Here is a 57,671-nt window from a genome sequence, read left to right on the forward strand (position 1 = left end):
AAAACACGCTCCTGCAAATGCCCCGATTGAACCAGGAATGATTAATTTTAAAAGCGCTTGACGATCAACGTTCCCGAATTTCATATGGGAAATACCAGAAGCAGCAGTAGTCACTACCTCGGACAGATGTACGGATGCTGAAGCAACAGCAGGGGCAATTCCAAATGTCAACAACAGGGATGTTGAAGTAACCCCATATGCCATACCTAAGGATCCATCAATTAATTGAGCCAAAAAACCAATAAACGCGAATATGATGAGCTTTTTCATGTTTTCCTCCTACAAAACGATTCCTTTTTTAAATACATAATTCTTTTATCTTAAAGGTGCTTTGTCGCATTGTAGACAATCCTAAACACATTGCAAAATACATTTTTGGGAGGTATCTTTTTATTTTTGTTTAACATATCAACATAAAACTGATGCTCGTCTTAAATTTGATTTAAGTAATACTTTACAAAAAATATTGATTTTTCAATATTTAAAAGTCATGTTCAAAAAAATCAACAACCACATATCGGAAATGCAAGAGATTGATTTCTATATGCTATGCAAAAAAACCCTTACTTGCTATAGACTTATACATTTAGTCAAAAAATTCACATAACCGATTCCCATAGAATTGATGGCCAACCATTCCTGGATTCATCGGCTTAAACAAGACTTAATTTCCTAACCTGATAGTAAAAAAAATAATTAAATTTCTTCGATTAAAAAAGAAAAAAAGCCCTTGTTTAAACACAAGGACTTCCGACTATAGCAAATCAAGGCTAGTGGCACATTCAATCTGAATAATTATTGTTTTCCAAGTTGTTTTAACATTAATTGTTTCATTTTAGCTCGGTGTCGATTAACAACGATAAAAGTTTCTTTTTTGATACTAACTGCATGCTTGTTCGAGCCCATTTGTGGATGAACCCTATAAAGTAATAAAGGCTGAGACAAAAACTTTATGTCGAATTTTTGTACGATCCTTAACCATAAATCATAATCGTGAGTATATGGAAGTGTTTCATCAAACACTCCAATTAGGTCAAATATCTTCCTATTCATCATTACAGTGCAGCCATTAATAATATTTCCCTTGCTCATTGCTTTAATCAAATCTAATTTATTAGGCAGATGTATACCTAAACTGGGAGTGATAACGTTCCCATTTTCATTTATACAATAATAAGAAGTATAACTAAATAACGCTCGATTTTTATTCATGAAGTCCAATTGAACTTCTGTTTTCTCAGGGTAAAAGATGTCATCTGAACTGAGCCAGCAAAAATAGTCGCCTGTCGCATTTTTGATGCCCATATTTAATGCGCTCGCTGTTCCACCGTTTCCCTTTTCGATGTATATAATTCTATCTAGATACGGAGTGATTTTATCTGAATATTTTGTAGAGCCATCATTCACAACGATAATTTCAATATTTTTATATGTTTGGTTCATCAAACTTTCCAATGCTTCATCAATGTAGGGGCAATTATAAAACGGAACAACAATAGATACTTTTGACATATGTGAACCGCCTTCCTAATAATCAGCTTTATATTTTCTATACAAATACTTTCTCACTGTGTATTTTCATTCTTATGTTTATTTCTATCTTATTAAGATATGTAATATTCCTTCATATGACATGAACCAGAATTAAAATGGCAAGTATAATCTGAATAACTTAGATATAATCGCTCGTCGAATCATATATATAATTCATGTGTTTAAATTTCTTTAAAAAGGATGAATCAATAGAACCTTGTTGCCTTAATATGATTCAACCTTATCCCATAGTCCTGATGCTTCATTTTGTTTGAGGAGGAGGAAGAATGAATATACTGTTTGTTTTTTACGTTCCAAGCGGTGGGGTGGAAACCTTAAACCGACAACGATTTTCCGCTCTGAAAAAATTCAATATCAATGCTCATTTTCTTTATTATGAAAACAAAAGAAAACAAAAACTTTTAAATAATCACATTGGACCAACATTTATATCGAACAATGATAGCGAAATCAAAAAAATTTTAGAGGATGGAAAATATAGCGCTGTCGTTGTCGTTTCAGATTTCCAAGCTTTAGCAAGATTTAGAGCCTTGGGTTATAAAGGAAAGATGATATTAGAAATTCAAGGATACGGTCCCAAACATGTAGCAAGAGGAGCGCTTTCAAATGCCATTCCACAGGTCAATGCCTATGCTGATGGATTTCTTAATCCAAAAACTCCACACATCATGCAATTATTAGATGAATTTTACCCTTCTGTTCCCAAATTCAGTTTCAATAATTGTTTTGATACAAGTCAGTTTTCATACCGATCATTACCTTTAGATGGCGTTAGGAAAATTGCATGGATCGGCAGAATTGAAGATAACAAAAATTGGAGGGAATTTCTTCAAATAGGGTATCAGCTAGTTCACAATTATTATCCAAATTTACAGTTACTTATGTTTGAAGATCCCACTTTAAGTGTCCCTAATGAAAGAGTGAAATTTAATAGATTAATTACACAATTAAATTTGAGCAAAAATCTTACCGTACACTCAAATGTCCCTAATTCCCAAATGGCCAATTATTATTCCCTAATCGGCGATTCAGGAGGCTTTTTATGCTCTACCTCAAAAGTGGAAGGAGCCCCATACGCACTGCTTGAAGCGATGAGTTGCAGGTGCCCTGTGCTGACGACGGATTCCGATGGGGTAAGGAGCTCAATCATTCATAATCGAACCGGAAAGTTTTACACTTTAGGAAATATCGATAATGCAGTCAGAGAGGCAAAAGAATTAATGAATAACAAGGCAATAAGGGAAAGTATCCGGTCAAATGCCCTTGAACACGTCAAAACTCATTTTAGTCCTGATTTGTATGCTCAAAATTTCATCAATATGCTGGAATCCCTGGGAGTAAACTCCAAGTAAAAAAAAACGCCGGAATTTTTTCATTCCGACGGTTTCTTATTGACTATCCAATCAGGAACTAATTTAAGGCACTCTGTTCCAATTTGAACTTTGCCCATTGCCGTTGTTCTTCTGCTGTAAGTGATTGAAGTTTTTCACAAAGTAGTTTTTTTGCATAATCATATAATTCAAAATCCAATGCGTTATATTTTCTGATCAAGTTTATTAGCTCCGATGGCACTTCTTCTTTGGCCAAGCGATTTTTAGTAATATTTTTTCTTGTATAATGAATATCATCCCAGTCATATTCCTTTTTTAGGCAAAAAAGTGTTTCATTGAACAACTCAGTGACTCCCACCACAGTAAATGTCTTTAAGTTTTCCTTGGCTTTTGTAATGTCAGGATTTTCAGGATCACCACATGCCAATTTTGTTTGATGATTTTGGGTTTCAGGATCTTTTAATACAAATTCCTCTAGGGTCATGTCCCTTTCTCTCTCATATCCTGTATTATAGTTTTGTAAAAAGTAATATAAGGATATGACATGGTCAACTGGATCACGAACATCGTAAAGTAATTAGAGGGTTTTGAAAAATGCTGATGTATTCCATAATTGTAATGTTCCGCTACAGCTTTTATTTTTCTCTTTTCCTCTACCCCTAATTGATCAACTTTTTTAATCTTGAATTCGTAAGAGTCATGATCGAATATTTCATTAGCTTTATATTGTTTTCTGAAGATTGCACTTAAGGTTGTTCCCCCTGTTTTTGGGACATAAAAATGTCCAGATGATCTTCAGACATAAATGATTTCCTCCATTCTTTATATCAAAATAAAGGCTGCTCTTATAATTTTTCCATATTTTTCATAAGAAGTGGTCGATAATGGCTCTCAATAGTAACCATATCTTCTTGCATTTCCAATTGGAATTTTCTTGTGCCCGATTCTTCATGCAGTCTGAATTTCGTTAAGGCTTCATCTAAATAATATATCTTATAGCCGTTTACTAATAACCTAAGCCACATTTCATAATCATGTGTATATCGATGATAAGGATTAAAGTAACCAACTTTATCAAAAACGGCTTTCTTTATAATAACAGTACAACCATTTATTGCATTATAAAGTAAAAAAGTATGATACACTTCATTTATGTCTTTAAAGCGTTTTCCATGCCAAGTAAATAACAATTGGTCTTCGTTACCAATGCAATCATAATTTGTAAAGCTTGCTTCTGCTTGATGGCTAATCATAAAAGACACTTGTTTAGAAATTTTTTCAGGTAGAAAATAATCATCCGAACTTAACCAAGCGATATATTCTCCCGTAGCTGCTCGTATCCCATGATTCAATGCTGTAGCTGTTCCTCCGTTCTCTTTTTTTAAGTAACGGATCTTTTCCAAGAACGGCTGGATTTTCTCTGTAAAAATTGTCGAACCGTCATCTACAACTATGACCTCTATATTCTTATAGTTTTGATCAAGCGCACTTTGAATGGCCTGATCTATATATGAACAATTATAAAATGGAATAATTATTGATACTTTCGGCTCCATTGCCTATCCTCCTTAAAAACATTTTAATAAAGTATTTAACCAACGCCTTCAAATGATTTTCATCACATTTCCTTTAAACTGCGCTGAAAGGAAAGGGTGTCCATCAAAGATGATTCAAGTGGGATACTTGGCTTCCACCCTAAATTCACTAGCTTAATAGGATCGATTGCCATTTTATTTTCGATTAGATCATTTCTTTGTGAATTCACCTTTATTTCATCTGCTATTATCGACTTATAGCCTTCGATGATTTCCCCTAAAGAACGATTATAACCTGAAGCAACATCATACGTTTCCCCAGACTGCCCCCTAGTCAATAGAAGGTCATAAGCCCTCACTGCATCTCTTACATCCAGAAAATCACGTTGGACTTCCAGATTTTCGACCTCAAGGACCTTTTCCATTCCCTTCTTTTCCATCTCTGCAATTTTCTTTGCGAAAATGGAACAAACACCATTGGACACTCCAGGTCCAATAAGATTGGATGGTTTTGCAATCATGATGTTCATGTTATATAAAAATGCCCATGATTGTGCTATAAGAACTTGAAGTGTTTTACTTAAACTATAAGGATGGGGAATTGATGAGATGGAACTGGGGTCAATTTGAAGAGCTGAGCCAACTATCACGATTTTACAATCCGGACTTTCTTTACGGATGGCATCAATTAAGTATGCAGTGGACATGGTATTCGCCTCCAGGGTTGAAACGGGTTCCGACCATGATTCCCCAACGTGGCTCTGTCCAGCTAAATGTAGAAGGTACTTGGGTTTGGTCCTTTTGATGAGGTTATATACGTCATTTCCATTTATCAGATCACAACATTCCGCATGGATCCTACCTTCGATATTCATCCTTTTTCGTGAAATCGCCGTAATATCATATCCTGATTTCAGGAAATGTGCACATGCATGTTGACCTGTAAACCCACTAGCCCCTGTGATTATTAATTTCCCTTTTTGATTCATAGATTTCTCATCCAATCGTTAATGATGTTAATATTCGTCTTTAATATCTTATGGTTAAAATGGCCTCAACTCATATAAATCACTTAATACTCATCATTCGACCGCTTCAACATCTTCCAATACATAGTAATTTTATTAATATTGGGTGCATCATAGACGCAGCCTTTTTATTACAATATGCCTCCTCCCCACCAGTTGCTATGGGCTGCTCCCTCCTTCTAATAACAAAAGGGCAAATTCTGCTGAGATTTATTAATTATTAAAACGTCTTCACATTAATCCAAATGTAAAGTCACCGGAATTGAATGTTTAGTCCATATCGATAAGTAGTTGATGCATACAATAATAACGAAAACATTGCGTACTACCTCTTCTTTATAATTATCATTCTTTAACATTTAGTACCTATCATAAAAAGGGGTAAGTGAGGAATTTTTTTATTTGAATTAGGTTATTTTCACCATATTTAATGAGAAGGCCAAAACATTTTAAGCATTTCATTTAATTGTTGGTGTACGTAACGAGAAATTAAAAAATTTATATCTTAGGAGAGATAAATTTATGGCGAATGGATGTAATCAAAATCTTATTGGAGTTTGTTCAGAAGCTGAAGGGATCGATACAATAGCCAACGGGGTGGCTTCCCATGCTGAAGGAAGTAGTACAATTGCAGGTGGAAACGCTTCTCATACAGAAGGGTTTCAGACAGAAACGACAGCTGATGTGGCTCATGCCGAAGGATCTAACACAACGGCTGCAGGGGTGGCTTCCCATGCTGAAGGATATTTGACCAATGCTAATGGAAGTTCTTCCCACGCGGAAGGTTCGACCACGGTGGCGGAAGGTGTAGCCTCACACGCGGAGGGATATTTTTCGATAGCTAGTGCGAATACGGCCCATGCAGAAGGTAGCTCAACCTTAGCTTCCGGTTATGCCTCCCATGCGGAGGGATCAAGCACAAGCGCCTTGAACCTCTATGCCCATTCAGAGGGAAATGTAACGACTGCTTCGGGTATTGCCTCCCATGCAGAGGGAGAAAACACAATCGCAAGCGGCCTAGTCTCGCATGCGGAGGGACAAGCTACTAGAGCTCAAGGTGAATCCTCGCATGCCGAAGGAGATCAGACTTTTGCTATCGGAAGAGCCTCACACGCTGAAGGAAATTTGACGATTGCCAGCGGTATTTTTGCGCACGCGGAGGGGCAGCGTACAATCGCTTCAGGAGACCTTTCTCACGCTGAAGGAAATCAAACTCAAGCGCTCGGCCAAAATTCTCACGCTGAAGGTGCTCTTACCATCGCGAATGGTTTCACCTCACATGCCGAAGGTGTAAACTCGGTTGCTTCTGGTTTCTTTTCCCACACAGAAGGACAATCAACAAATGCTAACTTTTTGGAAGGCGTCCATGTCATGGGACAATTCGGTGCAGCAAACGAGCTGCCGTATTCTTGGTACCTGGCAAATGGCATTAATGCCTCAACTCCTGGTTTGGCTGCCAAGATTTTAAGCAACGGAAATGTAAAAGTTGACGGAACCTTCACAACTCCGGCAGCAGATTATGCGGAAATGTTCGAAACGACCGATGGAAACCCCATCGAATTCGGGTACTTCGTTACTTTGGAAAAGGATAAAGTCCGGATAGCAAATGGTCAAGATGATTTTATTCTGGGAATTTCAAGCGCAACCCCTGCCTTCTTAGCAGATGGTGGCGAGCTTCGATGGAAACACAAGTACTTGACTACAGAATGGGGTGAAATTTTGTACGAAGAAACCGTACTTCCTCCTGTATTAGACGCTGGAGGCAATGTAGTCGTGCCGAAACGCACAGAACTTAAGCCTGTATTAAACCCTGATTGGGATGCTGCCGTTGAATACAAACCTCGCAGTAGCAGACCTGAATGGATAGCCATAGGTCTGTTAGGAAAACTGTTAGTTAGAGATGATGGCAGTTGCGAAGTTAATGGGTACTGCATGCCAAATGGTGAAGGAATAGCGACAAAAGCAAAGCAAGGGTATCGGGTGCTTGATCGCACAGGTACAAATCAAATATTGGTGTTGTTTAATTATATCCCAATAAATAGTTCCAATCATATTGAAGATCTTAAGAGGTTAGCAGAATTGAAAGTACAAGGCTACCTTACTGAAGAAGAGTTTCAAAATGAAAAACAAAAGCTATTAGGCTCATGAGAAGCTTGGTTCTTTTGTTAGCATAACTAATTAGAAACATTGAAACAAATAAGATAAGGAATTCTGGCGGGCAGTTTTCCCCTTTTGATGAGTTCGCCCTCTTTATAGTCTTGATTGCATTATTCTAAGTAAGTATAAATGAGACTATTACAAGACCAAAGATCAGTCAATTAAATAAAATTATTACTATTTTTATATAACAGGTTAACTTGTCCATACAAAAACAGAATCCTATTAATTTATTAGAATATACTATTAGAAAAGAGTGTACATTATGGGAACATTTTTAGACGCTCAAATATCGCAGAACATAAGTATCAGTGGCTGGATCGCAATTCCACTTTCCTCAACGCCCGCGCTTTTTGCAACACTAGGCCTAACCACAGGAGGTGCTGGACCTAACCTTCGAGTTCATTTCACCGCCACCATTGCTATTAGCTCTTTAGTTACTGCTGCCGTACCTATTACCATTGAAATTTATAGAGGCGTTGGACCAGAACGTGTCCTTGTCTATTCAGCAACAGAAACATCACCAGTTATCGGTGCATTAGGAGTTGCTTCTAGAAGAATAATAACTGTAACTGGTGCTGACTATAGACCACCTAACCCCGGAAGTTTAGTATATCAAGCGTTCATCAGTATACCAGGAGGGATAGTTCTGATACCAACTCGTACAGGCCCTGAAAGCCTTAACGCCGCTGCATACTCCGATTAATAATACAAAGATGATAAACTGACCATTCACCCAAAATTTCTTACCCTTTTATGTTGAGAGCAATATCAAATAATATATAGCGAGCCCGTAACATTATTTTACTGGAGCTCGCTGTTTTTTTTGTCTTTTTAGTTTAATAAATACATATTCTTTTCAAACACTTAAAAGGCGAGAATAAAAGCTTTTCCAGGTTTTTATAATTATGATACTTGCATAACAAACATGAATGACTTAGCAGTCACTCTTTTTTAGTTCTTTTCTTCATTTGAAAATATTCGGTATAAAGAATATTATGCTAAGAAGACATCCGTCTATAACACAAGTTTTTTTGCTGAATACTTATATAAAAAAGAACATGTAATGATTAACTTCTAAGTACTAACAGATGGGAGATATATTCATGAAAATACTGCTTGCCACGTTTTGGATGACTCCACATGTGGGTGGGATATGGAACTATATGCAGCAATTAAAAGAAAAGCTTGAGTCTTTTGGACATGAGGTCGACTTACTAGGCTATGGTGAAGGCCATAACTATGTACACATTATTAATGAAAATCGAAGGATAGAAAAAGATAAACTGATTACTAAACGTACAGCAAAATTATTAGAACAACACTACTCATCTATACATGTAGATCCTGTGGTCAAATATTATGAGCTTCTCCGTTATTTTTATAAGTTAGGTGTTCATAAATTAGGATTGGAAAAATACGATTTAATTCATACTCAAGATGTTTTCTCGACTGTTTGCATAAATCGGATAAAACCCAACACGACAGCTTTAGTCGCTACCCTTCATGGGTGCGTTGCTCATGAGATGAAGCATTATGTCACCCACATTCATAAAACCCCAACATCCAACCTAGCTTGTGAATATTTTGATAAACTCGAATTTGAAGGGGCAACGTCTGCTGAAATTACAATCGTGGCAAATGAGTGGCTAAAGAATACTTTAACGAGCGAGTTCCATGTACCCGCAGAACAACTTAAAGTATACCACTATGGTTACGATACTGAATCCTTCCTTAAAAGAATGGATGAAAAAACTGCAATCCAACGACCAACCGACAAGAAAGTGATTATATATACAGGTCGACTTTCTGAGTTTAAAGGAGTGCATCATTTATTAGGCGCACTCTCTCAATTAAAAAAGAGTCGAAATGATTGGGTTTGTTGGATAGTTGGGGACGGCCCTATGCAAGAAGAATTAATAAATAAAAGCAAAGCCTCGGGCTTGGAAAATGACGTATTCTTTTTTGGAAGACGGGATGATGTTCCTTATTTGTTATCACTTTCAGATATCTTAGTCCTTCCAACATTGATGGAAAATCAGCCTTTGTCTGTAATAGAAGCGCAAATTTCCGGAAAAGCTGTCATTGCCAGTGATGTGGGTGGAGTGCCGGAAATCATTGAACATGGAATTACGGGTGTATTATCACCTGCCGGGGATGAACAGATGTTAACCATGCATATCCGATATTTATTGGAGAATGAGCCCTATATGAAAAACCTTGGATCCAATGCCCAAAAATGGGGACTGGAATATTGGTCACCCGATAAAGCTGTCCAAAAGGTGCTAGGTGTATATGAAAACGCAATTTTCAAAAAGAGAAATAAATAATTCCAGAAAGATGCTACCCCTTGATGGTGTCAGCATCTTTTCTTTTTCCCATCTTTTTTAGAAAATGCTAGGTAACTGTTTAAGCCATTATTGACCGTATAACATACACTACTAAAAACATATAAAAGGAGTATGATGTATGAAGGCTATCGTGACAGGTGGAGCTGGGTTCATTGGTTCCCATCTCGTTGAAGAACTTATCTTAAATGGTGCCGAGGTACATGTATTGGATAACATGATATCCGGCCACAAGGAATATGTACATCCCAATGCCATCATCCATACTGAAGATATATGCAGCGAGGTCGCTGGTCAGATCATTGTTAAAGAAAAGCCAGATGTCGTCTTCCATTTGGCTGCACAGGCGGATGTGAGCCAATCCATACTCGAACCACAATATGATGCTGATGTGAATATCAATGGAACGATCAATATTCTTCGGGCTTGTCATAAATCGGCTGTAAGTAAACTGATCTTTTCTTCTACCTCAGGGGTATATGGAAATTTACAGAAAGACTTGATTTCTGAAGATGACCAGACAGGACCCATTTCTTATTATGGATTATCAAAACTGACGGCCGAATCATATATCCGCTTGTTTAATCAGCTTTATGGGCTCCCCTACACGATTCTCCGTTATGGAAATGTTTATGGGCCGAGACAAACAGCAAAAGGGGAAGGCGGAGTCGTCGCAGTTTTCTTAGAAAAACTCAAAAAGGGAATGCCTTTAAGCATTCACGGTGATGGTGAACAAACTCGTGATTATATATATGTGAAAGATATAGTACATGCTAACATCGCTTCAGTGAATCGGGGAAATCAAGAAACGATCCAGGTCAGCACTGCTCAGAAAACGTCAGTGAATCAACTTTTGGATATGCTCACACAAATTCATGGTTCAAAAGTGAATACAGTCCATTCAGCCGCAAGAACAGGTGATATTAAACACAGCTGTCTTGATAACAGGAAAGCACGGCAATTACTGAATTGGTATCCAAAGACTGAAATTTTCCAAGGCTTATCCGATACCTATACCTTCTCGTGTAAGAAGTAGTTTATTTCTATAAAAAGGTCAGTACAGCTAACGAGTTTAAGGAAAAGTGCACAGGCGGATTAGGCTTTTACATCCCCTTCACTTCATAAAAGATTGATATGGGTTAATATAGCCTGTTATCCTACCCTTACAAATTAACATGTTTTATATGTTATCAATCCGTTCAGTTTTCTAAAGTATATAGATATTTTTGCCGTTTCTTATTACTAGGGAGCGGTTTTTTCTACTATATCATCCGATGAATCTGAAAATTTTCAAGGAATTTATTAATATGGAACGAATAATCACACTATTTTAAAAGCCTAGTGATAGTTATCGTACGTGATGACAAAGTTCACATGCTGCTGGTAATTTGTGAGCCAAAACGGAAGAGCTAGGCACTCGAATTTTCGTGAAAAATATGTATCATTCATAGTAATTATTACTTCGCTGTCTTCTTGTCGTGATACTTTTTTAATGAAGAATCAAAAGCACGAAACTAATTACACTATCTGACGTAATATCTCGCACTATTTCTTATTAACGTCCGCATAGAAGGCCCATTTTGAATCATCCCATGAATGCATTTAATGATCCAATCATTACCCATTAAATTCTGAACACATATTAGGGCTAGGAAAAATCCGTTGCTTAATAGGTGTCATGTAACGGTTATTTTCAATACACTCTTATTCACTGCTTAATTATTTTACCTTTTTTGTTCTTACCATTTTTACCGACTTTATTTTTACGTTCACACTGAACCTTACTTCATCTTAAAGTAATATGTAATATACTAATGGTCATAAGCATATTTCAACCTATCGTGACCATTAATATTGGTTATTTTCCGAGCTCCACCCTCTAAAAATGCAGCTAAAGACAATAAATAAGATTCTCTACATTATTTATTACTTCCATTTTGGTTAATACTTAAGTTAACCAATTTGTCCGTTAGTTTTTTGATATCTCATCCACTCTCTTAATTCTACTAACATCTTTTCATAAGTTGGAACTTGATATTTAAAATCGGATCTCCGATTCTTAATGGTTCGGTCCAGAACAATACTTGAATCCGGAATGATTTCTACATCATTTTTCTCAAAGATTTCAGAGATCAATTTTAATAAGGCTGACTTTGAGATTTTCTCCTCTGAACCTAGATGATATAACCCAGTAATATTCTTCTGAACCATCGTTTCCAGCGCCTTGGCCAGTTCAAGTGTCGTTACACCATTCCAAAGCACTTTTTCATATCCTTTTATTTCTCCCTTTTGCTTCATGAACCAAAGAAATAAACCAATTCCATCATCTTTTAGTTCCGGGCCTATTATGGAGGTTCGAATAGTCAAATGTTTTTCACTAATGATTTCTCCCAAGTGCTTGGATTGGCCATAAATTGTGGTACTATCAGGGATATCGTCCTCGGTATAATCCCCTTTTACACCTGAAAATACACAATCTGTACTGATATGAATCAATTTTCCATTATTGCGTTCGGTCAATTTAACAAGCTGATGGGGAAAAACACTATTAACCTGGAAAGCGAGTTTCGTATTATCACTTGCTCGATCATTTAAAATACCGATACAATTAATCGTAATGTCAGGTTTTACTTTATCCATAATTTCCTCAAGACTGGTTAAATCGGTTACGTCCAGATATAAAGCCTTTTTATCATTCGGATCTCTTGATGTATAAGTCACCTGATACTTTGGGTCCTCTGTGAAATACTCCTTTATTACATGGCCTGCCATCCCTTGTCCACCAAGGACTAGTACCTTCATGTTAAATAAAGCCCCCATTCTTTAACATTTCCGCAATCTGGGATTTATCCATTAGTCCAGTGCCAGAGTTATAGTCTTCTAAACTAACAGGCTGGTAATTAGCATAATGTTCTTTGATCCCATCTATGTTAATGGCTGGAAGTATTACATAATATTCATCATCATAGACAATCGCCGTTGTGCTTTCATATTCTGAAAGCAGGATTTCATGGAGTTTTTCCCCAGGACGGATGCCAAGGACTTCTACACCTATATTTGTTTTATTGGATGCTTCCATCAACACTTCAGCTAAGTCGATAATTTTACAGGACGGCATTTTCATTACGAATATTTCTCCGCCAATGCTTTCAAAAGTTGCTTTAAATACCAATTTTATCGCTTCTTCAATGGTTAAAAAGAATCTCGTCATGTTTAAGTCGGTTATGCCGATTTTTCCCTTTTCTTTAATCTGCTTTTTAAATACATGGATGACACTTCCGTTTGTTCCCAAAACATTTCCGCCTCGGATGCATACGAATCTTGTATTCGTTTTTAATGTATTAGCATGGATGATCAATCTTTCTGCCATCGCCTTTGAAAGGCCATAAAAGTTGGATGGATTTGACGCTTTGTCTGTAGAAATGTTCACAACTGAATGAACATTACAGCTTATAGCAGCTTCTATGACATTCTGTGTTCCAATTACGTTCGTCTTTAATGCTTCAATGGGTTGATCTTCACAAACAGGCACATGTTTTAATGCAGCCAAATGAAAAATATAATCAACACCTTGGGATGCTTCCATTATAGCTTCTTTCTCTTTTATGTCTCCTATAATGAAATTCAATTTTGGATTATTGTCAAATTCCTGCTTCATTGTAAATTGATTGGACTCATTTCTTGAAAAAATACGTATTTCCCTTGGTTCATACTCAAGAAGCTGCCTAACCAATTCATATCCCCATGAGCCTGTTCCGCCTGTCACTAAGATGGTTTGATTCTTAATCAATTTCATGGCCTCCCAGTATTATTTTAAGTACTTTATCTGAAACGTTTTTATGGTCGTAGCCTACTGGAAAAGTCCAGTCCTTTTGCTGGTTAACCATAACCTTCACACAATTGACGATTTGTTTAGCGTTAATTCCTGATAATATATTGCTACCCGACTCAATGGTTTCTGGCCTTTCGGTTGTTTTTCGAATCGTAACGGTCGGTACATGGAACAAACAACATTCCTCTTGAACGGTTCCACTATCGGTCAGCACACAAAAAGCGTTTTTTTCAAGCTTTACGAAATCAAAGAAACCAAATGGCTCATGAAATTCAATTAATGGATGCACTTCTAATTTGGGACTTAATTCAATACGGGATTTTGTCCGGGGATGTAAACTGCATATGATTCTTTTTTGATAGGCTTCGGCAACTGAATTAATGCCTTTCATAATTTCCAGCAATCGGTCTTCATGGTCAACATTTTCAGCACGATGGGCTGTAACGAGGAAATAATCATCCTTATCCAGATTCAGTTTCTCCAAAATTACACTTTGCTCGATCTCATTGTTGTAATGGTTCAAGACCTCGCAAATTGGGTTTCCCGATAAATATATTCTTTTACTCGGGATACCTTCATTCAAAAGATTTTCTTTACTTTGAGGAGTATAAGGTAAATTAAAGCTTGAAACAGCATCAATAATACGACGATTTTTTTCTTCAGGCACTTCCAAGTCAAAACAACGGTTCCCTGCTTCCATATGAATGACTGGTATGCCCATTCTTTCTGCTAAGATTGAGCTGAGTCCGGAGTTTGTATCCCCCAACACTAATACTTTGTCGGGCTTTTCATTTAAAAGAATGGTCTCTAATTTACTAAATATGGCTGCTAACTGTTCACCGAGGGTTTGCTGTTGATTCAGCAAGACATAATCAGGGGTTCGTACCTTAAGCTGTTGGAAGAATATTTCACTTAAGGATGAGGTGAAATTTTGTCCAGTGTGCACTAGAATATGTGAATCGGCATATTGATCCAGTTTCTTTATGATTAGACTTAATCTGATAATTTCAGGTCGAGTCCCTAAAATAGTCATGACTTTCACGATTTACACTCCTTAATCTTTTCTGGTTTATGGCCTCACCGTCTACCCTTATTGTATGCACAGCCAATTCTATTGTTATAGGCTAACCTATTAGATTTCGCCTCAATTTGAAAGGATAACCGATTAATAAGCCGCCATTCCCCCCCCCCCCCCAACATGGATTTATTAAAAGACTTTTATTCCTTATTGAACTCAATATTGATTGAACTACTTTCCATTCTATTAAAAAAGCTATATGTCCTTGTTAGGACATATAGCTCAGACTGTAGACAAACTAGACAAGTTTGTCTCAGTTTTTTAAGTGGGTTTATAAAACCTCAAACATCGATTTCCACTACAGGCACCCGCTTTCCGCGGGCGGTCCATCCACGGCGGCTTGCGCCTGCGGGGTCTCCCCTTGACCGCTTTTCCTGCAGGAGTCCCGTACACCTGCTCCCATCAACTTTGTTTTGAAATATCAGGAAAAACCCCTTTAGTCAACAAACTCAGCTTTCCTTGTTAGGACATATAGCTTTTTATCATTTTTGGAATTGTAATTGATGCAGATTGGCAAAAATGCCCCCCTGCTTAAGTAAGTCATCGTGACCGCCTTCTTCAGCAATTCCTTCTTCCGTAACAACCACGATCTTGTCAGCGTTGCGAATGGTTGCCAATCGGTGTGCGATGATTAACGTAGTTCTGTTTTCAGCTAGTTCCGTAAGAGCCTGCTGGATTATTCTTTCCGTCTCCGTATCGAGTGCAGAGGTTGCCTCATCGAGAATTAATATTGGCGGATTCTTCAAAAACATCCTCGCTATTGCAATTCGTTGTTTTTGTCCTCCCGATAATTTCAAGCCTCGTTCACCTATTTGAGTTTCATAGCCTTCTGGAAGTCCTTCAATGAAAGTCTCCAAATGGGCTTTCCTTGCGGCTTCTTGAATTTGTTCATCCGATGCTCCAAGCATTCCGTACGCAATGTTCTCTTTTACAGTTCCTGTGAAAAGGAATACATCTTGCTGGACTATGCCAATTTGTGAGCGCAATGACTTTTTCGTCATTTCACGAATATCAATTCCATCAATGGATATTGAACCGGCCATAACATCATAAAAACGCGGGATCAATGAACATATGGTCGTTTTCCCAGCTCCTGAAGGCCCGACAAAAGCGATGGTTTCACCAGCTTTAATTGTTAGATCAATTCCTTTTAAAACCGGCTTTTTGTCTTCATAGTTAAAAGAAACATCTTTAAAGGAAATATCCCCTAAGAGGGTGGTCACTTCAATTGCATCCTTTTTATCCTCTACATCAGGCGCGACATCCAGTAGTTCCGTAAAACGCTTAAAGCCGGCCATCCCTTTGGGATAGAGTTCCATCAACGCACTGATTTTGTCAATCGGCTTAAATAATACGTTAACATATAAGACGAATGCAACCAGTTCCCCATAAGAGAGCTGCCCATGAAAAGTCAGCCAAGCTCCAATCACCAACACGGCAAGGGTCATGAACCTCGTCATCATGTAAATGCCTGATAAACTAAATGACATAACCTTATAACCTAGTAGTTTCGCTTTACGGAATCTGCGATTATTAGTAGCAAATCTTTTCATTTCATATGTTTCATTCGTAAAGGATTGTACAACCCTCACTCCTGAGACGCTATCTTCCACACGGGCATTTACATCCGCAACCTCTGTATACATTTTCTTCCAAGCTTTATTCATCTTTAAATTACTTATGACAATCAATAACACGAGAAACGGTAAAATACAAACCGATACGAGTGCCAGTTTCACATTGATTGTCAACATAATCCAAAATGCACCTATAAAAGTCATGAAGGCAATGAATAAATCTTCGGGACCATGGTGAGCAAGTTCACCAATATCGAACAGATCATTGGTTATGCGGCTCATGATATGGCCGGTTTTCGTGTTATCAAAAAAACGAAAAGATTGTTTCTGCACATGCTCAAATAATTCTTCACGCATATCAGTCTCGATATTTATACCCAATTTGTGGCCCCAGTACCCTACTATGAACTGTAAGAAGGTACTAATGATATAAAGCAGGAACAAACCGGCACTTACCGAAACTATGGCAGACCAATCGTCGCCAGGCAGCAGTGTATCAATAAACCACTGAACAGCTAGCGGAAATGCAAGTTCAAGTACAGCCACGACCACTGCACTGAAGAAATCAATAATGAATAACCGCTTATGCGGCAGGTAATATGAAGCAAAACGTCGAATCATCAAATTTTTCTCCTTTTTTACATATATTAAGGAGTATAATTCCATATTCCGTATTGAGCAAGCATTTCAGAACGCCCACGTTCATATTATGGTAAAATCATTTATAAAAAAAGCCAACCCGGCTCATGCAATCTATTGAATCTAAGGAGTGAATCCAGTGTAAAAAATAACCATTCTAAATATCCATGAACTTTATTTTCGTAAAGGATGGTATTCATGAAAAACACATCGTTTCGATGCCTTTGGATTGGTCAGGCATTTGCAAATCTAGGGGATATTTTTTATGTAGTCGGGTTGATTTCACTATTATATAATTTGACGGGGTCTGCCTTCTATTTAAGTTTGCTCCCGTTCATTACAACGATTTTTCGGTTCATCAGCAGTTTACTTGCCCCCCTTGTCATCGACAGGTTTCCTTTAAAAAGAATCATCGTTCAATCTCAATGGTGGAAAACGATCTTACTCGTTTGCCTAGGAATCTTCATAATAAGTTTCGATCATGGTTTTTCCGTTGCCGTCATTTTCTTCATTGCTTTGATTTCATTATTGGACGGAGTCGCTGCCCCGGTTAGCGCAGCTTTGGTTCCTCAATTAGTTCCAAAAGTAGAGCGGATGAAAGCGAATGGTTTCTTGAATGTGATCACCCAGACCATCTTTGTAGCAGGATGGCCACTAGGTTCCGTCTTATTGATAAGTACCAACAGCAGTTTCATCATTTGGCTTACGGTCATGCTTTATGCCGTTTCAACGATCTATACAGGGAGAATCAAAGTCCCTGAACAAGCGACGGACCCTGTTGCTCCGTCAAACTGGGATTCGATTAAATCCGGATGGGTTGCGATTCGTCAAATCCCAACTATCCGTACCCTCATTTCCATTGATTTCATAACCACTTTAGCTTCAAGCGTGTGGGTGGCTGCCGTTATCTATATATATGTAGAACAGAACCTGCAACTGGGTGAGGAATGGTGGGGGTACATTAACACAAGCTACTTTGTCGGCATGATTTTCAGTGGATTGATCGTCATCCGTTTTGCCAAGTTACTAGAAAAATATATAGGATTCTTCATCACTTTCGGGCTATTTCTCAGTTCACTGCTGATCCTGCTTTTTGGAACTACCAGAATTCCTGCATTAGCTTTGCTGCTGGCATGCCTGTACGGGCTCCCAGAACAAATCCGGGAAGTGATCTATACCAAGCTATTCCAAGACCATGCTACGGAAAAGACTCTTGCAAAAATTCATGCCGTTTGGGGAGCAGTCATCAATCTTACATTTGCCGGCTCTGTCTTACTATTAGGCTTTATAACGGAAACATACAGTGTCAAAACAACGTTCCAATTTTCCTCCACGCTGATATTCCTTGCCTTTCTTTATGCAACTTTTAAAAGGAACGTCTTAATAGGGAAGCAATGTGATCAATCACTGTCAAGTAAGTCATCTAATCTTCCTAGATGATTTCGTTTCACGAAAAAAAGGAGCCTTGGTTTTCCATGGCACCTTTTTTATCGTTTCAAGACCCGTCTAACAATATTGCCTCTCTTTAAAATCTTGCTCGGTATGATTGGCTTGCCTCTGTTAAAAGCCGTACAACCAAACAAGGGAAGTAAATATATAAACCGCCTGCACCCATTCATTCTATTTGATAATCCAGATATTATTATTTATAAACTCCCAATTCTGCGGGAATTCCAAACCGATCTGCCAATAAGTTGCTCCTATCAGTTCATATCCATCAATCATTTCATATTTTGCACTTATCGATCGTATATCTTCAAACCAAACGACATGATTCGAATTCCCTCTTCGGTAGGAATAGGAAGGTGAAGCCGCTGAAGTGTCAAAAGTTATTTCAGCACCAGTTGCAATGGCAAGGTTTTGGGCATTTTGAGCTGATAAAGCTTTCGTCTCGTGGCTCGGTACTATCCAATCGTATCCATACATAGGAAATGCCGACTGCAGTTTATATTCAGGAATATTCAACAAAGCATAACGAAGAACCTCTCCCATCCACCAAAGTGGGGAAATGGGTTCAGGCGGTCCAGTCGGATACCCATAGTCAATGGTCATCACGGCAACAAGGTCAGCTGCCTCTCCGATCCCCCGATAATCATGCCCGCCTACAATTCGATTATCAGGATTATCCGCTGTTTTTGCATGTACGTTCACATGCAGGATCAGTTCGTTCAACCCTTCCTTTAATTCTTTTAAAAAAAGCACATAATCGGAACGCCTGGCAGGTGGGATGAATTCGATGTCCATGCTGACACCTCCATAGCCTTTCTCCCTAACGAAAGTCAGCATACTTTTGATTAAATTCGCTCGGTATCCTGAACTGGCAAGGACATCACCAGCCAAATCAGCGTCAAAATCACCATCTTGAAAGTTTCGGATCATCAGTAGCGGCTTCACCCCTGTCTGTTCGCATTTCGCGATAAGCGGGAGATCATCTCCATCAACGTACGCATTTCCTTCCCTTGTAAACGAATAAGCGACAATGGCTAAATAGGATAATTTATCACCATTCTGCTCAAGTGTTTCAAATACGACTCCACCTGAAGTCGGGAAGGCAAACCCCAGCGTAATCAATTGATTTTTGTAAGGAGACGGTATCAAAATTTCCGTACCGACTTTTAGCGAGTTTTCAGAGATTCCTGGGTTTGCCTCCTTGATTGCCGCTGCACTCGTACCAAAACGACTGCCGATTTTAGTAAGAGTATCCTGACTTTTAATTAGATACCTTCGATTCACCGGTTTTTCATTAGGTATATACAATGCCAGACCAGGAACCAAAGTTGTTGATTCCAATCCGTTGACTTCAATTATCCTCGATGGGGCAACTTTATTTTTCGAGGCAATTTCCCAAAGGCTGTCACCTTTTTTCACAATAATGATCGTCATTCAAAACCCTCCAAACTCCCTCCAAAAAAGTTTATGTTATTCATGTAATTGGTTAGAACGAATTATCACATTTCCTAATGATGATATTCTGGTTTTTTAGTCTTTTTTTAATGGAATAAAGGATCACAAAAAAAGAGGCTGTCCAAAGGGACACCCCCAAGCTATAAGCCATATTCTCCTATACATCAAAGTAAATTCTTAATGTCGTAGAACTTCCCATTCTCCAAATCTTCTGCTTCAAGCAGCTGCAAAAGTTTATCTGCTACAAATTCGGGGCTTCTTAATATGCCCTTCTCTTTATATTCATGAAATTTGTCTCGATCGGCAAAATCCCGTTCGTCTGCTGATCGGATTGTCCCTTGCATCTCCGTATCCATTACCCCTGGTGAAAAAGAAATTAGAGACGTAGGAAAAGACGTTTTATCCTGTTCGAGCCCTGCAACCCGTGTAAACATTTCCAGCCCCGCCTTAGTACTACAATAGGCTGCCCAGCCATGATAAGGATTTTTTGCCGCTCCTGAAGATATGTTGACCAATACCTTCTTTCTGTTCCAGTCCTTTGTCTGTTTAACGAATTCATCAGCCAATACGATGGGTGCCATGAAATTCACCCGCATGCTCGTTTCCAAATTTACTATACCAAGGTTTCCTACCGGCTTAATAGGTTCAATGATACCTGCATTATTAATGAAATAAATATCACTTGTATCATCGACCTCAGTAAGAATCTCATTGACTAAGGAAGGCAACTTTTCTGTTTCATTCAAGTCCAGCGAAACAAATGTAAGTTTCGTCCCGGAACCGTCAGCCAACCGCTGCATTTCAGGATGGGCCGTACGGGAAACTAAAATGCAATGATCACTTGTCTGCAAACACCCTTTTGCGATTGCAGCACCTAAACCTTTTGAAGCTCCTGTGATTATAAACGTTTTCACAGCTTTTCCCCCTTTTCTGGATATAAACTATTGTACCAAAACGAGTTCGGAATGGTCTCACCACATATCGTGATTTTAGGATAAGACTACTGTTTTATGAAATCAAGCTCCGTACTTGGTTTAAAAATGCAGGAAGCCTCAATCATTGACTTTGAGACAATAGAAGTTTCATCTAAAATAAAGCAAAGTTGATTGGAGTGGTGTGCAAGACTCCTGCGGGAAGAGCGCGTCCAAGGGAGACCACGCAGCGGAAAGCGAGTGCCTGGAGAGGAAGTCAACGATTTTGCAAACTCAATGAATAACAATGGTCTACAACTGAAATGGAATGGATTTCTGAAATCAAGCTCCGTACTATAAAAACTGCAGGCAAACTCGATTTTTCGAATTTGTCTACAGTCTGAACAGACCATGTAGTAATGGTTCGTTTATTTAAAATATTATAATATCGGTGATACCAGCCTTGCAATGGACTCTTTAAATCGAATCCACTTTGATCGCTTTTCAAACTCTTCAATGGTAAGCTGTCTGCATACATCGATATCCTTATAAAAAATCCTGGTCAGTGTTTCGGCCATGCCTTCATCATAAATGAAGGCATTGACTTCAAAGTTCAATTTAAAACTACGGACATCAATGTTTGCTGTCCCCACCGAGGAGACCTCTTCGTCCACCACGATCATCTTCGCATGAATAAAGCCGTTATCATAGATGAATACCTTCGCACCCGCTCTTAATAGCTGCCCAGCATTGAAAGTCGTTGCCCAATAAACAAATAGATGATCAGGTTTATTCGGAATCATGATTTTCACATCTACCCCTGATAAGCTCGCAATCCTGATTGCATCCAATAAACTGGCATCCGGGATGAAGTAAGGTGTTTGAATGAGAATCGATTTCTTTGCTGATGAAATTAATTTAATATAGCCATTTTTAATTTGTTCCCATTCTGAATCCGGCCCACTTGTCACTATTTGCAAATCTATATTCCCTTGAGTCTCTACAATAGGGAAATAATGAGGCTGATAAGTTATATCATGATGCTTTGATGCCTGATTCCAATCCAGGATAAACCGAGTTTGAATGGCCTTGACAGCCGACCCCTCTATACGAAGGTGTGTATCACGCCAATAACCGAATTTTGGATTAAGCCCTAAATATTCATCACCAACATTAAAGCCTCCAACATATCCTACTTTTCCATCTATGATGACGAGCTTTCGATGGTTACGGAAATTCAGTCGTAAATTTATAAATTTTAATTTGGATGGAAAAAATGCCTCCACTCGTCCTCCAGCCTGCCTAAATTCCCTGAAGAAACGTTTAGTCATCCCTCTAGATCCCAATTCGTCATAAAGCAGCCGAACTTTGACGCCTTCATTCGCTTTTTTAGTCAAAGCTTCAATGAATCGTTTACCCAGGCCGTCCCTTTGAATGATGTAATATTGTATATGTATATGGTTTTCGGCCGCTTCGATATCTTTAAAAAGCTGGTCAAACTTATTTTTCCCTTCCGTAAAAATATCGACTTTATTATCTTCAGTAAGTACGGCATCATTTTTTCGGAGGTGCATATAAATCAAATCACGATAATTACTCGAAGAAGCATTTCGAAAAGGAAAATGATTCGTTGAAAGCTCTTCCATCTGTTTATCAATGATTTCTTCGATCCCGATCTTCTTCTTATCCTCCCATTGGAATAAGTGTGCGTGCCTTAAACTTGTTCCAAAAAGCAGGTATAAAATAAAACCGACTACAGGCAAAAAATATAATACCAATAACCAAGCCCAGGTCGTGCTCGCTTCCCTTCTTTCAAAAAATATGACAATCGTTGCAAATAAAATATTTAGAATGATGACGAGGCCGAGCAAAACCGATGTAACATGCGTAAATTCCATAGCATACCCTCACTAAATTTTTATCCCTTTAAGGATACCATGCAAATTCTTTATATCAAAGGATTTGCTTATCAGAAATGAAAACAGAGAATTCACAAAAATGGACCTCTTCTTGTAGAGGCCCATTTAAAAAAATCCATCCACCCCGGACACTCAGATTGGCCAGGCAGTCTAATAATATTTGTCTTAAAAATTCCTATTTAATAAAAAAATAATTGCTTACCGGCTTTTCACTAATAAATTCACAGCTTCTTTCACTAGCTCTTCGGGATTCTTTTCCCCGGATTCATTTGCCTCCCGGACGCATTCAACAAGATTGGAACTTACTATTACCCCAATCGTCCGGTCGATTGCAGATCTGGTCGCAGTTAACTGAGTTACTACATCCCTGCAATCTTTATTATCCTCCATCATTTTCAAAATCCCGCGAAGCTGTCCTTCAATTCGCTTCACTCTATTTTTAACCTGCTTATCGTACTCCATGTGAGGCCTCCTACCCTGCCTATTACTTATGAATCCTATCCAGACATCCATCATAAAACCCTTTCAGACGAAATGAAGGTTTGATAAAAATCTTACAATTTATAATACATACCACTTAGGTATAATTGTCAAGTGCCAATATCCAATAAAACTCCAATATGTAATTCCTATTTTTGTACAAGGAGACTTTGTGCAACTGCCTCAGAAAACTCGATCGTCATTTGGGGAACGTAGGTTTTTAACAGAGCATTGACGATAGGGGCTTTAGCGCCTTTTGCCGTAATCGCCAGGCAGCCAGTCATTTTAGTCTGTCCAATTCCGCAATCTTCTGCTAAAAAATAGCCATGCCCATCAAATTTTTCATTTAATCCCTTAAGCTTAAATGTTACCTTATCTGGTTCAATCCATTCCAATATATTCACTTCAAGTTTAATTTTCTTCTTCATTAATCCCAAATCGCTTTTAAACTCCCAAATAAGTGTCCGCTCATTTAACATCTCATGATTGATATATCCTGGGACTAGAGGTGCCCAACGATCTATGCTACTTACAAAACCCCATACCGTTTTTTTGGAAACAGGTAATATGATACTATGCACACCTTCTGACAAAGCAGTTCCCCCTTAATCATTCTATTTACATCTTTGTAATGTATGGCTGAACAATACTGAATAGAACGGTACGATTAGAATTTTGAACAAAATTCTAATTACGATTTCTTGTGTATTGGCAGTAGTGGTCTTTGCATGTACTTGGAATGCTCGAGGACAGGAAGTGGTAAAGGGCTAATACAGGCATATTATTGAGCTCAAGTTTCCCCATCCCCCTGGATATATTCTAAGGGGGATGGGTTTTCTACTGTCAGTTAAACCGATCCATGATTAGATTGATGCTCGCAATAACTGAATATTAAGTTATCTATGACAAAAAGAAGTTGACGGACGTTTGTTTGACATACCTTATTGAAATGCATATAAAAAATGACCATGCCTTTATACCAACGGTCCTAAAGGCATAGTCATTCTATCAAAAATCATATAGATTCACGTTTTCTACCAAAATACTGGTTATTGCCGATCAAAAAGAGAAGCCCCCGCTATTCCGGGTTTTGTCATCTCATAAGGATTTAGAATCAGATCCAATTCTTCTTCTGTCAACACATCATATTGTAAACAAAGTTCGCGAACTGATTTCCCTTTCAATATCGCTTCACGGGCAATACGTGAAACCACTTCGTACCCAAGGTGCGGATTGACTGCTGTAATCACTCCGACGCTTTGTTCGACATAATCTTTTAAATGCTGCTCATTAGCCTCAATGCCTTCCAAGCAATAATCTGTAAAGACATTGAAAGCATTGTTCATAATGCTGATTGATTGCAACAAATTGAATACAAGCACTGGCTCCATTACGTTCAACTCTAGTTGTCCCGCTTCTGATGCTAAGCAAATCGTATTATCGTTCCCGATTACTTGGAAAGCGACTTGATTAATTAATTCTGGCATGACTGGATTCACTTTACCTGGCATGATGGATGAACCTGGTTGACGGGCTGGAAGTGTGATTTCTCCTAATCCCGCTCTCGGTCCTGAAGCCATCAAACGTAAATCATTTGCAATTTTAGACATATTCATCATACATACTTTCAATGAAGCTGATACCTCAGTGTATGCATCCGTATTTTGGGTTGCATCTACTAAATGTTCTGCTCCTACAAGCGGCAAGTTACTGATTTCAGCTAAATATGTAACAACGTTTTCAATGTAACGCGGATCTGCGTTCAATCCCGTTCCCACTGCTGTTGCTCCCATATTCACTTCATATAAATGTTGTCGTGATTGACTTATTCTTTTTATATCCCGATCCAAAACGCGACTGTAAGCCTCGAATTCTTGACCAAGGCGAATCGGCACTGCGTCCTGAAGATGTGTGCGTCCCATTTTGATAACATGATCAAATTGTTTTGCTTTTTTCTTTAAAACCGTACTCATCTTGGTCATTGTTTGTAACAATTGCTCCAAAAGACGCAATGTTGATAAATGAATGGCAGTTGGGAATACGTCATTGGTTGATTGAGACATGTTAACATGGCTATTTGGGCTAACATGTACATAATCACCTTTATTGTGTCCCATAAGTTCTAACGCACGGTTGGCAACGATTTCATTAATATTCATATTCATCGATGTCCCCGCACCGCCTTGAATTGGGTCAACGATGAAATATTCATGCCACTTTCCATCGATCACTTCTTCAGAAGCTTTGACGATAGCGCTTCCAATACCATCATATAACCGTTTGGTATCCATATTCGCTAAAGCGGCCGCTTTTTTAATCATGGCCAGTGCACGAATCATTTCTTCATTGACTTTGTAACCGGTAATCGGAAAATTTTCCACTGCGCGTAAAGTTTGTATACCATAATAAACATCTGCTGGAATTTCCTTTTCCCCAAGAAAGTCTTTCTCGATTCGGTATGTTTTCTCTTCTATCAACATTTCCTCTTGCCCCTTTGTTTGTTCTAGAATGTAATGTCCTCTGCAATCGGTGTTTCCATCATTTCCTTCACTTTTTTAGGATCCTGCGTCTTCGCTAATATCCACATCAACTTAGGAACGATGGCTTCTGTATTCATATTCCTGGAACGAATGATGACATTCTTGTTCACTTTTCGTCCCACTTCGTAAATATCCATATCTTCCCCTTCTTCTAAGCATTGGGTAGTAATGACAACGGATATTCCACATTGTACTAACTCATTCAATTTCTCTAAAATGTTTCTTCCTTGAAATGGAATACCACCGCTTCCATAACTTTCAATTACGATTCCCCGACATTGATTTTTCAGGAAATCAAAGAATTCAGGCTTAATACCGGGATGCAGCTTGACTAAAGCAACATCAGTACATAGGGAAGCATCCAACTTAGCTTCCTTATTCTTTCGTGAATGAACTGGCTTTAGATACTCAATTTTATCTTTGAATATGGTCGCAATATAAGGATAGTTAATACTTTCAAACGAATCATAGCTTTTCGTTCTCAATTTAATGGCCCTCGTACCCTGAATGACTCTGCCATCAAAAACAACATATACTCCTCCAATATCTTCACACGCAAACCGGATCGCATCAGAGATATTCCTTTTGGCATCTGTCTTTTTAAAGGCAATCGGGACCTGAGAACCAGTAATGACGATTGGTTTCCCTAAATCTTGTAACATATATGAGAGCGCAGCAGAAGTGTAAGCCATTGTATCTGTTCCATGGGTAATCACAAAGCCATCGTAATCATGGTAGTGCTTATGGATGGATTGTGCCATTTCTGTCCAATCTTCCGGCTGCATATTTGTACTATCAATATTCATCAAAGGCTTACTATCAATCTGACATAGTAAATCCAATCCCGGTAGGTGGCCTAAAATTTCGTCAGCTTTCATTTCTGGAACAAGTCCATTTTTTCCTTCTAACGATGCAATTGTACCACCTGTAGTAAGCAACATCAACTTCTTCATTTTTGATTTTAACTTTTCCAATATACTACCCCCTAATAAGCCTCCCTGTTTCACTATCATTCTAATATCTCAGAAAAGGATGTTTCCGCTGTAAATGTTCATGTAACGCGTACAACACATGTAATTATAGTCATGTTTCATAGTGAAATCAAGCGAAAGTTATTCATTACGCGTACACTTTTTTCAATATGATGTTATAATGGATTTATATAAAAGGAGAGTAATAATAATGATTTTAAATAGATTGACTGCATTAAGGAAGTCCAAAAGATGGTCTTTGCAATATACCGCTGACAGGCTCGGAATCGCCAAAAGTACCTATGCCGGTTACGAATCGGGCCACCGCCGCCCTTCATTAGAAACGATTAATTTATTGGCAGGCTTATATGATACCTCAACTGATTACATTCTGGGTCGAGTAGATTATCAATCTAAGGATATGGATAATGAGTCGCCTCAAGTCATGGAATTAACGAATTTACCAGATATGAAGCTAGCTGTAGATGGAATTTCCCTTTCTGAAGAGGAAACGATTCAATTTATCGCTTTTATTAGAGCTAAACGGGAAGTGGAAACAAATCGCGATAAACAAAATGAAACATAGGCAGACATTGAGTTTAAACTGGTATTTGGTAAAAGAACCGTACTTCTACAGCAGGTTCTTATACTGCCTGACATGTTCATTATAACTGTAATATACCGCGGCTTTCATCAATTAGGATAGGTCGGTTCGCCCATTTTGACGGTTGCACGTAATTATTTCCGTGTTTAGAAATTTAAATTTCATTAACTAATATATAGAAGATAGTCGGTTTTTTTAAAAAATCATCCATCTTCATTTTCTGTTGTCCTCTGTAGACTTATTCATTTTCCCTCTTTATCTATTTGCAATGAAAGAAAAAACATGGCAAAGATCATGGTTTCCCCCGGTGAATTAATCAAAAAAGAAGCAACATGAAGTGAGCGTTATGTCTTAATTCATGTGCTTCTATTATTGGAATCCTTAAAGAAATGGAAAATTCCTCAATATAATGACTCAACAGATATGCTGCATTTCCATATTTTAAGGCATTTCATCTTCTTTTTCCCTATTCTTGAAAGCTTCATGAGTGACAATATCCTCAATCTGTTCATACTGGCGGCTGTGTTCCTTCTCTTCGCTAATTCTATTATTGGGTAAATTTCCCGGATGTCCTTTTTCTTTATGATTAAAATTTTTACCACGACTCATAACTCATTCTCTCCTTTCCATTCATTGTTTGTCTAGTTTTCCCAAGCACGAAAAAAATATGATTTAATTTCTCTTTTTACAGTTTTTGCAAAAGGGTTGGTTTACCTGTAATTTTCAGCTGATCTTGCGCGACTTATTTCTGAAGTGTCAAGAAATTAATTATTCAATCCTTTCAAATTACTCGAATCTGTATAAAGAGCTCAAAAAGAACAGGAACCGCCAGATTCCTGTTCTTTTTGTTTATAGGTTTCCCGACTACTTACATATTTAATAACAATATTTTTGATAACAAAAAAGGCTAGGAGAACGTTACCACGGAAGGTCGCCACTTTCTTGAAATGCCCGCAATATGATGAGGAGCGGTTCTGCAACATCCTCCAATTATATTTGCCCCCGCATGGTGCCAATCTTCAGATTTCACATCGAGCCTATTACATGATTCTGGACCATGCCATGTTTTAGTTTCTGGATTATATGATTCACCGGAATTCGGATAAACGATAATTGGTTTATTCGTGTTTGCACGCAACACCTGTATGGCTTCCGTGATAACTGATACAGGCGCACAGTTGATGCCAATTGCGGCAATTTGCTCACTGTCCCCAAACAATCTGGCACACTCCTCCAGCAATGTGCCGTCACTAATCGCTTTTTCATTTTTCAAAGAAAAGGACAGCCAAGCATAGACTTCTGGATAATCTTTCAATAATGAATGTAATACTTTTGCTTCTTGCAGGGAAGGAATCGTTTCAAATGCTAAAATGTCAGCTCCTGCTTCAATCAAAGCTGATATTCGTGAGCGATGAAATGCCGCCAAAGTTTCATCTGAAACACCATAATTCCCGACATACTCTGATCCATCTGCAAGATAAGCCCCATAAGGTCCAACTGATGCAGCAACCAATGGCTTAGGTCTAATCGTTTGATATTCTTCCTTCCAAAAGTCATCTCTTGCTTTTCTTGCTAGTAAAACCGTTTTCCTGATTAGATCCAATGCCTCTTTTTCTTGTATTCCGCGGAGGGCGAAACCTTCAACTGTTGCTTGATAGCTTGCCGTTATCGCACAGTCAGCACCAGCTCGAAAGTAGTCAGAGTGCACCTGGTAAATCACTTCTGGATTTTCAAGTAATACACGTGCAGACCACAGGGGATCGTCCAAATCACACCCATGACTTTCAAGCTCTGTAGCTAAAGCTCCGTCCAAAATCATAACTGAATGACCTTGTAAAATTTCTTCAATTGGGTTAATTTTATTTTTCATGGTCTACTCCTCTTTTCTTTATGGTTTGTGTCAGATAATAACTTCCATAGCAAAACAAAATAAACGGAATGCCACAATATAGTGCTATTCTTTGTGTAGGATCAAATGCAATTCCTATGCAAGAAGCAAGACATAGCATAAATGAAACGATTGGTACGAATGGATATAATGGTGTATGATAAGCCAAATCATTAACTGAGTTTCCTTCGTTTATATATCGTCTGCGAAATAGAAACTGTGACGCGCTAATACTCATCCAAACTATAACCACGGCTAGTCCAGAAATGGATACAAGCACTATATATACAGTATCCGGCGCAATAATACTCGAGAAAAGTGCTAAAACACCGCCCAGCATACTGAAAAGGACTGCATTCAAGGGAACACCCCGTTTTGTCAATTTTGCAAATATTGGTGAAATAGTTTTCTTATCTGCAAGTGACCAAAGCATCCTGGATGAGGCATATAGTCCTGAGTTCGCAGCAGACAAAATAGCAGTTAATATAACAAAGTTCATAATATCCGCTGCATACGGCACTCCAATTCGTTCTAGAACGGCAACAAAGGGGCTCTCTAATACGCTTGCATCCGAAACAGGCAATAATGCGGATAAAACAACGATGGTACCTACAAAAAAGATAATCAATCTCCATAATGTCATACGGATTGCCTTTGGAATCGTTTTTTCCGGATTCACAGTTTCTCCAGCTGCAACTCCGATCAATTCAGTTCCAGAAAATGCAAAATTCACCGCGAGCATCGTCATTAGAATGGCAAAAGCACCGTTTGGAAATAAACCTGCACTTGTAACATTGGAAAATAACGGAGCTGATTGTGTGTTAATCATTGGAATGAAACCTATCATTGCCGCAGCTCCCAGAATAATGAATATTACAATAGCAAATACCTTTATAGACGCAAACCAGAATTCGGATTCAGCGAAAAACTTAACGGTCCACGCATTTAATGCCAAAACCAAAATGGCAAATAGAGCACTCCATATCCAGACACTGATTGATGGGAACCATCGCTGCATCAACAATCCTGCAGCCGTGAATTCCGAACCTAGTGCAACAGTCCAGGTTAGCCAATACAACCAGGCTACTGTATATCCTGTCCCTGGTCCGATGTATTTGGCAGCGTAACTATGAAACGCACCTGTCTCGGGCATATGCACTGATAGTTCACCTAGACATAGCATGACTAGATAAACCACCAATGCACCAATCAGATACGAAAGGATGGTTCCGAACGGACCAGCCTGTTGAATCGTATAACCCGAACTTAAGAATAAACCAGTTCCAATCACCCCGCCAAGCGATAGCATTATTATATGCCGTGCTTGCATTTGCCTTTGAAAATCATGCTTCCTTTTGTTATCCATTCTTACTCTCCTTAATCTTGCATCCAGAAAAAACGAAAACGCACTCTAAAAAAGAGTGCGTTACTGACAAATAAACACGTACGGTCTTATCTATCAAGGTTTCACCCCCTGGAATTAGCACAGTGTCTTTGTAGACCTGTTGCTGAGGTTTCATAGGGCCAGTCCCTCCACCTCTCTGGATAAGAAATTATTTTTTTATAACTTTATCAATCTATGAAAAATTTGTCAAGTTTTGTTTCGGAATGTAAAGACTTCCTTTTAAATGCTAACGATCATGGCGTCTGCGGCATTAATATTAAAAGGTTGCTTATTTTTGGAACAGGCGCTAAGCGTATTATAATGGCAAATAAAACTAACCGGGGTCATTTTGGTCTTAAAAATGGCAACATCTTAAAAGATGTCGCCATTTTTTTCTTTTTCCTTAAGGACGTTCTATTTCAAATAATTCCCCTAGTTTTGTATAAGTATGACCTGCTAATCTTGCTACAGGTTTTAGCCCATTCGGGTCAATACGGCCATTATGGTAAATATCTTGCTCTATATGATAGCAGACTATTTTCCCTATCAGTAAATCACAACCAGGTTCATTCTTGGAACCTGCCAATGGAATCGATTGCTCTAATGTACATTCAAAACGCACCTTCGCTTCTTCCAATCCTGGTACGGATACCCTATCACTAACAGCCAGCGTGAAATTAGTAAGACCCAATTCACTTTCTTCAGATGGGAGTTCCTTGGCCGTTCGATTTGCATCAGCAACATTATTTTCGTCTGTGATATGAACAACGAACTCACCTGTTTGAATTGCATTTCGGGCTGTATCCTTTGAAACTCCTTCTTTCCGTTGAACAGAAATGGAAATCATCGGAGGATTTGAACTGACTATGTTAAAAAAGCTGAACGGCGCTATATTGATTGTACCGGTTTCGGATTGTGTCGTAACCAGCGCTATAGGTCTCGGTATAATGCTTCCAGTCAAAAACTTATAATTATCCCGTTCAGTCAGACTTTCAGGGTTAACAGAAATCATCTTCATTCCCTCTCATTCTTATAAAAAGTTCTTTTGAAACCATGAACCTGCTGCATCAACCTCTGAACGTGTTAACTGATGACCATAATTTTCCCATTGAACTTCAACTGTTGCGCCAGCTTGCTGTAAAAGTTGATTAAGTTCTTCAGTTTCTTCTGCCGGGCAAATCGGATCGTTTTTACCTGCAGCAATAAATACAGGTATATCTGAAAGGGACGGCAAAGCGATCCCTCGTCTTGGAACCATTGGATGATGAAGAATTGCTCCTTGTAAGGCCCCCTCGTAATGGAACAGCAAACTTGCCGCTATATTTGCACCATTGGAATAACCTAATGCCACCACTCTGTCACGGTCGAAGTCATATTTTCCGGACGCTGATTCCAAGAAGTCATAAAGCTCCTTCGTTCGGAAAATCAAATCCTCTTCATCAAAAACCCCTTCAGCTAACCGTCGGAAATAACGGGGCATTCCATTTTCAAGTACATTTCCCCGTACGCTCAGTACGGACGAACCCGGTGAAACCATTTCGGATAATGGCAAGAGATCTGTTTCCGTTCCTCCAGTGCCATGTAACAGCAGTAGTAACGGGGCTTCTGGATTACTTCCTTTTTGAAAAATATGTTTCATCATTTATCCTCCTCTAGTACTCTCGGCACTGCCGGCAGTAACGTTTTTTCCATAACTTCCCGCTTTTCTTCCAACCATGGCGGCAGCATTAATTTACTGCCCATCGTTTCTTTCGTTTCATCATGAGCAAAGCCAGGTGGATCTGTGGCTACTTCAAAGAGTATGCCTCCATCTTCCCTGAAATAAATGGCATTGAAGTATTGTCGGTCTGTAAAGGGTGTCACACCATAGCCATGGTTACCGATATGCTCCCTCCATTCTTTATGATCTTCATTATCGCTCGCACGCCATGCAATGTGATGGACAGTTCCCACTCCGATTTTACCGTTTGGTAAAACCGTTTTTTTAACATCGATCAAATTGCCGATATCCGATGTGGATTTGAAGCGGATGAAATCGCCCTCTTCCCCAACCTTTTGAAGGCCCATCACTTCCTCTAAAAGTTCCATCGTTTTGATCGGTTTTGACGTCAATAATACAGCTCCGCCGAAACCCTTGACCGCCTTATCAGCTGGTACACCGCCGAATGACCACTCGCTATTTTTACCTTCTTTACGCTCAACCAGTTCAAGTTTCAAACTATGTGGGTCTTGGAACTCAAGATATTCCTCACCGAAACGTGAAACCTTTTCAAAGTCTATATTAAATTTACCCAAACGATTTTCCCAAAAGCCCATTGAACCCTCCGGAACGGCATATGTTGTAATCCCCACTTGTCCGGAGCCAATTGTCCCTCGGTATGCCTCAGGCCAAGGAAAGAAAGTGATGATTGTGCCCGGTGAACCGGATTCATCTCCGAAATATAAATGATAGGTGCCTGGATCATCAAAATTAACGGTTTTCTTCACCATACGCATTCCCAATACTCCAGCATAAAAATCCACATTCTCTTGAGGATTGCCTACAATTGCGGTTATATGATGTATCCCTGCATTTTGCTTTTGCATGCCTATTACTTCCTTTCCCGTTGATTAATTAGTTGATTTTGTATTAAGTGGTTTTAAATTCGATTCAATATCCTTTCTTTTCGATTCCAAAAATGGTGGCAGGGCAAGGTTCTCACCTAGATGCTGCTCAGCTTCATCCACTTCAAAACCAGGTCCATCAGTAGCAAGTTCAAATAATATGCCATTCGGCTCCCTAAAATAGAGTGAACGGAAATAAAAGCGGTCCACATATCCCGAGTTCACGAATTTCGATTCACTAATCTTTTCTACCCATTTTCTCAATTCTTCTTCATCATCCACCCGAAAGGCAACATGATGTACTCCACCCCTCCCCAGCCTTTCCCGAGGTATGTCATTCCTTTCTTCAATATGGAGTTCTGCTCCAGTTCCTCCTTCACCTGTCTCGTAAACGACTATCGGATTTTGCCCCCTGATTGCGGTTGGGTATGTGCCTGATTTCCTGAACCCCAATACCTCGATAAGAACACTTTCTGTTTGTTCAATATTGGGTACTGTGAGTTTTACTGGTCCTAATCCAAGTATGGAAAACTCTTGCGGCACTGGGCTTCCATCCCACGGAAATCCTCCATCAACGCCGTTATTATCCTGATCGGAAACCAGAAGAAGCCTCTGCCCTTCAGGATCTTTAAAAGAAAGCACCTTTCTTTCAAAACGGCTCGATATTTCATCGTGCTCAACATTGAATTCCACAAACCGTTTTTTCCAATATCCTAGCGCTTCATCATCCCTCACCCTTAAAGAAATTTCTGAAATGCTATTGTTTCCCTCATGAGTGCGGGCAGCATTTGGAATTTCAAAAAACGTCAATTCCGTACCCGGTGAACCAATCTGATCTCCATAAAATAAGTGATACACACGAACATCATCTTGATTCACCGTTTTTTTGATTAATCGCATTCCTAAGACTTTTGTGTAGAATTCAAAGTTATTTCCCGCTTTTGCTGTAATTGCCGAAACATGATGTAATCCTTTTAATTCCATCCGTACCACTCCTATCTTTATAAATCTCCCCTTACGGAGATGAATTAATCCGCAAATAATATCTCGAATTCAAGGTATTTAACCTGTTGTAATACTTTTAATACAAATATCTTGATTTAAAGATAAACGACAGGGATAAAATTGTCAACTATTTTCATTCAAATAATTTCAACCGGATTCACTTATCATAAAATAAAAAATACAGGCCAAAATAAATCGGTATAAGAATGGAGGTTGTGATATATGGTTAAAGATTTTTTTAGCGCAATTGAAGATAGACGCTCTTATTATTCCCTTAGCAAGGAACATGTTGTTCCTGATAAAAGGATTAAAGAAGTTATCGATCATGCCGTTCAATACTCCCCTTCCGCTTTCAACTCCCAAAGTGCCAGAGTGATTGTACTAACTGGTCAAAGCCACGACCAATTATGGGATATCACGAAAGAAACATTAAAAAAAGCAGCCGATGGCAAAGATTTTACAAAAACGGAAGAAAAAATGAGATCATTTATAAATGGTTATGGAACGGTTTTATTCTTTGAAGACCAGGCCAAAATAAATAGGCTACAAGAACAATACAAAACGTATGCCGAAAATTTTCCGATTTGGTCGAACCAATCTTCTGCCATTTTACAATTTGTCGTATGGACTTCATTGGAAATTGAGGGGTTTGGTGCAAGCCTTCAGCATTATAATCCTTTAATCGATGACGAAGTGAGAAAGACATGGGATATATCACGAGATTGGAAACTCATCGCACAGTTGCCTTTTGGAAAACCCACTGCAGAACCTGGCGATAAAGACTTCTCACCACTTGAAGAACGTGTGAAATATTATCAATGATACAATAGAGACTGGCTCTACTTAACGAGCCAGCCCTTTTATTTTATTTCGCTTTAGTAATCCGGAAATGTTGCAAAAAATTCTGAAAATATCAATGACGCAAAGCCTATATACTCAACAACCGGCATGATTTTAATATCCTCACTGACGTTTCACACGTACATTTCACATCCCCCTATTAATCTTATTGAATTGGTGAAGAACGCCCTGGCAGCCATTCCTTCAAATAATATGGGAGTACACCGGAATATTGTCTAGCAGCATGTCCACTTTTCAGTAGGCTATATGTCTTATCCTTACATGTTAAATGCTCCATTACCGGATAAATCATTTCCTGTGGGACCAGTCGATCATACTTACTTGCTATGACCAAAACACTAGCATCAATTTTCGATAGCTTCGCTTTTTTTCCCCTTACCTTAAAACCACCATTAACCAAGCTATTTTTTATCAATAAATCCTTGGTTATTTGTTTTGCGGCTGCTCCGGATAACGGTACATGCCCATTAGCCCAAGCATTGAAGCGGCGCCAGTTTTGAACGTATTTTTCATCATCCGCTTGATTCAATAAAGATAAATAAGGTGATATATAGACGGGCGATGTAATTAACCTGATACCATATTTAACTGCACTGGCCGGTATCGTTTGATAAATATCTATTGTCTCGTCAAAATCCGCTGTTCCTTCTTTTAACGCTCCCTGCCATTGATCAAAAAATTCCGAGGCACTGAAATCCACCGGGGTCACGGAAAGTATCAAATTCTTGATGGGCTCGTCTGCAATGGCAGCATATATTGCGGCTATTGTACCTCCGAGGCAAAACCCCATGACTGTAATTTCTGATGCTCCAGAGTGACGTAATGCACGCTGCACTCCTTTTTGAATATAATCGACGATATAATCTTCGATCGATATGTCACCATCTTCAAAGCCCGGGCTTCCAAAATCAAACAAATACACATCAAAACCTTCATTTACAAAAGATTCTATTAAACTATTCCCCGGAGATAAATCAAGAATCAAAGGAGTATTGATTAGTGAATATATAAGAAAAACCGGTACATCATATTTTTTTTGTGCTGAGGGATAAAACCAAAGCGTTGATTTGTTTTTTTTCCACACCGCTATTTTCGGAGTCAGTCCCATTTCAGGCATTGGCTGATTGGGAATATCCAATAAATGTTGCCATTTAGTTTTGGATTCAGATTGATTTTTCGGCACTTTCCGCTTAGCCATTTGAATTCTCCTGACCAACTGAATTGAACTCAGGCAGCTGTGAGCTTAACAATAAGGAGTTATTTATAAAATCAGATAACCTTTTTTTACTCCCTTCCTTTTCATTGGATGCCAATCTTGATTTCTTTTTGATGCTGCGGGATGAATTGGCATTGCCTTTATTGCGAATTGAAGAATTACCCCCGACATTCCCGCCCCTATTCTCAACTAGTATAGAGACCAATTCTTCCAACCCATCAATTTTTTCTTCGAGTTGGATGACTAATTTCGCTAAACTCGCCACATCTTTTTTTGTTGGATAATTCATGATGATGGACATTCTTTCTGAGGCTTCTTGCAGACTATTTATTCTTGGTACCTGCATTTGCGCATTATTGCTCACTCTTTCGATCAATTCGCGATTATTCAGCAGATTTTGAATTTTACTATTCAGCTGTTGCTCTTTTTGTGTGCCCAGTAATTTAAGCCCTTTATAAAAATTGGATTTTTCCGCCATATATTTCTTCCTTCCTTTCTCCTCCGTTTATACTAATGCTGATATTCCACCGTCAATGATCAAAATATGACCCACCATATAGTCAGAAGCCTGTGAGGCTAAAAAAACGGCGGCACCCTTTAAATCATCTTCATCGCCAAACCTGCCAGCCGGAGTTTTACCTAATATGTCATAGTTAGACTTTTCAAGAATTTTTTTTGTGATTTTAGTCGGGAAAAATCCAGGTGCAATTGCATTGACTTGAATGCCGTATCTAGCAAGTTTAACTCCTAAATCCTTGGTCATTGTAATGATGGCACCCTTACTGGTGTTATAAGCTATCGTATCCAAAAGCTCAGGAAACGTCCCGCCAAGACCTGACACCGATGCAATATTTATGATTTTTCCAAAATTTTGCTGCTTCATGACCTTCGCTACAGCCTGTGAAAACAGGAATGTACCTGTAACGTTAACATTCATTACTTTTTCCCACTTGTCCTTGGGAAGATCCAAAAGCGGACCTGACCAAGACGTACCGCTATTATTGACAAGAATATCAATCGTGCCGAATTGAGCAACCGTTTCCTGAACGACATGGTCAATGGCGCTCACATCGGTGATATCACATTCAAAGGCAACGGCATTAACACCCATCGATTGCAAGTCTTCACATACCTCCTTACATACAGGCAGATTTCGTGAAGCAATGACTATGTTTGCGCCAGCCTCTCCCAACGCCATGGCGATCTGTTTGCCCAGTCCTCTGCCGCCGCCGGTAATGATAGCCGTTTTATTAGTCAAATCGAACATATTACTCAATGTAGTCAACTTTTCAGCCCTTCCTTAATGAAGTATTATTTATATAAAACCGTCTATATCATTATAGAAAAGCCTATCCAATATTGTGCTTAAAATAGCCTAATGCCTCTGCCTTTTGTTTCATCAACATGTATCTTATATTTAATAAGCATGCTTCTGTCAGCTAGCAGAAATTGAGCCTGCTGGAAACGTAATTCGGCAGGGCGGTAATTTATTTGATCAATTCATTTCTTAGATCCGCACAGCGGTGGATTCTTTGCCATTTAAAAACTCTGGAAATCGCTGGATTATTTTACTGATTGAGCAAAATCGGATACTTAACCTGTTTTGTCGTTTACACTATAGAATAGTAAGGAGGTTAAAAAATGACAATACATCACTTTCATTTAACTGCGGAGTGGCCTGGCGGCAGAAATGATAGCGGCACGATTCATTCAGGGAATCTTCAAACACAGATAAGCATTCCTACGGAAATGGAAGGACCAGGGATTGGAACTAATCCCGATGAAATGCTGCTTGGAGCGGCATCGACCTGCTATATCATTACCTATGCTGCCATGTTAGAGCGGTCCCATATAGAAAAGGTGAGCTTGACCATGCAATCGGAAGCGTTAGTGGATGTTACGAATGGTGTATTCACCTATAAGAAAATCATTCATCGCCCCGCACTTATATTGGTGCCGGGTACTTCTGAAAAAGTGGTTGAAAAAGCGGGGAGACTTGCTGAAAAAGCCGAGACTTCATGTATGATTTCCCGGGCGATCAAAGGGAATGTAGCAGTGGAGTTGATTGCGGAAATTTCCATAGCACAGTAACCTTGAATAAACGGAAAAAGTGCCTAACCCTATATCGGTTTAGGCACTTTTTGAACTATTGAATGGTATTCACTTTATTTTCAACCTCGCGGCACACTTCATCAGCCGTTAAACCATTTGCCTCAATGATAGACGCTTTTAATGAAGTATCGCTTATACCCATCACATTACTTTCCAAACCTGTTACCACACAACAATCCACGTTTTTTGCGTCAGCTTCTTGTTTAATTTCCACAACATCAAAACCTTTTTCACGAAGTGCTTCCTGAATATTCGTTAATGATTCTTCAACACCGATTCTTGACATCAACACACACCTCCTCTACCTTCTAACCTGTCCTTATCCCCCTCAATATATGTATAGATTGCAAAGGAAATAGGAAAAGTAATATCGAGGTGATAAACATGAATGGAAAAAACAAGAAAGATGCTTCACAAACTCGTTTAGGTTCTTCTCAGGTAGAGGGGCAAGGTACCACTACAAAAGAAACCGGGTCCTTCACTCAACCCTCTTCACTTAAAAAGCAAAAGCGTACCTGATAAAAGTGAATCCTAAATCAACCATGAAATTCAAACCATGATACGAAAAAAACGCTTGGTTTATCCGCCAAGCGTTTTCCGCTGCATGATTCTTTTTTGCTTTACATTTAAATCAGGGACTTCTCTTACATATTTTGCTTTCTGATTTCCTCTTGGATCTTTAGATCATTCAATTGATCTCCATCAATTGTTTTTGAATCCATTTTTCCTTTTCCGGCTCCATCTGGGTTTAAATCACTTGCCCTTAAATTATTATTGCGAGATGCTTGCTCGTTCCATTTGGTCATCTTGATCTCCTCCTCAGTCCTTTATCCTTCCCAAACCTAAGAATATTCATGAATACACCCCATCATTTATTGCAAAGATAAAAATGGAGGTGGTTTTATTGGAACCAAACAAACCCGGCAATAAGAATGTACCGGATTTTAAAGAGTTGAACGATCGTATCATAAGAGAAGCGTCACAGAGTCCCCGTTTAGTGATTAAAACCAATTTGGATGCAAAGAATGTAAATGATGAAAACCCTTATACAGATCGCATTAACAGTGAAGGTTTTTCTGATTTTTTTGAGGAATAAAACAAAAACATGCTTGGCAGCATCAACCTAATGGTTCTCGCACCAGTTGAACTATAATTGGAACGTAAGGTGCGAGACTCCTGCGGGAAAAGCAAGTCCATGAGAGACCCCACAAGCGCAAATGCGCAGAGGGCGGACAGCCCCCGGAAAGCGAGTGCCCTACGTTCCAATCAATGTTCAAATTGCACAAACCCATAATAAAAACCGGCTTAATAAGCCGGTTAATCTTAAAAATATTTTTTCTTCCAAAAAATGAATGCAGTCGTCCCCGCCAAAGTGATGGCAATTAATAATGTAAAAATGAAAGCAAACCGATTATGTTCAAATGGCAGTTCCACATTCATTCCGTAAAAACTTGCCACCATCGTCGGAAGCGTTAATATAATGGTCACTGATGTTAGAAACTTCATGGCATTATTGACATTATTGGAAATGATCGAAGCGAATGCATCCATCATACCGCTAAGAATGGATAGATACACTTCTGCCATTTCGATAGCCTGAGCATTTTCGATGATTACATCCTCAAGCAATTCTTTATCTTCTTCATACATTTTCAGATAATTAAATCGGAGGATCTTATCAAGGACTACACGATTGGATTTCAATGATGTCGTAAAATAAACCAGGCTTTTTTCCAAAGCAAGGAAAGTGTATAATTCTTTATTTTTCATCGACTGATGTAATTCACGTTCGGCTTCATTAGTCATCTTGTTAATCTGTTTCAGGTAACGTAAATAATAGGATGAAATCTCGAATAATATTTGTAAAGCAAATCTCGTCTTCTTATTGGTGAAGAATCCTTTGATCTTATTGTTTTTGAAATTCGCCAATATCGGAGTTTCTTTCAGAGATACCGTAATGAAACAGTCTTTGGTAAAGATCATGCCTATGGGAATCGTTTCAAAAATCGGTAAGTCGGCTTCATCCCTGGTCAAATATGGGAAGTCGACAATTATTAAAACATTATCATCCTCTTTTTCGATTCGCGGTCTTTCCTCATCATCGAGTGGATCTTTCATGAAATTGATTGGTAACTTCAAAGTCGAGCATATATAATCTATTTCAGCTTCTGTGGGCGCGACAATGTTCACCCAGGAACCTTTTGTCATTTCCTCGATATTGTTCAGGTGACGGTTATCATCCGTCTTGTAGATTTCAATCATTTTTGACCTCCTCTTCTATAGAGAAAGCCTTATTTACCTTCTTCGAGCAGATACTCAGGGAGAATAACAGTCTCGACTTCTAGCATCATATTGGCTTCCTCTTGCTTTCTGGGTTCAGGATCATAAGAACTGCTGCTCACTCGTATCCACTTCCTTTCGATTCTTTTATCTTAATCCTTATTCATTTAAAGTACAATAAAGAATTTAATACCTTAAATCCTTGTTCAGATTTCGTAATCATCTGACTTTTATCAATTGATAAATAAAATGCCACTACAAAAAAAAACGCCTGGGTAGCCCCAAGCGATAGTTAGTAAACAAAAAGGGTTCGGCAAACGTAACTGATGTTCCTAAACCACCTGATTCAAAACACACCTTCAACTCCTCGGGTATGGTTACAATTTTCAGATGTTGATTTCCACTCCAGTTTGTTTAAAATTATGGTTATCATTCATTTTTTTTACTTTTTATATGGATGAAACCCTCATTAGATTGAAGAAATTTGCGACACTCCTGCCGAAGTACTGGCTAGCAGACACCACAGGCGATTGCTTTGAAACGGCTTGGCAGACAGTCTTGCGGAAAAGGTGCGGATTTCTGAAATCAAAAGAACTTTTTAATTAAAAAACTGCAGACAAACTGAACAAGTTTGTCTGCAGTCTGACGCTTGGGTACTCCCAAGCGATTCTGATTGCTTTATCCATGCTTTGCATTATTATAATAGTGAACACCGTACATGGCGCCTTCGTCCACCATTTTATTGTCATCATGATCATATGGATCAGGGTGACCCGCCTTTTCAATTACAGGATCCAGCTCTGAAGCCGTCCTATTCCAAAAGCCTACCGTTTTTGCTTTTGCATTTGACCACATGTCCTTCACTTTTCCTCTGTTCGTTTTATTCGATAAAAATGAGACTCCGGCAACTCCGACTCCTAGTAATATCGCGTTTCTTCCTAATGCCATCATTACCTTCCCCCTTATTTATTTGGCTTACTGTATATATACCCGCCGCCAGTTCATGTAAACCTTTATTTATATGGAGGAATTTGATAAAAGAAATTAGGTTTCATTATTTCATTGTTATATGGCTGATGGAAAACATGGGTCGTGGCTGGTGACACCGGTGGAATTAACCAGGTCCAATCCCCCGTTACTTTCCGGTCATATGAGGCTTCTTTTTCTTCGAATTTCTTGAATTGCTTAGCTGCTGTATGGTGATCAACAATGCTGACTCCGTGTTTTTTATACGAATGAAGGACTGCTTCATTCAGTTCGATAAGGGCTCGATCTTTCCATAAACTCGAATCACGTTTAATATCCAGGCCCATCCTCTCACCGATTGCCGGCAGCATATTGTAGCGTTCTTCATCAGCAAGATTCCTAGCACCGATTTCCGTTCCCATGTACCACCCATTAAATGGTGCAGCTGAATAAGTAATACCGCCAATTTCCAGCCTCATACCAGATATGATTGGAACTGCGTACCATTTTAGTTTAAGATCTTCGAACCATGTCAGTTCAGGGTGGGTGATTTGAACCTCTTTAACGAGGCTTTCAGGTATATCATGAAAACTAGCGGTTTTTCCGTTCACTTGGACTACAAGGGGTAAAATATCGAAAGGTCCGAATTTCCCTTCCCACCCTAATGCCATACATCGCTTGGTGAATTCGATTGAACTTGAATCGCCGATTACACCATGTTCCGTCTCATACCCTGCATAACGAATAAGTTGATGATTCCAAATATCCACTTTTCGATCATGATCTTTCTGTTTGAAAATTGTAATCACAGGTCTGATATTCCCATTATTCGTAGCATATTCGATATGCTCTAAGAGGGCCGATACCATTTGTTCTTCGCTTTGAATCATTCTTTTATCAATCACCCTTAGTGATTCCCAAAAAAAGCGCCCAATGCAACGATTGCTATTCCGCCAAGCTAATTTAGCACCATAAACCAATTCTTCATATGTATGTTCATATCTGCCTGTTTCATTAATTTCCTTTTTAATTTGTTCGATCCTGCCATTTATGTCCTCTTCCGTTTTCAATAATTCCGGATAACTTGTCCTGATAAAGGATACGGCCTCTTGCAGTAACTCACTCATCTTTCCCACGGATCCTTCCATTTGCAAAACTTTGACTTCAATATTAAAATAACATATTTTACATGGTATCTCTAAACAACACATTTTTAAAAGCACGCTTTTTTTAAAAATGTGGCAAATCCGAGGCGGAATCCTTTTCATGATACTTAAAGTAAGCTCATGAATTTCTTATACTATAACATCTCTAGTAACTAAATAATTTTCGGTAAAGTTGTTACATATGAGGTAAATGCATTATAATATATTAATAATGAGGTGATATGATGAATAATACGACACTTTGTCCACGATTTGAAAAAGGAATGCAAATCTTGAGTAAACGCTGGACTGGATTGATTGTCAATCAATTACTTAATGGCCCTCAAAGGTTTTGTAATATTGAATCTGCATTCCCGATAAGCGGCAGGATTCTTTCTGAACGTTTAAAGGACTTGGAAATTGAAGGTATTGTTAAAAGGGACGTATATCCAGAGACACCGGTCAGGATTGAATATTCTTTAACTGATAAAGGCAAGGCCCTTGCACCGGTTATGAACGAAATTCAAAATTGGGCACAAGAATGGCTCGACCCAATACAGAATCAATGATATAGGCTAAAGATAAGGGAGGAAGATCTGCCAGATGCGGACTTCCTCCTTTTTTTTGTTTAAGCTCCAGCGACTAGTGGTATATTTTTTACAGATAGAATAACACTAGGTTTATTCCAAATTTATGGGCGGTGAATTCATGAAACAAGCAGATTGCATTATTATTGGTGGAGGTATAGCCGGGATTCAGGCAGCCATCCAGCTAGGAAGATATAAACATGATATTATCGTCATTGATTCTGCTCAAGGCCGCTCCTCCATTGCCAAGGCATACCATAACATTCTTGGGTGGCCAGACGGGGTAAGCGGGAAACAATTAAGGACCCTTGGCAGGCAGCACGCTGAAAAATTCGGTGTCGAATTCATGGATGATACAGTGACATCTCTAGAAAAAAAGCAGGACAAGTTTTTTATCCAAACTAAAAATGACAGGGAATATCAAGCAAAAATGATTTTTCTTGGTACTGGCATTACCGATAACATTCCTCCAATCAAAAACATCTATTCAACTCTTGGGACATCCACATATATATGCCCTGACTGTGATGGGTATGAAATCATGGATAAGCAAACCGTTGTTCTTGGTGGCGGAAATACGGGTGCAGGCATGGCGCTTACTCTATTATATTGGTCAAAAGATATCATTTACGTAAACCATTTGAAATCTAAAATTGATGATGAGTATAGAGATAAGTTAACGGCAAATCACATTCCCGTAATTGAAGAGGAAGTTTGTGAGGTTCATGTCGATGCCAATCAGGAGTTAACGGGCATAGAATTAGTATCTGGTAAAATTGTCAGAGCTGAAAAGGCATTTACGGCGTTTAAAGGGAACAAGCTTAATAATGGCCTAGCCTTACAATTAGGTGTGCAGGTCAATGAAAACAATCATGTCGTGGTTCATCCCCGGACTAAAGAAACGAATATTAAAGGAGTTTGGGCAGGCGGCGACCTCGTTGCCCATTCCGAACAAGTCACCATTTCCATGGGAGATGGCACCCAGTCAGCGATATGGATTCATAAGAGGCTGTTAGGCCATCCACTTCCTTATGATTGACAGTTTCCAGAATTAAAAGGCGCCCTGTTCACCAGGCCGCCTTTTACATTGGTATTTAAAGCTTTTCCAGGTCAGTCATTCAATACACCTCTACATTCGATTCCTTCCCTTAAAAACCTTAACCAAAATGAGAATGACCGCGATGATAAGCAAGATATGTATAAAGCCTGCAGCCACTTTGAAGACTAAACCAAGAACCCATAATAATATTATTACACCAATAATCGTCCAAATCATGATAATCCCCCTTTCTTCCCTTTTAAAGGACTTTTTATTAATAAGAATTCCACTTACATTTAAAATACCCATATCTTTCTCTTACAAACCTCCCCCTTATTTTTTACATAAAACTGTAAATGCTGTAAATGATAATAAAGAAATAAGGAATCTTCCATATTGATTATCATTCACCATTAGGAAGAGACTTTCAGATTTTTAAAGGTTCTACAGTTCTTCATTTAGGCAGAAAAAATCATTAGAAAGAAGGAGTCGTTCATTCATGAAAAAGTTTTTCGTCATCTGTTTAACAGCTTGTTCCCTATTCTTAGTCAACCTTAATCATCCGGCTGCACAGGAAAATAAAGCAAAGACTGAAAGTGTACAATTCACTGATGCTCAAAAATCGGAAATCGCTAAGATCCAAAAACAAATACTTGCTGACAAAAAGATATTGATCGAAAAATATGTTGAGTATGGCGCGCTTTCGAAAGAAGAAGCCGATAAAATGGTTTCACATTTTGAAAAACATTATAAAATGATGGAAGAACATAATTTCCAAATACCGCCGCACCGTCCGCATACAGGACATATGCATAAGTAATTGTAAGTTTTTGCCGATATATCCAGATAATCCGACCTGATAAAAAGGCCGGATTATTTTCATTTCTTTCGTACTTGATAAATAAACATGACGCGTTTACCATTTACTAAAGGATTTTATTTCTCTTTAGCGAAATACATAACTATGAGAAATGAAAGGGTGAAAAGGATGAACAAAATAGGTATAACAGCAAGAGACTTATTTCACTTGAAATCAGTAACCGATCCAAAGCTATCACCGGATGGCAGCATGGCGGTTTATGTCCAAACCAGAATAGATGAAAAAACGGAAAAATACATTTCCAATCTGTTTATGTTCAGCCTGATTACGAATGAAACAAAGCAATGGACGTTTGGGGATAATCGTGATACATCACCAGCCTGGTCCCCCGACGGCAAGCATATCGCCTTTATATCAGATAGATCAGGAAAAAAACAAGTCCACATTATAGGGAGCATTGGCGGGGAAGCTCGCCAGCTCACCCATTTTGTCAACGGCGCATCAAAGCCAATTTGGTCCCCTTGTTCCACCAAGTTACTGCTTTCTACCGGGTTAAAGGAAGGCGAAAACCTTAATACGGTAAATGAAAATGATCTATCCAAAGAAGTTAATAGGTATGACCGGATCAAGTACAAATGGGATGGGAGAGGCTATTTTGATCAGTTATATCAGCAGCTTGTAATAGCGGACATTTTTAAGGGAGAATTCACATTGCTGACGGAAAACAATATTGATCATCTTCCGAATGCGTGGTCTCCAGACGGACAACGTATTGCATTCATAAGCGGAGATGCAGAAAGAAGTGATGATGAACTTTTTTCAGATATTTTCATCATGGATCTTGATACGAAATCTTTAGAAAAAATTACGGATAGTACAGGTTTCTTTAGAGATCCTAAATGGTCTCCAAATGGCGAATATCTATCTTTCATAGGCCATAATAAAGAATTTGCCGGTGCGACCTTTTCAAATATCTGGTTATATTCCATCATGGACCAAACGACTAAGTGTTTGACCGACGGATGGGACGTGCAAATTGGAGATTCCGCAATAGGGGATTTCCAAATCGGAGCCGTCGACCCAGGTATTTTGTGGACAAACGATAGCCAAGGTTTTTACTTTTTAATAAGTGATTATGGTAATACCGGAGTATATTATGGTTCCATTGAAGGAGCCATGTATCCATCAATCCTTGACCCGCAGCATATATACGGCCTGACTATAGATCCCGAAAGCCACCGTGCTGTCGTGGCCATCAGTACACCTGTTCATCCTGGCGATCTCTTTGCTTATAACCTTACCAATGGTGATAAGGAACAAATCAGTTTTGTTAATGAGGAGTTTTTGAAGGATAAACATTTGTCCATGGCTGAACCCATTACTTTTCCATCAGTCGATGGGCTTACCATTCACGGCTGGATCATGAGACCGAACGGTTTTAATGGTAGTCAAAAATATCCGCTCATTTTAGAAATCCATGGCGGACCGCATATGATGTATGCTAATACCTATGTTCATGAATTCCAGACCTTGGCTAATGAAGGGTATACTGTATTGTTCACTAACCCGCGAGGGAGTGTAGGATATGGCCAGGACTTTGTAAACGCCTGCCGTGGCGACTATGGAGGCATGGATTATAAGGACTTAATGGCTGGAGTCGATCACGTTCTAGCTACGTATGATTTTATAGACGATGAAGAGTTAGGGGTATCCGGAGGAAGTTATGGAGGATTCATGGTAAATTGGATCATCGGACATACCAACCGCTTCAAGGCGGCTGTTTCTCAGCGTTGTATCAGTAACTGGCTAAGTTTTTATGGGGTCAGCGACATTGGCTATTATTTTACAGAGTGGGAAGTTGGCGGCGATATCATTAACTCTGCTGAAAAACTATGGCAGCACTCTCCATTAAAATATGTTTCCACTGTGGATACGCCTTTACTTTTACTTCACGGAGAAAAGGACTTCCGCTGTCCCATTGAACAGAGCGAGCAATTTTTTGTCGCTTTAAAACGGCAAAATAAAGAAGCCATACTTGTTTCATTCCCAAATGAAACTCATGAGGTATCGCGAAGCGGATCTCCAAAAATGCGCCTGCAACATGTTGAGGAAATCAAGGGCTGGTTCAATAAGTATCTTTAAAAACCAAAACTCTGTTAGCAATAAGCTAACAGAGTTTTGGCTTTTAGTGCTGAATTTGATCTCTGTCTTCGGAAATTGAACTTAAAGCATCTCCAGCCATTGAATTTGTCTGTTGGTGTACAGCAAGATCACCTAATGCCACGACACCGATCAGCTTTTCATTCTCAATGATAGGGAGCCTTCTGATTTGTTCGGTAGCCATTAACTCCTCAGCTTCCACCACCGACATATCAGGCGTACCTGTTACAAGATTGGTGGAGATGACATCAGTAATTCTAGTCGAATTTGGCTTTTTCTCGGCAACACAGCGAATGACGATATCCCTGTCTGTAATGACACCGATTAAATGGTTATTCTCCAATACAGGAATGACACCAACATCACCATTCTTCATTTTGACTGCTGCTTCATATATATTATCCTCCGCAGTGCAACAGTCAACGTCTGTTGTCATGATATCTCTTAAATTAGTCACGGAAATCCCTCCATTTTTCATAAGTTGCTTGTTTATTTTTGACTTTTGTAGAGAAATTATTCATTAAACACGGTCACCCTTCAATCCACATATTTCCCATGATCCGGTTTAGCTAATGAATCGAATTCCTTTGCAAGCTTCGCTAAACCCATTTCCAGTTCTTTCCCTTCAACAGGATACCCGTGCCCCGTTATGGCAACAGCAGGCTTCAGACTTTCCAATAGACGTACCGATTCTTTGGCAGCCTCCCAATCGGTTGTTAAATACCGCGGCGGTCCTGCTATTTCTTTCTCCTGAGTGATAACCTTGTATAGGGAATCTTGCCTGACATTCACAAAAGCATCTCCAGCAATCAAACTCCGGTCACTTTCACGGAAAAGTGAAATATGTCCTTTAGAATGGCCTGGGGTGTGAACCCATTTCCAATCACGAAGCCCGGGAACACTATGATCATCAGGCAATGGCTGAACTTTTTCATCAAGGTTGATTCCCTCATTCGGAAATATCGATGAGATTTTGGCGACCATCCCCCCTTCAACAGTTGGATCCGGTTCGGGATAATTTTCCTGTCCCGTTAAATAAGGCATTTCTTTAATGTGGGCATAAACAGGAGCCTCCCAATACTCCATTAACTCAATAAGTGCACCAACGTGATCGAAATGTCCATGTGTCAAAATAATTGCAGCAGGTGGTTTTTGCGGTCCGTATATTTCTTCAGCAGTATTCTTTATTACCTCTGCTGAAAGTGGCATCCCTGCATCTATCAATACCCATTTATCATCCTTGGGTGACCCTACAAAAATTACATTAACGATTTGGACGGACAGACAATATATATCCTCATTTATAATCTGTACATCTCCACTGGAAACTGAAGTCATTGGCATGAATTTTTCATTCAAATGATTATCATCCATTTATAATCCTCCTATTTTGAACATACTTTTTTATAAAGGATACCCTGTACGGGAAAATAAAAAACAACCTATAATTTTTATAGGCTGTTCAGACTGCAGGCAAATTCGAAAGCGAGCCTACAATTTCTTTTAAAAAGGTGGAGTTGATTTCAGAAATCCGCTCCCTTTCCGCCGACTTTCTGCCAAGCCTCCTCGACGCAAGCGTCTGTGGTGTCTCGGCTAGCCAGTTATTCGGCTGGAGTGTCGCAATTTTCTTCCATCCAATGAGGATTACAGGTGAAAAACTTAAAGGATAAACTAGACTTACATATAAGTTGGGATGAGACCAGCCTTCAGTTTTTTCTAGAAAACATTCTGGCTGATTTCAGAAATCCGCTCCCTTTCCGCCGACTTTCTGCCAAGCCTCCTCACCGCAAGCGGCTGTGGGGTCTCGGCTAGCCAGTTTCTCGGCTGGAGTGTCGCAATTTTCTTCCATCCAATGAGGGTTACAGGTGAAAAACTTAAAGGATAAACTAGTCCTAAACATAATTCGGTGTGAGATCAGCTACAGTTTTTTCTAGAAAACATTCCAGCTGATTTCGGATTCCGCTCCCTTTCCGCCGACTGTTTGCCAATCGTCTCGCCGTAAGCATCTTTGGACTGACTAGACAGTTAAACAATTCTTTTTTTAAAAATCATGGTTCAGGGCGCAGCACTTCCGAATTAATTATATCAACAAACAGAAACAACTTATAATTTATATAGGCTGTTTCTCAGTATACATCCCTCCGGGTAAATACTGTAAAAGATACAATTAAAGCAAGCGCCCACCAAACGAGCAGAGTAATGACGGAGGATAATAAAGTCATCCCTTCTATTGGCGGAGCCGTTCCGCTAATATAAGCGGTCAATTTCAAATTCACCATAAAGAAATATTTCGCTGATTCCCATGATGAAACCATATTGTTCAATATAGCCCCGGAAATCAATGCAGCCAGCATGATACCCATGCCTGCAGGGGTGCTTCTCACCAGTACCGAAAGCATGAAAGAAAGGGTCCCTACAACAACCGCCACCAGCCAGACAAGTCCCAAATCCATCAATAGGAATTTCCATTGTTCCACTAGCCTTACTTGACTGACATCCACGTCAGCCCCCTTCAATTCAAATCCGGTTATTACAGGGGCTCCCCAACCTTGATATCCGAAAACGATACCCGATAATAGGTAAGACAATAAGGCTGTCACCGCCACGATAATCGACACCGATAATAATAATGTTACATATTTGCTCAATAAGATTTTCCAGCGCTCCACTGGCCGTGTTAGTAAAAGCTTGATTGTCCCTTGACTATTTTCGGAAGAAACCATATCACTAGCCACAATCATGATTAACAGCGGAATGAACAAATCGATTGCATTTTCCAAAAACATGCGTGTAAAAGTGGCTGCGCCTGGTTCTGAGGGATTGATATCATGATCGAGATAATATTGCTGCTGCTTCAGACTAACTTGCAGCTGTTCACGCCATTCATCGAGCATCCTATTGGAGCCCAATCGATTTTGAGTATCAATGATTTGCTGCTGAAGAGCTGCACGCCAATCATCAGTTCCCAACTTCTCCCGCTGCTCTTCCACTTGTTTGTATTGGGCATATGTAAACATCAGGACTAAAATTCCAACGATGAGACCGATTATGATTAACCGTTTCTTTGCCAGCAACTTCATCATTTCATTTTGGACCAAGTTATTCAATGCCCGCACCTCCCCCCGTAACTTGCAAAAACAATTCTTCCAATCCCGGGAGCTTTCGATTCATTTCATGCACCCTTACGCCTGCTTGGTTAAGAGCAGCATTCCATTCAGGTGTCTTGAGTTCATCATAGGCTGTAATGATATATTTTTGATCTAAGGTAATTTCGGTGAAGCTGCTAAGTATTTCCGCGCCCTTTTGAATAGGTTCCACCCGCCAAAATATCCGCTCCTGCGTGGATAATAAGCTCTCCACTGTATCCGTTTTAATAATTTCCCCACCTTTAATGATTGCGACTCGGTCACAAAGTTGCTGGATTTCACCTAACAAGTGTGAGGAAACCAGAACGCTCATACCATCTTCTTCAGCCAACTTTCTGATGAATTGCCGCATTTCACGGATTCCGGCAGGATCTAGCCCGTTAGTCGGTTCATCCAAAATCAATAGTTTAGGGCTATTCAGCATGGCCTGCGCGATTCCTAAACGCTGTCTCATTCCTAATGAATAAGTCTTCACTTTATCGTGAATTCTCGCTTGCAAACCGACGAGTTCAACAACCTCGTCCATTCTTGTTTCATCAACATCAGGTAACATTCTTGCAAAGTGGAGCAAATTATCCCACCCGCTCAAAAATGGATATAACTCTGGATTTTCAACGATGCAGCCCATTTGCTTCATAGCCTTTGTAAAGTCCTGACGAACATCATACCCGCATATATGGATGGAACCCGAGGTTGGCTTAATCAAACCGACCAACATGCGGATCGTCGTCGTCTTGCCTGCTCCATTCGGTCCTAAAAAGCCGAAAACTTCCCCTTCATTCAGCTCAAAATCAATTCCTTTAATAATTTCCCTTTTGCCAATCCTTTTTTTCAAGTCCCTGACGGACAATGTCACCTGTTTCATCGTTCCACATCCTCCCATTTTATTAAAGGAGCAACTCTATCAGCAATTAAACGATATCCCTTCTTATTAGGGTGAAATTTATCTGAATACAAATACTCATTTACCGACAATTGAAATAAATCAAAAGTTGGAACGAAAATGGCATTTTCATAAAGAGCCACGACTTCCGCCGTTTCATTATTCCAGTCCCGTACAATGCGGTTCGTATCAAAGTCTTCATCCAAATCTATAAACGGATTATACAGCCCAAGCAACAAAATGGTAGCTGTATCATTGACTTTATTGATATCTTTAAAAATTTCATGTAAATTTCCCAAGAAATTCTTTTGGGATACCGTAATAGCTTCACGATCATATTCAAGCAGGGTCCTGCCTTTTTGAAATAAATCGTTACCCCCGATTGTAACTAAAATAACATCAGCAGCCTGGATTTGGCGCTTCACTTCCGGTTGTCTAACTTGCTGTACCAATTCTTTAGACACTTGTCCATTAATTCCCAGGTTATGAATGATTGGTTTTCTATTGTACTCACTCTTTAAATCTTCAATAACAAGTCCAACGTAACCTTTCCCTGTTTCATCACCTGTGCCGCGGGTCAATGAATCGCCTATTGCAACTACCGTAAAATCATCGGGAAAATCATTTTTTTTAATGGCGGTTTCTTCAATCACTTCCTTATCGGAAGTTCCCTTTCCATAATGGTCCAAAATCGCCCATCCAAGACAAAATAAAAAAAACAGGCCGATAAAAGCTGATGCGATGGTAATGGCCAACACTTTTGGTTTGCTCAAAAACACTCACCCTTCCATTCATTCTCTATCTTCCATTAAATCATATTATTTCCAAAAATAAAAAACTGATTGTTTTGGTTAAAATTCCCAATACATAAAAGATATCTTTTATAAACTTACCGCGGAATGGGATTACAAAAGGGGTTCTCTCTAAATTTTAAACAAAGTTGATTGGAACATTCGAGACTTCTGAGGAAAAAGCGTGTCCAAGGTAGACCTGGCAGGCTAAAGAACAGCGGAAAGCGAGTGCCTTTCATTCCAATCAACGTGTAAATTATACAAACCCTTATAAAATTGGAGACAAATACATTTTCACCGAGTTTGTCTACTGAGGAATTTTACTGAACCCCTGCGCCCTTTCAAAGTATGTTCATTCTGCTTGATCATTTAGCCTACGTTCTCTAAAATTTGTAAATAGAATAGAGAAAGACCTCTTCACCATGATAGGCAAAGAGGTCCCTCGCTTTATTTTCCTTCATTTTTCTATTATACCTATGGGTCTCCCCATAACTTTTAATTTTTTTTCATACCACATGAGCCATATTGTAAGCAGCATTCCGATCAGCGTGAGTAAACCATAAAATAAATAGACCGCATATATTCCTGATTTATCCAAGATTATTCCGCCGCTAAAGGTACTGAACCAGTTACCCAATCCATTGCCTATGGCGGAATAAAGCGTTATTGCCGTTACTGTTATACGTACAGGGACAACTTCCCTGATATATTGTAAAGCTGCAGGAATGAATAAGCCAAGTGAAAACCCTTGAATGATCGAAGACACATATACGGTAGCCAAACTTGGTTCGGTGAAGTATAAAACCCAGCGGACCAATGAGGCCGTTCCAGCCAATAAGGTAATTGGCAGCAGGCCTATCTTATGAATCCATGTACCTGCGATTCTCATAAAGGGGATTTCCGATAATACAGCTAAAAGGAACGCAATGCCAATTCCTGTATATGTCCCTCCCCTTGCCTCTACAAACAAACCGTAGTATACGTTATTTGCAAGATTAGGACCAAAAAGCAAGAACGTTATAGCAAGAAAGATAAGAAATCGTTTCATCGTGATCAATTCTTTCATTCCACCGAAAAGCTTCACCTTTTCCCCAGGCGGCTCTTCGGGCAAACGAAGAGCCAGACTAGCCGCGATCAAAAGGCCGAAGAAAAAAGCATAAAATATCACGGAAGGACCCATGAAGGATTCAGATAATTTTCCCATTACAAAAACGGCCACACCGTAACCAAGTGATCCGAATAAACGGATTTTCCCATAATTCGATTTGATTTTCGTTGTATATTGAAGGGTGATGCTATCTGAAACTGGTATTATCGCACTTTGAAAAATAGCCAATGCGACAGCAACGGACACTATAAGTAAATAGTGATCGAACAGCAAGTAACCTAAACCGAATACACCAGCAAGCAACGATGTCATTGCCAGTATTTTTGCCGGTCTCCCGCTCCAATCACATACAATCCCCCACAAAGGTTGAAAAACGATCATCACTATCGGTCCAACGGACATGATCGTACCTATTTCAATACCTGACAAACCTGCCTCATTGGCTAAATAAACGCTTAAAAGCGGTGTTAAACTTCCTACTGCAAAAAATGAAAAAAGGTAAAACACCTTCAAGCTAATGATATTGACTTGCTTTTGTTTTTCCAAATCCAGTTCCCCCATGCAGACATCTTCTACAATGTGTTGATATTTTTTCATTGCTCCCATTAGGCTAAATAGGGAGCACAATTTTAAAGACTGTACCTTTATTGACCTCACTCTCGACAAAGACATTACCCAAATGGCTTTCTATGATTTTAAAGCTGATCATTAATCCTAACCCATACCAGATTTTTTCGTTGTGAAAAATGGTTCTCCCAGTCTCTTAATCTGCTCTGGCGGAATCCCAATTCCTGTGTCGGTAATGGATATTTGCACTTTATCCTCTTTAATTTCAGTCATGACTTTTATGAACCCACCGTCAGGCATAGCTTCCATACCATTTTTAATGAAGTTCAATATGACTTGTTTTAATCGATTCTCATCACAACGAACGAAGATCTCTTCGTCATTACAATCCGAAAACAGCGTGATGTTCTTCTTCCTGGCTTCAAATTCCGTCAAAGATACAACATTTTGAATGATTGGCACGAGATTCTTCATCTCCAAAGTCAAGGCCTGTGGTTTGGCCAATTGTAGGAACTCTTCAACTATCTCATTCACACGATTGATTTCTTCCATGATTATTTCCAGATATTCTTGCTTATTTTCGTCCGTTTCATCCAATTGCAAAAATTCCGTATACCCTTTCATGGAGGTCAAGGGATTGCGTATTTCATGTGCCACTCCAGCAGCAAGCTGACCGACAGCAGCTAATTTATCCTGCCGATGGAGCATCTCTTCCGATTGTTTACGCTCGGTTATGTCATATCTAATTGTTAAATACTGAAATGGCTTTCCTTCTTCGCTGAAAAATGGAACAATTGTTGTATCGACCCAATAAAAACTGCCATCTTTCGTCTTGTTTCTAATTTCACCTTTCCAAACTTTGCATTCACGGACGGTCTTCCACATTTTTTCAAAGAATTCCTTTGAGTGGTATCCAGAATTAACGATCTTATGGGTCTGGCCTATCAATTCACCTCTCCCATAACCAGAAACCTCCGAGAACTTTTCATTCACTTCGATAATGATTCCTTTATCATCGGTAATCGCCACAATCAAGGACTGGTTGATTGCATAATGCATATCTTCCAGTTCTTTAATTGACTCCTTTAAAGCATTTTCTGCTTTTTTACGACTGGAAATATCCGAACGGATGGAAATATATTGATATGGTTTACCCTTTTTCATAAAAGGAACGATAGTTGTATCCACCCAATATACATTACCATCTTTAGCCCGATTGCATATTTCACCATGCCATGTTTTCCCTTTGCTGATCGTTAGCCATAAGTCAGTGAAAAATTCTTTCGGATGATGACCAGAATTGATTATGGAATGATTTTTCCCTATTAGTTCATGTTTTTCATATTGTGATATTTCCAGGAATTTTTCGTTTACATATGTAATGATCCCATTTGCATCCGTGATGGCGACGATCGCCGATTGATCTAAAGCATAACGGATATCGCTTACAGTATTATCACTTTTTGCTAACCGCCGGCCCACGATCGTACTTGAAGCTATCAAGCTGGCAAGGATGAATAATGAAACGAAGCATGTAAGATAAAGCATAAATGGAGTGAGTGGAACAAATTCACCCGCTTCATTTTTCGCGTTCATCGGTAACACCCTTATAAAAAGATAATAGCCTTCAATGATTGCCCCACTCATCAAAAGAGTACTGACTGGTTTTAGCGAGGATTGACTTAATTTTTTAAAATGAAATAAGATGGCAAGTGCTGCTACAAATAAAATAAAGATGCTGAAAAGCGTACTGAAGACCGATAATGGGTTAAAGTTCAAAGAGTGGTTTAATGAAGATGTTCCCATTATATAATTGGATAATATGGCCATCGTAAACATGAAACCGCAAAAAACGATTTGCAGTACTTGTGTTTTATACGAAATGGCCAATAACCCAACCCCTGCGAGAGCGATGGCTAATGCTAACGAAAAAATTATTGTAGAAAAGTTGTTTGCTGCCATTCCTGAATTATCGAGGGTGAATATGACAACAAAATTAAGCGTCCAAATAGCCACTCCCATAGAGCAGCTGCTCCCTATATACACAAGGCGTTTATATCTCTTTATCGTCAGTAATGTTGTCAGTAAATCCAACGCCGTATAACAAGCCATTATTATCAAAAGTACTGCAATCATAAAGAGAACAGGATTTGATGCTACAATTGATTGTTCCATTTTTTTACTTGATCACCTCAAACGTTCTATTCTCCTATATTGTAAAGGAAATTCATAGTACCTCAAAGGTTTTTTATTTCCTTATTCCTATTTATTTACACATCGATTCTTTCTGTGCACCCCATATCTCAAGAAAATGCAGGTTTCTTTCATAAATTCAATAAAATTAGAAATGACTGATGTCCTGTGTGAAGTGCTCACATGAATGGTCTCTTGGTTCCCTCTGGTCACAGCAGGTATATTTGCTTGCACAACATCTTTCACTTATATAAATGCACGTGTTTGCTCACCGTCTCCATAACTACTTAAAGGCTTTCTTTCATTCTGTCTAAAATGACAGCTACTACCCCGCCTTCTCCTTTAGCTGTTTGTCTAGGTCCGTATATGTTGGCATAACGGACAATGGTGTAAGGCACTATGAAGAAAAAAATAAACGAATATAGGATTCAGCATTAATTTAGATAAACCGTAATAAGAAAGGGGAACTTCGAAGTCCTCTTCAGAAATTAGATCCTTCTGTAAATCCACATAAACAGCAGAGGTGGAGGAAAAATTCACTTTCTTAACATTAGCTTTACTACAGGCTTCAAGTACATTAATGGTTCCATTTATATTCACATTCGCATCATATTCGGGTTCAGCAACAGAACGACCTACCTCCACCTGAGCAGCCATATGGAATACAACATCTGGCTTTTCTCTCAGGATTATTTCTTTAGACTCTTTACTTCGTATTTCCTCGGTATGGAGGCCGGCAAGCGGGTGTACATAATCTAAATGTCCAGAATTTAAATTATCCAAAACATGTATCTTAGCCCCATTATGAATAAGTTCGTCGACTAGATCCAATAAAACCTGCCCTCCCGTTACAATGACCTTTATAACATTCTCCTTATCTCTTTTTGAATATCATTTGTTTGTTCATTCAAACTGGTATTAGGCTGTTTACTAGTTAATTAAAGGAAAGAGCTTAGTGATTAGAGTACCCGTTTGATAAATTCTCCATAGACCAATGCTTTAAGGCCCATTCTTGTGCATTTAAACCTAGAATTCTGTAAACTTCATCTGTATAGTAATTGACTTATGCATCTAGATAACAAGTGGGTATGTAAAGCTTAAAATATAATACACTTAACCCCGTTTTTAACTATTTCTGGTATGTCACCTGCAACAATAACGATGACAGACTTTCCCGCAAGTAGAGCTTTAATGCCAGATAATGATTGGTTTTTTATAAATACACCGAAGAAATTATGTACGTATGGCTACACATAAAAATTGCTGAATGAATTTGACGGTTCAAGAGAAGCGAAGAAAAGGATTTACTTTCTCTCCATTAATCCCTCGATTCTGATTAATAACATGTACAAAATGGTATATCCTAGTAAGTCTACCTCGTATCCTAGAGATTGAAGGTATATTATTAACTGCTGCATCTAAGTCCAAACTTTGCCTAAATGTGAAGTTTGAAAAAGTGGCAAGCATTATCTTCATCAAATTCTCCTCGTATTTTTTGTTTGAACGTT

General features: G+C 39.0%; 55 protein-coding genes and 1 riboswitch (1 of these 56 only partly in view). Of the genes, 15 read left to right on the plus strand and 40 right to left on the minus strand.

What is annotated here, in order from left to right:
• Both AC3WLU_RS14790 and AC3WLU_RS14795 read right to left on the minus strand, forming a co-directional pair.
• On the minus strand, positions 1-270 hold the start of the coding sequence (locus AC3WLU_RS14790; RefSeq protein WP_063576057.1) for a sulfite exporter TauE/SafE family protein. 597 nt of this gene lie to the left of the window's left edge; only the first 270 of its 867 coding nucleotides appear in the window; the start codon lies at positions 268-270; its stop codon lies beyond the left edge, outside the window.
• Positions 271-795: 525 nt separating this feature from the next.
• Positions 796-1,512 carry a glycosyltransferase family 2 protein gene (locus AC3WLU_RS14795; protein WP_427524727.1) on the minus strand — a complete coding sequence of 239 codons (717 nt, stop codon included), beginning with the start codon at positions 1,510-1,512 and terminating at the stop codon, positions 796-798.
• A 308-nt stretch (positions 1,513-1,820) separates the two neighbouring features.
• On the opposite strand from AC3WLU_RS14795, the gene AC3WLU_RS14800 reads away from it, so the two are divergent.
• Positions 1,821-2,906, plus strand: a complete 1,086-nt coding sequence (locus AC3WLU_RS14800) for a glycosyltransferase family 4 protein (RefSeq protein WP_492597477.1) — start codon at positions 1,821-1,823, stop codon at positions 2,904-2,906.
• A gap of 58 nt (positions 2,907-2,964) precedes the next feature.
• Here AC3WLU_RS14800 and AC3WLU_RS14805 read toward each other — a convergent pair whose 3' ends face one another.
• The 3 genes from AC3WLU_RS14805 to AC3WLU_RS14815 all read right to left on the minus strand — a co-directional run bounded on the left by AC3WLU_RS14805 (position 2,965) and on the right by AC3WLU_RS14815 (position 5,409).
• The gene (locus AC3WLU_RS14805; protein WP_492597499.1) at positions 2,965-3,426 is read right to left on the minus strand and encodes a hypothetical protein; all 462 of its coding nucleotides are present in this window, start codon (positions 3,424-3,426) and stop codon (positions 2,965-2,967) included.
• A gap of 304 nt (positions 3,427-3,730) precedes the next feature.
• Positions 3,731-4,441 carry a glycosyltransferase gene (locus AC3WLU_RS14810; protein ID WP_492597478.1) on the minus strand — a complete coding sequence of 237 codons (711 nt, stop codon included), beginning with the start codon at positions 4,439-4,441 and terminating at the stop codon, positions 3,731-3,733.
• Positions 4,442-4,503: 62 nt separating this feature from the next.
• Complete coding sequence (locus AC3WLU_RS14815; RefSeq protein ID WP_492597479.1) at positions 4,504-5,409, minus strand: NAD-dependent epimerase/dehydratase family protein; 906 nt, start codon at positions 5,407-5,409, stop codon at positions 4,504-4,506.
• 561 nt (positions 5,410-5,970) lie between these two features.
• Between AC3WLU_RS14815 and AC3WLU_RS14820 the strand changes: the two genes are divergently transcribed.
• From AC3WLU_RS14820 to AC3WLU_RS14835, 4 genes are all read left to right on the plus strand, one after another.
• Positions 5,971-7,596 carry a peptidase G2 autoproteolytic cleavage domain-containing protein gene (locus tag AC3WLU_RS14820; protein WP_492597480.1) on the plus strand — a complete coding sequence of 542 codons (1,626 nt, stop codon included), beginning with the start codon at positions 5,971-5,973 and terminating at the stop codon, positions 7,594-7,596.
• Between the two features lie 274 nt (positions 7,597-7,870).
• A complete protein-coding gene (locus AC3WLU_RS14825) occupies positions 7,871-8,311 on the plus strand; it encodes a hypothetical protein (protein WP_492597481.1) in 441 nt (146 codons plus the stop codon).
• 400 nt (positions 8,312-8,711) lie between these two features.
• Positions 8,712-9,935 (plus strand): glycosyltransferase family 4 protein, encoded by a 1,224-nt coding sequence (locus AC3WLU_RS14830; protein ID WP_492597482.1) that lies wholly within the window; start codon positions 8,712-8,714, stop codon positions 9,933-9,935.
• 139 nt (positions 9,936-10,074) lie between these two features.
• Positions 10,075-10,989 (plus strand): NAD-dependent epimerase/dehydratase family protein, encoded by a 915-nt coding sequence (locus AC3WLU_RS14835; protein WP_492597483.1) that lies wholly within the window; start codon positions 10,075-10,077, stop codon positions 10,987-10,989.
• 917 nt (positions 10,990-11,906) lie between these two features.
• Here AC3WLU_RS14835 and AC3WLU_RS14840 read toward each other — a convergent pair.
• From AC3WLU_RS14840 to AC3WLU_RS14855, 4 genes are all read right to left on the minus strand, one after another.
• Positions 11,907-12,755, minus strand: coding sequence for a dTDP-4-dehydrorhamnose reductase family protein (locus AC3WLU_RS14840; protein WP_283928639.1), 849 nt, complete (start codon positions 12,753-12,755; stop codon positions 11,907-11,909).
• A 1-nt stretch (position 12,756) separates the two neighbouring features.
• The gene (locus tag AC3WLU_RS14845; RefSeq protein ID WP_400449410.1) at positions 12,757-13,743 is read right to left on the minus strand and encodes a polysaccharide biosynthesis protein; all 987 of its coding nucleotides are present in this window, start codon (positions 13,741-13,743) and stop codon (positions 12,757-12,759) included.
• Complete coding sequence (wecB, locus tag AC3WLU_RS14850) at positions 13,736-14,827, minus strand: non-hydrolyzing UDP-N-acetylglucosamine 2-epimerase (RefSeq protein ID WP_427524723.1); 1,092 nt, start codon at positions 14,825-14,827, stop codon at positions 13,736-13,738. The genes AC3WLU_RS14845 and wecB overlap by 8 nt, the downstream gene beginning before the upstream one ends.
• Before the next feature lie 518 nt (positions 14,828-15,345).
• The gene (locus AC3WLU_RS14855) at positions 15,346-17,061 is read right to left on the minus strand and encodes an ABC transporter ATP-binding protein (RefSeq protein ID WP_268565798.1); all 1,716 of its coding nucleotides are present in this window, start codon (positions 17,059-17,061) and stop codon (positions 15,346-15,348) included.
• A gap of 216 nt (positions 17,062-17,277) precedes the next feature.
• Here AC3WLU_RS14855 and AC3WLU_RS14860 point away from each other — a divergent pair, with 216 nt between their 5' ends.
• A complete protein-coding gene (locus AC3WLU_RS14860) occupies positions 17,278-18,519 on the plus strand; it encodes an MFS transporter (protein WP_492597484.1) in 1,242 nt (413 codons plus the stop codon).
• Between the two features lie 180 nt (positions 18,520-18,699).
• On the opposite strand, the gene AC3WLU_RS14865 is transcribed toward AC3WLU_RS14860, so the two are convergent.
• The 7 genes from AC3WLU_RS14865 to AC3WLU_RS14895 form a co-directional block, all read right to left on the minus strand.
• Positions 18,700-19,962 carry a LysM peptidoglycan-binding domain-containing protein gene (locus tag AC3WLU_RS14865; protein WP_492597485.1) on the minus strand — a complete coding sequence of 421 codons (1,263 nt, stop codon included), beginning with the start codon at positions 19,960-19,962 and terminating at the stop codon, positions 18,700-18,702.
• 185 nt (positions 19,963-20,147) lie between these two features.
• Positions 20,148-20,897 carry a (S)-benzoin forming benzil reductase gene (locus AC3WLU_RS14870; RefSeq protein ID WP_492597486.1) on the minus strand — a complete coding sequence of 250 codons (750 nt, stop codon included), beginning with the start codon at positions 20,895-20,897 and terminating at the stop codon, positions 20,148-20,150.
• Between the two features lie 437 nt (positions 20,898-21,334).
• A complete protein-coding gene (gene cls, locus AC3WLU_RS14875) occupies positions 21,335-22,792 on the minus strand; it encodes a cardiolipin synthase (protein ID WP_492597487.1) in 1,458 nt (485 codons plus the stop codon).
• A 219-nt stretch (positions 22,793-23,011) separates the two neighbouring features.
• On the minus strand, positions 23,012-23,275 hold the full coding sequence (locus AC3WLU_RS14880; protein WP_063576040.1) for a metal-sensitive transcriptional regulator: 264 nt from the start codon (positions 23,273-23,275) through the stop codon (positions 23,012-23,014).
• A gap of 167 nt (positions 23,276-23,442) precedes the next feature.
• Positions 23,443-23,886 (minus strand): SRPBCC family protein, encoded by a 444-nt coding sequence (locus AC3WLU_RS14885; RefSeq protein ID WP_063576039.1) that lies wholly within the window; start codon positions 23,884-23,886, stop codon positions 23,443-23,445.
• A gap of 456 nt (positions 23,887-24,342) precedes the next feature.
• The gene (aspA, locus tag AC3WLU_RS14890) at positions 24,343-25,773 is read right to left on the minus strand and encodes an aspartate ammonia-lyase (protein WP_034307227.1); all 1,431 of its coding nucleotides are present in this window, start codon (positions 25,771-25,773) and stop codon (positions 24,343-24,345) included.
• 23 nt (positions 25,774-25,796) lie between these two features.
• The gene (locus AC3WLU_RS14895; RefSeq protein WP_063577719.1) at positions 25,797-26,786 is read right to left on the minus strand and encodes an asparaginase; all 990 of its coding nucleotides are present in this window, start codon (positions 26,784-26,786) and stop codon (positions 25,797-25,799) included.
• Between the two features lie 232 nt (positions 26,787-27,018).
• Here AC3WLU_RS14895 and AC3WLU_RS14900 point away from each other — a divergent pair, with 232 nt between their 5' ends.
• Positions 27,019-27,390 carry a helix-turn-helix domain-containing protein gene (locus tag AC3WLU_RS14900; RefSeq protein ID WP_269450025.1) on the plus strand — a complete coding sequence of 124 codons (372 nt, stop codon included), beginning with the start codon at positions 27,019-27,021 and terminating at the stop codon, positions 27,388-27,390.
• Positions 27,391-27,849: 459 nt separating this feature from the next.
• Here the strand turns inward: AC3WLU_RS14900 and AC3WLU_RS14905 are convergent, their stop codons facing one another.
• The 7 genes from AC3WLU_RS14905 to AC3WLU_RS14935 form a co-directional block, all read right to left on the minus strand.
• The gene (locus AC3WLU_RS14905; protein ID WP_162878727.1) at positions 27,850-28,017 is read right to left on the minus strand and encodes a hypothetical protein; all 168 of its coding nucleotides are present in this window, start codon (positions 28,015-28,017) and stop codon (positions 27,850-27,852) included.
• Between the two features lie 298 nt (positions 28,018-28,315).
• A complete protein-coding gene (gene mmuM, locus AC3WLU_RS14910; protein WP_492597488.1) occupies positions 28,316-29,278 on the minus strand; it encodes a homocysteine S-methyltransferase in 963 nt (320 codons plus the stop codon).
• Positions 29,268-30,662 (minus strand): S-methylmethionine permease, encoded by a 1,395-nt coding sequence (gene mmuP / locus AC3WLU_RS14915; protein WP_440439208.1) that lies wholly within the window; start codon positions 30,660-30,662, stop codon positions 29,268-29,270. The genes mmuM and mmuP overlap by 11 nt, the downstream gene beginning before the upstream one ends.
• An 83-nt stretch (positions 30,663-30,745) precedes the next feature.
• Positions 30,746-30,848, minus strand: a riboswitch (SAM riboswitch).
• Positions 30,849-31,083: 235 nt separating this feature from the next.
• On the minus strand, positions 31,084-31,692 hold the full coding sequence (locus AC3WLU_RS14920; RefSeq protein WP_063576035.1) for a flavin reductase family protein: 609 nt from the start codon (positions 31,690-31,692) through the stop codon (positions 31,084-31,086).
• 18 nt (positions 31,693-31,710) lie between these two features.
• A complete protein-coding gene (locus AC3WLU_RS14925) occupies positions 31,711-32,319 on the minus strand; it encodes an alpha/beta hydrolase (RefSeq protein WP_095678950.1) in 609 nt (202 codons plus the stop codon).
• Positions 32,319-33,266 carry a ring-cleaving dioxygenase gene (locus AC3WLU_RS14930; protein ID WP_492597489.1) on the minus strand — a complete coding sequence of 316 codons (948 nt, stop codon included), beginning with the start codon at positions 33,264-33,266 and terminating at the stop codon, positions 32,319-32,321. The genes AC3WLU_RS14925 and AC3WLU_RS14930 overlap by 1 nt, the downstream gene beginning before the upstream one ends.
• Before the next feature lie 24 nt (positions 33,267-33,290).
• Entirely contained in the window at positions 33,291-34,268 is a 978-nt protein-coding gene (locus AC3WLU_RS14935; RefSeq protein ID WP_106027418.1) for a ring-cleaving dioxygenase, read from the minus strand.
• Between the two features lie 243 nt (positions 34,269-34,511).
• Here AC3WLU_RS14935 and AC3WLU_RS14940 point away from each other — a divergent pair, with 243 nt between their 5' ends.
• Entirely contained in the window at positions 34,512-35,111 is a 600-nt protein-coding gene (locus AC3WLU_RS14940) for a nitroreductase family protein (RefSeq protein ID WP_063576031.1), read from the plus strand.
• Positions 35,112-35,295: 184 nt separating this feature from the next.
• On the opposite strand, the gene AC3WLU_RS14945 is transcribed toward AC3WLU_RS14940, so the two are convergent.
• From AC3WLU_RS14945 to AC3WLU_RS14955, 3 genes are read right to left on the minus strand one after another with little or no spacing between them, the layout of a single operon-like run.
• Positions 35,296-36,348: an alpha/beta fold hydrolase gene (locus AC3WLU_RS14945; protein WP_413010727.1), complete on the minus strand. Its 1,053-nt coding sequence runs from the start codon at positions 36,346-36,348 to the stop codon at positions 35,296-35,298.
• Positions 36,341-36,844 (minus strand): hypothetical protein, encoded by a 504-nt coding sequence (locus AC3WLU_RS14950; RefSeq protein WP_187049518.1) that lies wholly within the window; start codon positions 36,842-36,844, stop codon positions 36,341-36,343. The genes AC3WLU_RS14945 and AC3WLU_RS14950 overlap by 8 nt, the downstream gene beginning before the upstream one ends.
• A gap of 27 nt (positions 36,845-36,871) precedes the next feature.
• Positions 36,872-37,633: an SDR family oxidoreductase gene (locus tag AC3WLU_RS14955; RefSeq protein ID WP_063576029.1), complete on the minus strand. Its 762-nt coding sequence runs from the start codon at positions 37,631-37,633 to the stop codon at positions 36,872-36,874.
• A gap of 374 nt (positions 37,634-38,007) precedes the next feature.
• On the opposite strand from AC3WLU_RS14955, the gene AC3WLU_RS14960 reads away from it, so the two are divergent.
• On the plus strand, positions 38,008-38,457 hold the full coding sequence (locus AC3WLU_RS14960; RefSeq protein ID WP_063576028.1) for an OsmC family protein: 450 nt from the start codon (positions 38,008-38,010) through the stop codon (positions 38,455-38,457).
• A gap of 55 nt (positions 38,458-38,512) precedes the next feature.
• Here the strand turns inward: AC3WLU_RS14960 and AC3WLU_RS14965 are convergent, their stop codons facing one another.
• On the minus strand, positions 38,513-38,764 hold the full coding sequence (locus AC3WLU_RS14965) for a YkuS family protein (protein WP_034307261.1): 252 nt from the start codon (positions 38,762-38,764) through the stop codon (positions 38,513-38,515).
• Between the two features lie 98 nt (positions 38,765-38,862).
• On the opposite strand from AC3WLU_RS14965, the gene AC3WLU_RS14970 reads away from it, so the two are divergent.
• Complete coding sequence (locus tag AC3WLU_RS14970; RefSeq protein WP_095392115.1) at positions 38,863-38,997, plus strand: YuzL family protein; 135 nt, start codon at positions 38,863-38,865, stop codon at positions 38,995-38,997.
• Between the two features lie 125 nt (positions 38,998-39,122).
• Here the strand turns inward: AC3WLU_RS14970 and AC3WLU_RS14975 are convergent, their stop codons facing one another.
• Positions 39,123-39,284 (minus strand): hypothetical protein, encoded by a 162-nt coding sequence (locus AC3WLU_RS14975; protein ID WP_170946911.1) that lies wholly within the window; start codon positions 39,282-39,284, stop codon positions 39,123-39,125.
• 98 nt (positions 39,285-39,382) lie between these two features.
• On the opposite strand from AC3WLU_RS14975, the gene AC3WLU_RS14980 reads away from it, so the two are divergent.
• Positions 39,383-39,574 (plus strand): hypothetical protein, encoded by a 192-nt coding sequence (locus AC3WLU_RS14980; protein ID WP_063576027.1) that lies wholly within the window; start codon positions 39,383-39,385, stop codon positions 39,572-39,574.
• 227 nt (positions 39,575-39,801) lie between these two features.
• Here the strand turns inward: AC3WLU_RS14980 and AC3WLU_RS14985 are convergent, their stop codons facing one another.
• The 3 genes from AC3WLU_RS14985 to AC3WLU_RS14995 form a co-directional block, all read right to left on the minus strand.
• Positions 39,802-40,740, minus strand: a complete 939-nt coding sequence (locus AC3WLU_RS14985; protein ID WP_034307265.1) for a magnesium transporter CorA family protein — start codon at positions 40,738-40,740, stop codon at positions 39,802-39,804.
• Between the two features lie 696 nt (positions 40,741-41,436).
• Complete coding sequence (locus tag AC3WLU_RS14990; protein WP_268565962.1) at positions 41,437-41,709, minus strand: YbyB family protein; 273 nt, start codon at positions 41,707-41,709, stop codon at positions 41,437-41,439.
• A 62-nt stretch (positions 41,710-41,771) separates the two neighbouring features.
• The gene (locus tag AC3WLU_RS14995) at positions 41,772-42,851 is read right to left on the minus strand and encodes a nitric oxide synthase oxygenase (RefSeq protein WP_492597490.1); all 1,080 of its coding nucleotides are present in this window, start codon (positions 42,849-42,851) and stop codon (positions 41,772-41,774) included.
• Between the two features lie 263 nt (positions 42,852-43,114).
• Here AC3WLU_RS14995 and catR point away from each other — a divergent pair, with 263 nt between their 5' ends.
• Together catR and AC3WLU_RS15005 are read left to right on the plus strand one after the other, a co-directional pair.
• Complete coding sequence (gene catR, locus AC3WLU_RS15000) at positions 43,115-43,438, plus strand: catDE operon transcriptional regulator CatR (RefSeq protein ID WP_057277432.1); 324 nt, start codon at positions 43,115-43,117, stop codon at positions 43,436-43,438.
• 139 nt (positions 43,439-43,577) lie between these two features.
• On the plus strand, positions 43,578-44,495 hold the full coding sequence (locus AC3WLU_RS15005) for an NAD(P)/FAD-dependent oxidoreductase (RefSeq protein WP_413001526.1): 918 nt from the start codon (positions 43,578-43,580) through the stop codon (positions 44,493-44,495).
• Between the two features lie 90 nt (positions 44,496-44,585).
• On the opposite strand, the gene AC3WLU_RS15010 is transcribed toward AC3WLU_RS15005, so the two are convergent.
• On the minus strand, positions 44,586-44,732 hold the full coding sequence (locus AC3WLU_RS15010) for a lmo0937 family membrane protein (RefSeq protein WP_106027466.1): 147 nt from the start codon (positions 44,730-44,732) through the stop codon (positions 44,586-44,588).
• Positions 44,733-44,994: 262 nt separating this feature from the next.
• Between AC3WLU_RS15010 and AC3WLU_RS15015 the strand changes: the two genes are divergently transcribed.
• A complete protein-coding gene (locus AC3WLU_RS15015; RefSeq protein WP_048678029.1) occupies positions 44,995-45,315 on the plus strand; it encodes a YckD family protein in 321 nt (106 codons plus the stop codon).
• Positions 45,316-45,483: 168 nt separating this feature from the next.
• Positions 45,484-47,457 carry a S9 family peptidase gene (locus tag AC3WLU_RS15020; protein WP_268565960.1) on the plus strand — a complete coding sequence of 658 codons (1,974 nt, stop codon included), beginning with the start codon at positions 45,484-45,486 and terminating at the stop codon, positions 47,455-47,457.
• 43 nt (positions 47,458-47,500) lie between these two features.
• On the opposite strand, the gene AC3WLU_RS15025 is transcribed toward AC3WLU_RS15020, so the two are convergent.
• From AC3WLU_RS15025 to AC3WLU_RS15060, 8 genes are all read right to left on the minus strand, one after another.
• Entirely contained in the window at positions 47,501-47,932 is a 432-nt protein-coding gene (locus AC3WLU_RS15025; RefSeq protein ID WP_492597491.1) for a CBS domain-containing protein, read from the minus strand.
• Positions 47,933-48,012: 80 nt separating this feature from the next.
• Positions 48,013-48,849: an MBL fold metallo-hydrolase gene (locus AC3WLU_RS15030; RefSeq protein WP_492597492.1), complete on the minus strand. Its 837-nt coding sequence runs from the start codon at positions 48,847-48,849 to the stop codon at positions 48,013-48,015.
• Between the two features lie 752 nt (positions 48,850-49,601).
• A complete protein-coding gene (locus AC3WLU_RS15035; RefSeq protein WP_034307282.1) occupies positions 49,602-50,582 on the minus strand; it encodes an ABC transporter permease in 981 nt (326 codons plus the stop codon).
• Positions 50,575-51,486, minus strand: coding sequence for an ABC transporter ATP-binding protein (locus tag AC3WLU_RS15040; RefSeq protein WP_098865268.1), 912 nt, complete (start codon positions 51,484-51,486; stop codon positions 50,575-50,577). Before AC3WLU_RS15040 ends, AC3WLU_RS15035 begins: the two co-directional genes overlap by 8 nt.
• Positions 51,483-52,277 carry an SGNH/GDSL hydrolase family protein gene (locus tag AC3WLU_RS15045; RefSeq protein WP_063576019.1) on the minus strand — a complete coding sequence of 265 codons (795 nt, stop codon included), beginning with the start codon at positions 52,275-52,277 and terminating at the stop codon, positions 51,483-51,485. The genes AC3WLU_RS15040 and AC3WLU_RS15045 overlap by 4 nt, the downstream gene beginning before the upstream one ends.
• Positions 52,278-52,752: 475 nt before the next feature.
• Complete coding sequence (locus AC3WLU_RS15050; protein WP_427524709.1) at positions 52,753-54,000, minus strand: MFS transporter; 1,248 nt, start codon at positions 53,998-54,000, stop codon at positions 52,753-52,755.
• A gap of 117 nt (positions 54,001-54,117) precedes the next feature.
• Positions 54,118-56,145, minus strand: a complete 2,028-nt coding sequence (locus AC3WLU_RS15055) for a PAS domain S-box protein (protein WP_492597493.1) — start codon at positions 56,143-56,145, stop codon at positions 54,118-54,120.
• A gap of 372 nt (positions 56,146-56,517) precedes the next feature.
• Positions 56,518-57,027, minus strand: a complete 510-nt coding sequence (locus AC3WLU_RS15060; RefSeq protein WP_492597500.1) for an NAD-dependent epimerase/dehydratase family protein — start codon at positions 57,025-57,027, stop codon at positions 56,518-56,520.
• Positions 57,028-57,671: the final 644 nt, after the last annotated feature.

It is taken from the genome of Peribacillus sp. FW305-BF15 (assembly GCF_058783805.1).

Coding starts and splice junctions, on each gene's coding strand:
- mmuP (WP_440439208.1), bottom strand. CDS start 30,662: ATGGATAACAAAAGGAAGCATGATTTTCAAAGGCAAATGCAAGCACGG.
- AC3WLU_RS15010 (WP_106027466.1), bottom strand. CDS start 44,732: ATGATTTGGACGATTATTGGTGTAATAATATTATTATGGGTTCTTGGT.
- AC3WLU_RS14940 (WP_063576031.1), top strand. CDS start 34,512: ATGGTTAAAGATTTTTTTAGCGCAATTGAAGATAGACGCTCTTATTAT.
- AC3WLU_RS14990 (WP_268565962.1), bottom strand. CDS start 41,709: ATGATGGCATTAGGAAGAAACGCGATATTACTAGGAGTCGGAGTTGCC.
- AC3WLU_RS14975 (WP_170946911.1), bottom strand. CDS start 39,284: ATGACCAAATGGAACGAGCAAGCATCTCGCAATAATAATTTAAGGGCA.
- AC3WLU_RS14840 (WP_283928639.1), bottom strand. CDS start 12,755: ATGAAGGTACTAGTCCTTGGTGGACAAGGGATGGCAGGCCATGTAATA.
- mmuM (WP_492597488.1), bottom strand. CDS start 29,278: ATGAAAAATAAAATTAACCCAATTGAAGAAATTTTACAAGGTCATTCA.
- AC3WLU_RS14955 (WP_063576029.1), bottom strand. CDS start 37,633: ATGTTCGATTTGACTAATAAAACGGCTATCATTACCGGCGGCGGCAGA.
- cls (WP_492597487.1), bottom strand. CDS start 22,792: ATGGAATTTACGCATGTTACATCGGTTTTGCTCGGCCTCGTCATCATT.
- AC3WLU_RS14810 (WP_492597478.1), bottom strand. CDS start 4,441: ATGGAGCCGAAAGTATCAATAATTATTCCATTTTATAATTGTTCATAT.
- aspA (WP_034307227.1), bottom strand. CDS start 25,773: ATGTTGATAGAAGAGAAAACATACCGAATCGAGAAAGACTTTCTTGGG.
- AC3WLU_RS14830 (WP_492597482.1), top strand. CDS start 8,712: ATGAAAATACTGCTTGCCACGTTTTGGATGACTCCACATGTGGGTGGG.
- AC3WLU_RS14950 (WP_187049518.1), bottom strand. CDS start 36,844: ATGGCGGAAAAATCCAATTTTTATAAAGGGCTTAAATTACTGGGCACA.
- AC3WLU_RS14995 (WP_492597490.1), bottom strand. CDS start 42,851: ATGAGTGAGTTACTGCAAGAGGCCGTATCCTTTATCAGGACAAGTTAT.
- AC3WLU_RS14930 (WP_492597489.1), bottom strand. CDS start 33,266: ATGCAAAAGCAAAATGCAGGGATACATCATATAACCGCAATTGTAGGC.
- AC3WLU_RS15055 (WP_492597493.1), bottom strand. CDS start 56,145: ATGGAACAATCAATTGTAGCATCAAATCCTGTTCTCTTTATGATTGCA.
- AC3WLU_RS14895 (WP_063577719.1), bottom strand. CDS start 26,786: ATGAAGAAGTTGATGTTGCTTACTACAGGTGGTACAATTGCATCGTTA.
- AC3WLU_RS14825 (WP_492597481.1), top strand. CDS start 7,871: ATGGGAACATTTTTAGACGCTCAAATATCGCAGAACATAAGTATCAGT.
- AC3WLU_RS14925 (WP_095678950.1), bottom strand. CDS start 32,319: ATGAAACATATTTTTCAAAAAGGAAGTAATCCAGAAGCCCCGTTACTA.
- AC3WLU_RS14860 (WP_492597484.1), top strand. CDS start 17,278: ATGAAAAACACATCGTTTCGATGCCTTTGGATTGGTCAGGCATTTGCA.
- AC3WLU_RS15020 (WP_268565960.1), top strand. CDS start 45,484: ATGAACAAAATAGGTATAACAGCAAGAGACTTATTTCACTTGAAATCA.
- AC3WLU_RS15005 (WP_413001526.1), top strand. CDS start 43,578: ATGAAACAAGCAGATTGCATTATTATTGGTGGAGGTATAGCCGGGATT.
- AC3WLU_RS14905 (WP_162878727.1), bottom strand. CDS start 28,017: ATGAGTCGTGGTAAAAATTTTAATCATAAAGAAAAAGGACATCCGGGA.
- AC3WLU_RS14965 (WP_034307261.1), bottom strand. CDS start 38,764: ATGTCAAGAATCGGTGTTGAAGAATCATTAACGAATATTCAGGAAGCA.
- AC3WLU_RS14865 (WP_492597485.1), bottom strand. CDS start 19,962: ATGACGATCATTATTGTGAAAAAAGGTGACAGCCTTTGGGAAATTGCC.
- AC3WLU_RS14855 (WP_268565798.1), bottom strand. CDS start 17,061: ATGATTCGACGTTTTGCTTCATATTACCTGCCGCATAAGCGGTTATTC.
- AC3WLU_RS15015 (WP_048678029.1), top strand. CDS start 44,995: ATGAAAAAGTTTTTCGTCATCTGTTTAACAGCTTGTTCCCTATTCTTA.
- AC3WLU_RS14960 (WP_063576028.1), top strand. CDS start 38,008: ATGACAATACATCACTTTCATTTAACTGCGGAGTGGCCTGGCGGCAGA.
- AC3WLU_RS15050 (WP_427524709.1), bottom strand. CDS start 54,000: ATGAAAAAATATCAACACATTGTAGAAGATGTCTGCATGGGGGAACTG.
- AC3WLU_RS15040 (WP_098865268.1), bottom strand. CDS start 51,486: ATGAAACAGGTGACATTGTCCGTCAGGGACTTGAAAAAAAGGATTGGC.
- AC3WLU_RS14815 (WP_492597479.1), bottom strand. CDS start 5,409: ATGAATCAAAAAGGGAAATTAATAATCACAGGGGCTAGTGGGTTTACA.
- AC3WLU_RS14795 (WP_427524727.1), bottom strand. CDS start 1,512: ATGTCAAAAGTATCTATTGTTGTTCCGTTTTATAATTGCCCCTACATT.
- AC3WLU_RS14970 (WP_095392115.1), top strand. CDS start 38,863: ATGAATGGAAAAAACAAGAAAGATGCTTCACAAACTCGTTTAGGTTCT.
- AC3WLU_RS14800 (WP_492597477.1), top strand. CDS start 1,821: ATGAATATACTGTTTGTTTTTTACGTTCCAAGCGGTGGGGTGGAAACC.
- catR (WP_057277432.1), top strand. CDS start 43,115: ATGAATAATACGACACTTTGTCCACGATTTGAAAAAGGAATGCAAATC.
- AC3WLU_RS14920 (WP_063576035.1), bottom strand. CDS start 31,692: ATGATTTCTGTTAACCCTGAAAGTCTGACTGAACGGGATAATTATAAG.
- AC3WLU_RS14820 (WP_492597480.1), top strand. CDS start 5,971: ATGGCGAATGGATGTAATCAAAATCTTATTGGAGTTTGTTCAGAAGCT.
- AC3WLU_RS14935 (WP_106027418.1), bottom strand. CDS start 34,268: ATGGAATTAAAAGGATTACATCATGTTTCGGCAATTACAGCAAAAGCG.
- AC3WLU_RS14835 (WP_492597483.1), top strand. CDS start 10,075: ATGAAGGCTATCGTGACAGGTGGAGCTGGGTTCATTGGTTCCCATCTC.
- AC3WLU_RS14945 (WP_413010727.1), bottom strand. CDS start 36,348: ATGGCTAAGCGGAAAGTGCCGAAAAATCAATCTGAATCCAAAACTAAA.
- AC3WLU_RS14985 (WP_034307265.1), bottom strand. CDS start 40,740: ATGATTGAAATCTACAAGACGGATGATAACCGTCACCTGAACAATATC.
- AC3WLU_RS14880 (WP_063576040.1), bottom strand. CDS start 23,275: ATGGAGTACGATAAGCAGGTTAAAAATAGAGTGAAGCGAATTGAAGGA.
- AC3WLU_RS15030 (WP_492597492.1), bottom strand. CDS start 48,849: ATGGATGATAATCATTTGAATGAAAAATTCATGCCAATGACTTCAGTT.